At 57.3% G+C, this 57671-nt stretch carries 47 protein-coding genes, 1 tRNA gene, 1 other RNA gene and 2 riboswitches (1 of these 51 cut by a window edge); of the genes, 30 read left to right on the forward strand and 19 right to left on the reverse strand.

Going from position 1 to position 57671, the window contains the following annotated elements:
* The 12 genes from ACYVGU_RS08705 to ACYVGU_RS08760 all read left to right on the forward strand — a co-directional run.
* On the forward strand, positions 1-48 hold the 3' portion of the coding sequence (locus tag ACYVGU_RS08705; RefSeq protein WP_460621718.1) for a glycosyltransferase family protein. Its footprint begins 1242 nt before the window's first position; only the last 48 of its 1290 coding nucleotides appear in the window; its start codon lies off the left edge, out of view; its stop codon occupies positions 46-48.
* A gap of 68 nt (positions 49-116) precedes the next feature.
* Positions 117-1493, forward strand: a complete 1377-nt coding sequence (locus ACYVGU_RS08710) for a DUF7033 domain-containing protein (RefSeq protein WP_460621719.1) — start codon at positions 117-119, stop codon at positions 1491-1493.
* Between the two features lie 103 nt (positions 1494-1596).
* The gene (locus tag ACYVGU_RS08715; RefSeq protein ID WP_460621720.1) at positions 1597-3084 is read left to right on the forward strand and encodes a lipopolysaccharide biosynthesis protein; all 1488 of its coding nucleotides are present in this window, start codon (positions 1597-1599) and stop codon (positions 3082-3084) included.
* Between the two features lie 321 nt (positions 3085-3405).
* Positions 3406-3497, forward strand: a riboswitch (SAM riboswitch).
* A 316-nt stretch (positions 3498-3813) separates the two neighbouring features.
* On the forward strand, positions 3814-4590 hold the full coding sequence (locus ACYVGU_RS08720; protein WP_460621721.1) for a phosphoadenosine phosphosulfate reductase family protein: 777 nt from the start codon (positions 3814-3816) through the stop codon (positions 4588-4590).
* Between the two features lie 57 nt (positions 4591-4647).
* Positions 4648-5559, forward strand: a complete 912-nt coding sequence (gene cysD, locus ACYVGU_RS08725; RefSeq protein WP_460614433.1) for a sulfate adenylyltransferase subunit CysD — start codon at positions 4648-4650, stop codon at positions 5557-5559.
* A 97-nt stretch (positions 5560-5656) separates the two neighbouring features.
* Complete coding sequence (locus ACYVGU_RS08730) at positions 5657-6943, forward strand: sulfate adenylyltransferase subunit 1 (protein WP_460621722.1); 1287 nt, start codon at positions 5657-5659, stop codon at positions 6941-6943.
* A gap of 179 nt (positions 6944-7122) precedes the next feature.
* The gene (cobA, locus tag ACYVGU_RS08735) at positions 7123-7926 is read left to right on the forward strand and encodes a uroporphyrinogen-III C-methyltransferase (RefSeq protein WP_460614436.1); all 804 of its coding nucleotides are present in this window, start codon (positions 7123-7125) and stop codon (positions 7924-7926) included.
* Positions 7927-7972: 46 nt separating this feature from the next.
* Positions 7973-9823, forward strand: a complete 1851-nt coding sequence (locus tag ACYVGU_RS08740; RefSeq protein WP_460621723.1) for a diflavin oxidoreductase — start codon at positions 7973-7975, stop codon at positions 9821-9823.
* Between the two features lie 245 nt (positions 9824-10068).
* Entirely contained in the window at positions 10069-12969 is a 2901-nt protein-coding gene (locus ACYVGU_RS08745) for a TonB-dependent receptor (protein WP_460621724.1), read from the forward strand.
* Position 12970: 1 nt separating this feature from the next.
* Positions 12971-13744 (forward strand): DUF2490 domain-containing protein, encoded by a 774-nt coding sequence (locus tag ACYVGU_RS08750; RefSeq protein ID WP_460621725.1) that lies wholly within the window; start codon positions 12971-12973, stop codon positions 13742-13744.
* A 4-nt stretch (positions 13745-13748) separates the two neighbouring features.
* Positions 13749-15455 carry an assimilatory sulfite reductase (NADPH) hemoprotein subunit gene (locus ACYVGU_RS08755; protein WP_460621726.1) on the forward strand — a complete coding sequence of 569 codons (1707 nt, stop codon included), beginning with the start codon at positions 13749-13751 and terminating at the stop codon, positions 15453-15455.
* A gap of 132 nt (positions 15456-15587) precedes the next feature.
* The gene (locus tag ACYVGU_RS08760) at positions 15588-17099 is read left to right on the forward strand and encodes a TSUP family transporter (protein ID WP_460621727.1); all 1512 of its coding nucleotides are present in this window, start codon (positions 15588-15590) and stop codon (positions 17097-17099) included.
* Between the two features lie 181 nt (positions 17100-17280).
* Here ACYVGU_RS08760 and ACYVGU_RS08765 read toward each other — a convergent pair whose 3' ends face one another.
* Positions 17281-18117, reverse strand: a complete 837-nt coding sequence (locus ACYVGU_RS08765; RefSeq protein ID WP_460621728.1) for a lysostaphin resistance A-like protein — start codon at positions 18115-18117, stop codon at positions 17281-17283.
* A 168-nt stretch (positions 18118-18285) separates the two neighbouring features.
* On the reverse strand, positions 18286-19740 hold the full coding sequence (locus ACYVGU_RS08770) for an amino acid permease (RefSeq protein ID WP_460621729.1): 1455 nt from the start codon (positions 19738-19740) through the stop codon (positions 18286-18288).
* A gap of 398 nt (positions 19741-20138) precedes the next feature.
* Positions 20139-20231, reverse strand: a riboswitch (SAM riboswitch).
* A gap of 358 nt (positions 20232-20589) precedes the next feature.
* Here ACYVGU_RS08770 and ACYVGU_RS08775 point away from each other — a divergent pair.
* Positions 20590-21018, forward strand: coding sequence for a hypothetical protein (locus ACYVGU_RS08775; RefSeq protein ID WP_460621730.1), 429 nt, complete (start codon positions 20590-20592; stop codon positions 21016-21018).
* An 83-nt stretch (positions 21019-21101) separates the two neighbouring features.
* On the opposite strand, the gene ACYVGU_RS08780 is transcribed toward ACYVGU_RS08775, so the two are convergent.
* The 4 genes from ACYVGU_RS08780 to ACYVGU_RS08795 all read right to left on the reverse strand — a co-directional run bounded on the left by ACYVGU_RS08780 (position 21102) and on the right by ACYVGU_RS08795 (position 25122).
* On the reverse strand, positions 21102-21857 hold the full coding sequence (locus ACYVGU_RS08780; RefSeq protein ID WP_460621731.1) for an EcsC family protein: 756 nt from the start codon (positions 21855-21857) through the stop codon (positions 21102-21104).
* A 78-nt stretch (positions 21858-21935) separates the two neighbouring features.
* Entirely contained in the window at positions 21936-22961 is a 1026-nt protein-coding gene (locus ACYVGU_RS08785; protein WP_460621732.1) for a Gfo/Idh/MocA family protein, read from the reverse strand.
* Between the two features lie 130 nt (positions 22962-23091).
* Positions 23092-23898, reverse strand: a complete 807-nt coding sequence (locus ACYVGU_RS08790) for a M48 family metalloprotease (RefSeq protein WP_460614447.1) — start codon at positions 23896-23898, stop codon at positions 23092-23094.
* A gap of 66 nt (positions 23899-23964) precedes the next feature.
* On the reverse strand, positions 23965-25122 hold the full coding sequence (locus ACYVGU_RS08795; RefSeq protein WP_460621733.1) for a DegT/DnrJ/EryC1/StrS family aminotransferase: 1158 nt from the start codon (positions 25120-25122) through the stop codon (positions 23965-23967).
* Between the two features lie 160 nt (positions 25123-25282).
* Between ACYVGU_RS08795 and ACYVGU_RS08800 the strand changes: the two genes are divergently transcribed.
* Positions 25283-26122 carry a hypothetical protein gene (locus ACYVGU_RS08800; RefSeq protein ID WP_460621734.1) on the forward strand — a complete coding sequence of 280 codons (840 nt, stop codon included), beginning with the start codon at positions 25283-25285 and terminating at the stop codon, positions 26120-26122.
* 88 nt (positions 26123-26210) lie between these two features.
* Here ACYVGU_RS08800 and ACYVGU_RS08805 read toward each other — a convergent pair whose 3' ends face one another.
* The 6 genes from ACYVGU_RS08805 to ACYVGU_RS08830 form a co-directional block, all read right to left on the reverse strand.
* Entirely contained in the window at positions 26211-27101 is an 891-nt protein-coding gene (locus tag ACYVGU_RS08805) for a glycosyltransferase family 2 protein (protein ID WP_460621735.1), read from the reverse strand.
* 122 nt (positions 27102-27223) lie between these two features.
* Positions 27224-27931 (reverse strand): cell division ATP-binding protein FtsE, encoded by a 708-nt coding sequence (locus ACYVGU_RS08810; protein ID WP_460621736.1) that lies wholly within the window; start codon positions 27929-27931, stop codon positions 27224-27226.
* A gap of 114 nt (positions 27932-28045) precedes the next feature.
* Complete coding sequence (locus tag ACYVGU_RS08815) at positions 28046-28249, reverse strand: fructose-6-phosphate aldolase (RefSeq protein ID WP_460614452.1); 204 nt, start codon at positions 28247-28249, stop codon at positions 28046-28048.
* A gap of 103 nt (positions 28250-28352) precedes the next feature.
* Positions 28353-29009, reverse strand: a complete 657-nt coding sequence (gene fsa, locus ACYVGU_RS08820; RefSeq protein ID WP_460614453.1) for a transaldolase family protein — start codon at positions 29007-29009, stop codon at positions 28353-28355.
* 147 nt (positions 29010-29156) lie between these two features.
* Positions 29157-29253: signal recognition particle sRNA small type (gene ffs / locus ACYVGU_RS08825), an RNA gene on the reverse strand.
* Between the two features lie 114 nt (positions 29254-29367).
* Positions 29368-29940 (reverse strand): carboxypeptidase regulatory-like domain-containing protein, encoded by a 573-nt coding sequence (locus ACYVGU_RS08830; protein WP_460621737.1) that lies wholly within the window; start codon positions 29938-29940, stop codon positions 29368-29370.
* 370 nt (positions 29941-30310) lie between these two features.
* On the opposite strand from ACYVGU_RS08830, the gene guaA reads away from it, so the two are divergent.
* Entirely contained in the window at positions 30311-31843 is a 1533-nt protein-coding gene (guaA, locus tag ACYVGU_RS08835; protein WP_460614455.1) for a glutamine-hydrolyzing GMP synthase, read from the forward strand.
* Between the two features lie 156 nt (positions 31844-31999).
* Here guaA and ACYVGU_RS08840 read toward each other — a convergent pair.
* Positions 32000-32081: transfer RNA gene (locus tag ACYVGU_RS08840), tRNA-Leu, on the reverse strand.
* 262 nt (positions 32082-32343) lie between these two features.
* On the opposite strand from ACYVGU_RS08840, the gene ACYVGU_RS08845 reads away from it, so the two are divergent.
* Positions 32344-32808: a low affinity iron permease family protein gene (locus ACYVGU_RS08845; RefSeq protein WP_460614456.1), complete on the forward strand. Its 465-nt coding sequence runs from the start codon at positions 32344-32346 to the stop codon at positions 32806-32808.
* A gap of 56 nt (positions 32809-32864) precedes the next feature.
* On the opposite strand, the gene ACYVGU_RS08850 is transcribed toward ACYVGU_RS08845, so the two are convergent.
* Positions 32865-33551 carry a Dps family protein gene (locus ACYVGU_RS08850; protein WP_460621738.1) on the reverse strand — a complete coding sequence of 229 codons (687 nt, stop codon included), beginning with the start codon at positions 33549-33551 and terminating at the stop codon, positions 32865-32867.
* A 112-nt stretch (positions 33552-33663) separates the two neighbouring features.
* On the opposite strand from ACYVGU_RS08850, the gene ACYVGU_RS08855 reads away from it, so the two are divergent.
* The 3 genes from ACYVGU_RS08855 (at position 33664) to ACYVGU_RS08865 (ending at position 35465) form a co-directional block, all read left to right on the forward strand.
* Positions 33664-34368 carry a VIT1/CCC1 transporter family protein gene (locus tag ACYVGU_RS08855; RefSeq protein ID WP_460614458.1) on the forward strand — a complete coding sequence of 235 codons (705 nt, stop codon included), beginning with the start codon at positions 33664-33666 and terminating at the stop codon, positions 34366-34368.
* 62 nt (positions 34369-34430) lie between these two features.
* Positions 34431-34871: a hypothetical protein gene (locus ACYVGU_RS08860; RefSeq protein WP_460621739.1), complete on the forward strand. Its 441-nt coding sequence runs from the start codon at positions 34431-34433 to the stop codon at positions 34869-34871.
* Between the two features lie 63 nt (positions 34872-34934).
* Complete coding sequence (locus tag ACYVGU_RS08865; RefSeq protein WP_460621740.1) at positions 34935-35465, forward strand: MOSC domain-containing protein; 531 nt, start codon at positions 34935-34937, stop codon at positions 35463-35465.
* 592 nt (positions 35466-36057) lie between these two features.
* Here ACYVGU_RS08865 and ACYVGU_RS08870 read toward each other — a convergent pair.
* The 5 genes from ACYVGU_RS08870 to ACYVGU_RS08890 all read right to left on the reverse strand — a co-directional run bounded on the left by ACYVGU_RS08870 (position 36058) and on the right by ACYVGU_RS08890 (position 42051).
* The gene (locus ACYVGU_RS08870) at positions 36058-37158 is read right to left on the reverse strand and encodes a glycoside hydrolase family 43 protein (RefSeq protein ID WP_460621741.1); all 1101 of its coding nucleotides are present in this window, start codon (positions 37156-37158) and stop codon (positions 36058-36060) included.
* Between the two features lies 1 nt (position 37159).
* The gene (locus ACYVGU_RS08875) at positions 37160-38254 is read right to left on the reverse strand and encodes a glycoside hydrolase 5 family protein (RefSeq protein ID WP_460621742.1); all 1095 of its coding nucleotides are present in this window, start codon (positions 38252-38254) and stop codon (positions 37160-37162) included.
* 67 nt (positions 38255-38321) lie between these two features.
* Positions 38322-40226, reverse strand: coding sequence for a DUF294 nucleotidyltransferase-like domain-containing protein (locus ACYVGU_RS08880; protein ID WP_460621743.1), 1905 nt, complete (start codon positions 40224-40226; stop codon positions 38322-38324).
* The gene (locus ACYVGU_RS08885; protein ID WP_460621744.1) at positions 40219-40932 is read right to left on the reverse strand and encodes a 3'-5' exonuclease; all 714 of its coding nucleotides are present in this window, start codon (positions 40930-40932) and stop codon (positions 40219-40221) included. The genes ACYVGU_RS08880 and ACYVGU_RS08885 overlap by 8 nt, the downstream gene beginning before the upstream one ends.
* A gap of 9 nt (positions 40933-40941) precedes the next feature.
* Positions 40942-42051 carry a LacI family DNA-binding transcriptional regulator gene (locus ACYVGU_RS08890; protein ID WP_460614465.1) on the reverse strand — a complete coding sequence of 370 codons (1110 nt, stop codon included), beginning with the start codon at positions 42049-42051 and terminating at the stop codon, positions 40942-40944.
* Between the two features lie 346 nt (positions 42052-42397).
* Between ACYVGU_RS08890 and ACYVGU_RS08895 the strand changes: the two genes are divergently transcribed.
* The 11 genes from ACYVGU_RS08895 (at position 42398) to ACYVGU_RS08945 (ending at position 57435) form a co-directional block, all read left to right on the forward strand.
* On the forward strand, positions 42398-44503 hold the full coding sequence (locus tag ACYVGU_RS08895; protein WP_460621745.1) for an alpha-L-arabinofuranosidase C-terminal domain-containing protein: 2106 nt from the start codon (positions 42398-42400) through the stop codon (positions 44501-44503).
* A gap of 17 nt (positions 44504-44520) precedes the next feature.
* Positions 44521-45519 (forward strand): glycoside hydrolase family 43 protein, encoded by a 999-nt coding sequence (locus tag ACYVGU_RS08900; protein ID WP_460621746.1) that lies wholly within the window; start codon positions 44521-44523, stop codon positions 45517-45519.
* Positions 45520-45820: 301 nt separating this feature from the next.
* Positions 45821-47923 (forward strand): alpha-galactosidase, encoded by a 2103-nt coding sequence (locus ACYVGU_RS08905; RefSeq protein WP_460621747.1) that lies wholly within the window; start codon positions 45821-45823, stop codon positions 47921-47923.
* Between the two features lie 85 nt (positions 47924-48008).
* Positions 48009-49007 (forward strand): family 43 glycosylhydrolase, encoded by a 999-nt coding sequence (locus ACYVGU_RS08910; RefSeq protein WP_460621748.1) that lies wholly within the window; start codon positions 48009-48011, stop codon positions 49005-49007.
* Between the two features lie 203 nt (positions 49008-49210).
* Positions 49211-51262, forward strand: a complete 2052-nt coding sequence (gene tkt / locus ACYVGU_RS08915) for a transketolase family protein (protein WP_460621749.1) — start codon at positions 49211-49213, stop codon at positions 51260-51262.
* A gap of 154 nt (positions 51263-51416) precedes the next feature.
* Positions 51417-52547, forward strand: coding sequence for a transaldolase (gene tal, locus ACYVGU_RS08920; RefSeq protein ID WP_460621750.1), 1131 nt, complete (start codon positions 51417-51419; stop codon positions 52545-52547).
* A 187-nt stretch (positions 52548-52734) separates the two neighbouring features.
* Positions 52735-53898 carry an MFS transporter gene (locus ACYVGU_RS08925; RefSeq protein WP_460621751.1) on the forward strand — a complete coding sequence of 388 codons (1164 nt, stop codon included), beginning with the start codon at positions 52735-52737 and terminating at the stop codon, positions 53896-53898.
* 389 nt (positions 53899-54287) lie between these two features.
* Positions 54288-54857 (forward strand): RNA polymerase sigma factor, encoded by a 570-nt coding sequence (locus ACYVGU_RS08930; RefSeq protein WP_460614473.1) that lies wholly within the window; start codon positions 54288-54290, stop codon positions 54855-54857.
* Complete coding sequence (locus ACYVGU_RS08935) at positions 54835-55764, forward strand: zf-HC2 domain-containing protein (protein WP_460621752.1); 930 nt, start codon at positions 54835-54837, stop codon at positions 55762-55764. The genes ACYVGU_RS08930 and ACYVGU_RS08935 overlap by 23 nt, the downstream gene beginning before the upstream one ends.
* Positions 55712-56605, forward strand: a complete 894-nt coding sequence (locus ACYVGU_RS08940; protein WP_460621753.1) for a DUF4097 family beta strand repeat-containing protein — start codon at positions 55712-55714, stop codon at positions 56603-56605. Before ACYVGU_RS08935 ends, ACYVGU_RS08940 begins: the two co-directional genes overlap by 53 nt.
* Before the next feature lie 122 nt (positions 56606-56727).
* Entirely contained in the window at positions 56728-57435 is a 708-nt protein-coding gene (locus tag ACYVGU_RS08945; RefSeq protein ID WP_460614476.1) for a DUF4097 family beta strand repeat-containing protein, read from the forward strand.
* Positions 57436-57671 lie beyond the last annotated feature (236 nt).

A 57671-nucleotide genomic window follows, 5' to 3' on the forward strand; every position in this document is an offset into this window, starting at 1 on the left:
CAACGCACCCTGCGCTTACTTGATAACTGGCTTACTGAGCAGGCGTAGGACCGTTCAGCGCATTCTGTAACGACCTCTTGGGAACCGTCGTCGGCAAACCTGCTATACTTGCCGCTATGCCCGCTCCCGCGTTTCCTACTCCACCGTTGCCAGTTTCGGCAGAAACCCGCCTGGCTTACGTGCTCCGCCACTTCCAGCTGGCTTACGAGAACGTGCCTTCCGTGTCTGTTGGCTATGCTTCGGCTCAGCCACAAGTACAGATAGCAGACGGCGCTGGCGAGTTTTTCAACGAAACGAACCCATATCCGCCGGCTCCTAACATGCGGGAGTGGCTGGGCCAATCGGTGCCGTTTTTCTTTGATACCGCGGCCGGTCAGCCGCTCTTGGAGCTGTTGCCTGGTGGGCGCGCCCTTATCAACACCGATATAGTTTCAGCAGCCTTCTACCTGCTTAGCGGCTGGCAGGAATACTACTCCAAGGAGCGCGACCAGCACGGCCGCTTTCCGTACGCGGCCAGCGTGCAGCAGCGCTACGGGTTTGTATCGGTGCCCGTGGTCAACTACTATTTCGATGTGCTGAAAACGGCCGTAGAGCACGTAACGGGCCGGACTTTGCAGCCGCGCCGCTGGACCAACAAGGCCAACTGGGCCGCCTTCATCACCCACGACATCGACAACCTGTACAGCGCCTGGAAAGAACCTGCCAAAGCCGCCCTGCGCCGCCGCGACTGGCCTAGCCTAGCCCGGCAACTTTGGCAGCACTTCACTGAGAAGGACGCTTGGGACAATTTGGAAGAGGTGCAGCAAACTGTTGCTAGCTACGGCGCCAAAAGCACGTTCTTCTTCTTACCAGAGCATCGTAAAGCGGCAAATGGCACGCCTAATGCGGATTACAAAATTCGAGAGGCGGACCGCAATATTGGATTTCTGTTGAATACGGGGGTAGAAGTTGCCCTTCATGGTCCCTACCGCACTGACGATAGTGAGCATTCTGGCCCAGACTTAATGTGGCTTTCAGAGAAAGTAGGTGGAGGACAAACTGGGTTCGGTTTGCGCTATCATTATCTCCGTTGGGAGCCTCGACTCATGCCTAACATACTGTCCAGAGTCAATCTTGCGTATGATTCCACGTTAGGGTTTGCCGAGCAATTTGGTTTTCGCAACTCCTACTGCCTACCCTACTATCCCTTCAACTTCACTACAGGCGAAGCCTGCAATTTCCTAGAAATTCCGCTGAACGTGATGGATGCGACGCTGCACCACCCGCGCTACTTGCAGTTACGCCCCGAGGAGATACTGCCGGCCCTCACGCCGATGCTCCAGGAAACAGAGCGGTTTGGGGGCGTGTGCACCGTGCTCTGGCACAACGAGAACTTCGACCCCGCCAACGAAACAACCGGCCCGCGCCAGTTCGCCGAAATCATGGAGTACCTTCGCAGCCGCGCCGTGGCTTTCGTTAATGGCCACGATATCGTCGGGATGATGGATTCTTGATTTACCACAAACGTCCTTCTAAGGGCCTATTACACTAGGTCCGCTAGAGCGTCAAACCCATTTTCTCCCCACTTCACAATTTCACCACTTCACCTTTCACCTCTTGGGTATTGTTCTGCGGCAGGGGCTGCGAAATACGGTTATCTCCTACATCGGGCTGGGACTGGGCTTCGTCAATACGGCCTTCATTATTCCGCGCTTTTTATCAGCGCGGGAGCTAGGCCTCACGGGTACGCTGCTAGCCATTGCCACCATCTACGCCCAGCTTTCGGCGTTGGGGTTTGCCAGTGTTGGCATCCGGTTTTTTCCGTATTTCCGCAACCGCGAAGCGGGTCATCAAGGGTTTTTGCCGCTGCTGCTGGGCGTGCCGCTGCTGGGCTTTGGGTTGGTCACGCTGCTGTACCTAGGAGGGAAACCCCTGGTACTCAACTTTTATGAAGCCGACCAAGACTTGATTGGCGCTTACTACGGGTGGGCCGGCGTGCTGGCCTTGTTCGTGATGCTATATTCCTTGCAGGATGCGTACCTGAAGGGGCTGTACCACACGGCTTTCTCGTCGTTTGTGCAGGAGATTCTACTTCGGGTATTGCAGGCGGGCGCGGCGGTGCTGTATGGGCTGGGCTACCTCTCGTTTCACGGCTACGTGCTGGCCTACATTGGCCTGATGAGCGCCACGGCGCTGCTGCTTACAGGCTACCTGGCAGTTATCGGGGAGCTGCATATGCGGCCTACGAAGGCGGCACTGCAAGTGCAGCCGTTGGGCAGCATCCTGAGCTTTGGGGCGTTTGCGCTGTTAGCCAACATTTCGGGCACCATCATCATGAACATTGATACCATTATGGTGGGCTCCCAACTGAATCTGGCGGCCGCTGGCGTGTACAGCATTGCCTTTTTCATCAGCACAGCCCTCACGCTGCCGGCTCGCTCGCTCAACAAAATTGCCTTTCCGCTGCTAGCCGATTATTGGAAAGAACAGGCCCTGCCCAAAATGGCCGCTTTTTACCGCGACACTACCCGTCTCAACACGGTGCTGGGCTGTTACCTTGCTCTGGGCATTGGGTTGAACCTCGACTTCATCTATGGCCTCATGCACAACCCCGCCCTAACAGCTGGCACTACGGCCGTGCTGGTACTGCTAGCGGCGCGTCTGTTTGATGGCATCACGGGCCTCAATGGGCTAATTGTAGTTACCTCCCCGCGCTACCGCTACGACTTGGTGTTCAACGTATCCTTAGCGCTGGTAACGATTGGGCTCAATGCCTTGCTGATTCCCATACTAGGTTTGCTGGGGGCAGCAGTGGCGTTTTTACTCGCTATTGTAAGCATCAACCTGGCCCGCACGTGGTTTGTGTGGCGCAGCTTCCGGATGCAACCATTCACGTGGCGCATCCCGCTGATACTGGGTATTGCAGCCGCGGCAGGGCTGGCTGGCTGGCTAATTCCGGCGCTAGGCTCTCCCTTCCTGACCATGCTTTTGCGCTCTGCCACCCTCACGATAGTGTACGCTGCCCTGCTACTCGTCACAAATTCTGCCCCCGAGGCCAACGTATTTTTAAGCAAGTTACAGGCTCGTTTTCAGCCGAAACGCTAATTGCACAATGCTTATATAGGGCAAAGCTACTAGGTCCATACCACGAGCAAACCTCTCCTCATTCGGAACTTGCACGTAGCTTCCTCAAAACCAGGTTTCAAGCAGGTTTGCGGCTGAAGAACACCTAGTAACCTTCGCTTACTCATGCAGCTGAAGCAGTGTAACTTTTCTAGTGTTCTGCTTACGTTGTGGCGGCTGCCCAGAGACCAAGAGTATGGGGGCGTTGCGAGAGAATGTGCACCTGTTGAAAAAATAAAATTTGGAAGTGTAAAATTCCGGCAGCTACTTTTGCCATACCAATTCTTTCCCCACAAAGGATTGTTTTTATACAGAGGCGCGGAGAGACAGGCTCGACGAAACGCCGGCAACCAGCGGACCATCCGAAACGGTGCCAACTCCTGACCATATAAAAACAACTAGCCGTGAACCGCTTGTCCAACTCCGCTACTCTATCCGCCACTGCCTTTGCTCTACAGCATGGGTGTTGTGCTATGATGGGTATGCCGTGTTGTTGTTAGCCACTCACCTCCTTCTTTTTTCTGGCTTGTGCGCGCAACAGCTCGGCTGACACGGTGCTACGTGTAGGCTGACTTCGTGCGTACGCCCGGCTTTTTCGCCCGGCCGAAAGCTAGTGTGCCGCATTCAACTACGTGGCCGCAGCTCCGCCTAGGGTCATTCCTGACCGAAACCTCCGCCCCGCGCTGGCTGGTTTCCCCTCCCCTTCTTGCTATGTCCGCAGCAGATGCTGCGCCGGCCGTTCGCGCCTTGCTCGACGACCTGCGCCCCCAGCTGATTCAGGCTACTGCCCTGGAGCGGCTACGCCTCGTGGCTGAAACCTTCCCCGAGCAGGCCGTTTTCTCGACCTCCTTTGGCCTGGAAGACCAGATTATCAGCCACCTTATTTTCGCTAATCACCTCCCCATTCAGGTATTCACGCTTGACACTGGGCGTAATTTTCAGGAGACATACTCCGTCTGGAACAAGACTCTGCTCAAGTATGAGCAGCCCATTGCGGTGTTTTATCCGGAGCGGGAAAGCGTGGAAAAGCTGATGCTGGCTAAGGGCCCGAATAGCTTCTACGAGAGCGTGGACAACCGCAAGGAGTGCTGCTTTATTCGGAAAGTGGAGCCCCTGAACCGGGCGCTAGCGGGTAAAGCAGCCTGGGTCACTGGCATCCGCGCCGAGCAGTCGCAGAACCGGCAAACCATGGACCCACTGGAATGGGACGCGGCGCATAACCTCGTGAAAATCCACCCGCTTTTCGACTGGACCTGGGAGCAGGCCGTGGCCTTTACCCAAGAGCACCATGTGCCCGTGAACACGCTGCACCAACAGGGCTTTGTAAGCATTGGCTGTGCCCCCTGCACCCGCGCCATCAGGCCCGGCGAGGATTTCCGGGCCGGCCGCTGGTGGTGGGAAGACCTTTCGGCTAAGGAATGCGGCCTACATGCCACCGCCCACCACAATGGCCCCGACCCGGTAGTGGAGCCCGTACCGGCCGGCTAGAGGCAAGCTTGGCACTTCCTGCTGAGCGCCCAACATCAACACTGAACACCCGACTATATGAGTACCCCAACTTTTGATTATCTCGACCGGCTTGAAGCGGAAGCCATCCACATCCTGCGGGAAGTGGCCGGCCAGTTTGAGCGCCCAGCCCTGCTGTTTTCGGGTGGCAAAGACTCCATTGTGCTGACGCGCCTCGCGGAAAAAGCTTTCCGCCCGGGTCGTTTTCCCTTCCCGCTGGTGCACGTAGATACCGGCCACAACTTTCCCGAGGTACTAGCTTACCGCGACCAGCTAGCCGCCGAATTGGGCGAAAAACTCATTGTGCGCAAGGTGGAGGATACTATAAAGCGGCAGCGCCTACGCGAGCCAGGCGGCAAGTACCCCAGCCGCAACCAGCTCCAGACCTACACGCTTCTGGAGGTAATTGAGGAGTTTGAGTTTGACGCCTGCATTGGTGGGGCCCGCCGCGACGAGGAAAAGGCCCGCGCCAAGGAGCGCATTTTCTCCGTGCGAGATGAGTTTGGCCAGTGGGACCCCAAGCGCCAGCGCCCCGAGCTCTGGAATGTGTATAACGGCCGCATCCAGAAGGGCGAAAACGTGCGCGTGTTCCCCATCTCCAACTGGACGGAGCTGGACGTGTGGCGCTATATCCAGCGCGAAAACATTGCCCTGCCCGACATCTACTTCGGCCACGAGCGCACCTGCGTGGTACTCCCTACGGGCCAGTTGCTAGGCCTCTCAGAACACCTGCGCCTCGATGATGACGACGAAATAGTAACGCGCCAAGTACGCTTCCGCACCGTTGGCGACTCTACCTGCACCGCCGCCGTGGAAAGCGACGCCAGCACCGTGGAGGACATTATTCAGGACCTGCTGCTGGCCAAAGTAAGCGAGCGGGGCGCCACCCGCCTCGACGACAACATCTCGGAAGCCGGCATGGAAGACCGCAAACGCAACGGCTATTTCTAAGTGGTGAAGTGGTGAAAGGTGAAGTGCTGAACTGTACTCATGCTTCACTGGCCCAACTAACTCACAAGTTCACAACCTCACAATTTCACCATTTGTAATGGACCTTCTCCGATTTATTACCTGCGGCAGCGTTGACGACGGCAAAAGCACGCTCATCGGCCGCTTGCTATATGACTCTGAATCTGTGTCGCTGGACATTCTGGCGGCGCTGGAAAAGCGGCAGGCCGCGAATGGCACCGTGGATCTGGCCTTGCTGACCGACGGCCTCCGAGCGGAGCGCGAACAGGGCATTACCATTGATGTAGCCTACAAATACTTCACTACCCCCCGCCGCAAGTTCATCATCACGGATGCCCCCGGCCACGTGCAGTACACCCGCAACATGGTAACGGGCGCCAGCAATGCTGACCTGGCTATTGTGCTGGTAGATGCCCGCCAAGGCGTGATTGAACAGACCCGCCGCCACACCCTGATTGCCGCGCTGCTCGGCATCCGGCACTTTGTGCTGGCCGTGAACAAAATGGACCTGGTAGGCTACAGCGAGGAGGTGTTTGCCAAGATTGCCACCGACTATGCCGAGCTCACCAACCACTTCAACCTGCCGGCCGCCACGGCCATTCCGCTAAGCGCCCTCAACGGCGATAATGTAGTGAAGAGGTCCGAGCATCTGCTTTGGTACTCTGGGCCTAGCCTGCTGGAGCACCTAGAACGTGTGCCCGGCGCCACCGAAACTCAGGCGGCCCCACGCTTTCAGGTGCAATATGTCATCCGGCCTCAAACGGCTGAGCTGCCTGACTACCGCGGGTACGCCGGTCAGATCCGGAGCGGGCAGTACCGCCGCGGCGACCGGGTGAAGGTGCTGCCCTCAGGCCTGGAGTCAGCAATTGAAGCCATTGAAGTAAACCAGCAGGAAGTAGAATCGGCTTCGGCGCCGCAGGCCGTGGTTATTCGCCTGCGCGACGACGTGGACGTAAGCCGCGGCGACTCTATTGTGCCGCTCGCCGAGCAGCCTACCCTTACCCGCGAGTTGGAAGCCACGCTGTGCTGGATGAGCGAGCAGCCATTGTGGCCCGGCCGCAAGCTGCTGGTGCAGCACCACTCGGCCCTCGTGAAGGCGGCCATTCCGGCCATCCTCTACAAGGTGAACGTGCACACCTTCGCCCGCGCGGCCACCGACTCGGCCCAGCTCAACGACATTGTGCGGGTGCGGCTAAAAACGGCTGTGCCCCTGGCCATCGACAACTACCTAGAAAACCGTGCTTCTGGCTCTTTCATCCTAGTTGACGAGCTGACCGGCGACACAGTAGCCGCGGGTTTAGTGGAAGCAGCCAATGCCGAGTACTTCACCCTGCCCGTAGGCCCGCCAGTAGCATTTTCTATCTAGAAAAACCTGAGCCCGGCAGCAAACACGCGCCCATTTATCCAACAAAACGTCATCTCAAGCTTGCCGAGACACCTCGCATGCTGATGTCTGATTACCGCTGCAACGTCAGCACGTGCGATGTCTCGGCAAGCTCGAGATGAGTGCCCGTTTTCCGGCTCTTCTAACCTACGCCCTAGCCCATGTCCTTGTCCAAACTGCCTCGTCTTACGGTTCTTGGTGCCGGCCCCGGCGACCCAGAGCTTCTTACGCTTAAGGGGGCGCGGGTGCTGGCGGAAGCGGACGTCATTCTTTTTGATGCCCTAGCCAACCAAGCCTTGCTGGCACACGCCCGCCCCGAAGCCGTACTGGTGCCTGTGGGTAAGCGCCGGGGCATGCGCAGCCACTCACAGGACGAAATCAACCGCCTGATTGTGACACACGCCCACCGCTACGGCCATGTAGTGCGCCTGAAGGGCGGCGACCCCTTCGTGTTTGGGCGGGGCCGCGAGGAGATGCTGTACGCCGAAGCCCATGGCCTTAGCACGGACTATGTGCCCGGCATCAGCAGCGCGGTAGCCGCCGCGGGCAGCGTAGGCATTCCGGTTACGCACCGGGGCCTGAGCGAAGGTTTTCGGGTGATTACCGCCACCACTGCCAGCGGCGAGCTTTCGGGCAGCGTAACCGAAGCTGCCAAATCGAGCGCTACGGCCGTGATACTGATGGGACTTAGCGAGCTGGAGCAGATTGTGGCGGTGTTCAGCCAGCACGGGCACGCCAATACGCCGGCCGCTATTGTGCAAAACGGCACGCTACCCCACGCCCAACTAGTAACCGGTGCAGTAACTGAGCTACCTGCTCGTGCGGCGGCAGCTGGCATTGGGGCACCGGCCATCATCATTATTGGGGAAGTAGCCCGGCTTGCTTCCTCAGCTAGCCTAGCCCAGGCACTAGTTCCAGCGGCTTTTGCTACTGCTGCTCCTACTTCCTACGCTGAAGTTGCCTGATTTCTGATTCGCTATCCGCCACCACACAGCCATTCCACTCTTCATCATGTCCTTCCCTTCTCCCACTCTTCCTATCGGCTTGGATGAAGCGACGCTGCAGCAGCTGACGGCGGGCCTCACCGACCAGCAGTTGCTTTGGCTGAGCGGCTACCTCTACGGCCGTGTGGGCACTGAAACCGCGCCTACAGCCTCGGCCACGGCGGCGGCCTCGGCGGTTTCCCCTTCTGCGGCACCTAGCCTGACCATTCTATATGGCTCTCAAACCGGCAACAGCAAGAAAGCGGCCGGTATTGTAGCGGAAGCTGCCCGTCAGCGCGGCCTGGTGGCCACCGTGCGCGACATGAACGACTACCCTACCAAGGAGCTTAAAGCCGAGCAGCAACTGCTGGTGATTGTGAGCACCCAGGGCGAGGGCGACCCACCCATTGCGGCCGAGGAGCTCCACCAGTTTCTGCTTAGCAACCGCGCCCCCAAGCTGCCCGAGCTACGCTATGCCGTACTGGCCCTCGGCGACAAAAGCTACCTGCAGTTCTGCCAGACTGGGTTTGAGTTTGATCAGCGCCTAGCAGAATTGGGTGGTAAGCGCTTGGCAGAACGCGTGGATTGCGACGTAGAATTTGAAACTGAAGCCCGCCAGTGGGCCGAGCAGGTACTAGGCCTGCTGGCAGCGCAAACCCCTAAAGTTGCCTCGCCCATTGCAGCTAGTGTAACCACGGCGCAGGTAAAGCAGTTTGCCTTGCATCCTGACCTAGGCAGTGAGGTGCAACTGGCTGAGCGGGTGGAATACAGCAGCCGTAACCCGTTTGAGGCTGAGCTGCTTGAAAAGATTCAGCTTAATGGCCGCGGCTCCAGCAAGGAAACCTATCATCTGGAATTCTCACTGGCCGAATCCGGCATTCAGTACGAAGCCGGCGACGCCCTGATGGTGCAGCCTCACAACCGCCCCGGCCTGGTGCAGGAGGTACTTAATGCGGCTCGTCTGGAGGCAACCGCCCCCGTCCGCCTCGAAACCACTGAATTGGAGCTGGGCACGGCGCTTACGGAGCGCCTCGAACTCTCGGTGGTTACCCGCGACGTGCTGGAGCGCTACGCCGCTGTGGCGCCACAACACCCAAAACTGCGGGAAATTCTGACCAACAAAGCTGCCCTGCCTGCTTACCTCTACGGCCGGGACGTTGCCGACTTGATGATGGAGTTTCCGGTGGAACTGTCGGGGCAGCAGCTGGCGGCAGTATTGCGGCCGCTGCCCGCCCGGGCGTACTCCATTGCCAGTTCCCTGCTGGCTCATCCTGAAGAAGTGCATCTTACGGTGGGGGCAGTGCGCTACCACAGCAACGGCCGCGCCAAGCAGGGTGCCTGCTCCAGTTACCAGGCCGACGGCCTCCATGTTGGCGACACGGCTCGCGTATGGGTAGACCGAAACGAGTACTTCAAGCTCCCGCAGGACACGAGCGCCGACATTATTATGGTGGGAGCCGGCACTGGTATTGCGCCTTTCCGTGCATTTGTGGAGGAGCGGGCTGAAACGGGTGCCTCGGGCCAAAACTGGCTGGTGTTTGGCAACCCTCACTTCACCACCGACTTCCTCTACCAAACGGAGTGGCAGCAGCACCTCAAGCGCGGCACGCTCAGTCATCTTGATGTTGCCTTCTCTCGCGACCAGGAAGAGAAAGTGTACATCCAACACCGCTTGCTTCAGCAAAGCCGCCGCCTCTTTGCCCAACTCGAAAACGGCGCCTATTTCTACGTCTGCGGCGACAAAAACCGTATGGCCGCCGATGTGCAGCGCGCGCTGCTCACCGTCATTAGCCAAGAAAGCGGACAGGGCGAGGACTACGCCGCTGACTACCTCAAGCAGCTCCGCAAATCGCGCCGCTTCCTGGAGGATGTGTACTAGCCTGCTTGACTGGCCAAACCGCCTTCTAGCTCCCCTTCAACCTAAGTTCCTTCTAACTAATCCGATGCGCCTTCTGCCAAGACGATGTTGTTGTAGCCAGTAACCGCTGCCGCAGGCCTGATGCGAGCAGCCCTCCGGTAGCGCCTTGCGCGGCTTTTACGAATGCTTTGCTAGCCTGCAGCACCCAGTGCCATGGGCCTGACTGAGTACTACCCCTCCTCTTTTCAGAAACCTTCCGTTTAGTTATGAAGCAATCCTACGCTTCTTTATTGGTGCCGGCGATTTTGCTGGCCAGCACTTCTGCGCTCCACGCCCAAGATGCGGTTATCTCCATCAGCGGCACCGTGCGCGAAAAAACCACTCAGGAGCCGCTGCCTGGGGTGAGTATCAGTGTGAAGGGCGGCGCAGCAGGCACGCTCAGCGACGGAAACGGGCAGTTTGCGCTCAAGGCCAAGTTGCGATTCCCGTTTACCCTAGTGTTTAACATTCTCGGCTACGAAGCCCGGGAACTGGAAATTGCCAGCGGCAGCCAGCCCATAGCTATTCAGCTGGAGTCGAAGGCGGTGGCCATGAACGAGGTGGTGGTATCGGCCTCGCGGGTGGAGGAAAGCCGGCTGACCTCGCCAGTCGCTATTGAGAAGCTCGATATCCGGGCCATCAAGGAAACGCCCGCGCCTAGCTTCTACGACGCCCTGGAAAACGTGAAGGGCGTGCAGATGACAACTTCCAGCCTCACCTTTAAAGTACCCAACACCCGCGGCTTCAACATCCCGAACAACTTTCGCTTTATGCAGCTCGTGGATGGCGTGGACATGCAGGCCGCTACGCTTGGCGTGCCCCTAGGCAACGCCATCGGCCCAACCGAGCTGGACATTGCCAGCGTGGAAATTACGCCCGGTGCGGCCTCAGCCTTGTATGGCATGAACGCCATCAATGGCATGGCCAACCTCACCACCAAAAGCCCGTTCAGCTTCCAGGGCCTGAGCGTGTATCAGAAGGTGGGCGTAAACCACGTAGATGGCAAAGACCGCGACCCTAGCGTGCTCACTGAAACTGCCGTGCGCTGGGCGCAGGCTTTGGGCGCAGGTCAGCGCTGGGCCTACAAAGTAAACCTGAGCTACTTGCGTGGCACCGACTGGCTTTCCGATACCCAGAACGACCAGAATCCGCAGAAGCTGAGCTCGGCCAACCCGCGCTTTCCGGAGCTGAGTGGCCCCAACAACCCCGCCGCCGACCTCTGGAACCGCTACGGCGATGACAACGCCGGCAACGTCAGCATTACGATTCCTTACAACGGCCGCAACGAGACTTTTAACATCCGGCGCACGGGCTACTACGAGCGGGATTTGGTGAACCCCATTGTGCGCAATATCAAGGCCGATGCCAGCCTGCACTACAAGCTCACGGACAAGATGGAGCTGAGCTACGGCTACCGCTTCGGGCTCATGGACGGCGTATTTCAGCGCGGCAACAAAATTCAGCTGGACGGCGTGACGGTGCAAAACCACAAGCTGGAGCTGAAGGGCCAGGATTTCACGGCCCGCGCTTACATGCTGGTAGAAAACACCGGCGACTCCTACAACCTCAATCCGCTGGCCCTCAACCTCGACCTGCAGAACGGCAAGAATGCCGATTGGGGTAACACATTTAAAGCAGAGCTGCAAAGCCAGTTGGGCGCTGGTGCGGCCCTAGCAGACGCCATGCGCCAGGCCCGCGTAGTAGCCGACCAAGGCCGAGCCGTACCAGGTACTCCGGCGTTCAACGCCCTCAAAGACCAGATTACCCGCACCAACAACTGGGACAGCGGCGTGAACGTACCCGGCGCGCCTATTCCGGGCGGCGCGGCCCTTACGCAGCGCAGCCGCACTTACCACGCCGATGCCCTCTGGAACTTGGGCCAGCGCGTGAAGTTTGCCGATGTGGTACTTGGCGCCGATGCCCGCTTGTACGAGGTGATTCCGGATGGCAACAACTTCGTGGACTTCAGCCGGCCGCTTTCGGAGCGCACGACGCCGGGCGGCAACAACCAGTACTACAAGAAAATCGGGGGTTTCGGGCAGGCCACCAAGCTGCTGCTCCAGGACCGTCTGAAGCTCACCGCTTCGCTCCGCCTCGACTACAACCCGGAGTTCGACCCCAAGCTGAACCCGCGGGTAGCAGCCGTGTACACGGTAGCGGCTAAGCATAACTTCCGGGCTTCGTACCAGAACGGCTGGCGCTTCCCGTCGTTGTTTGAGGCCTTGTCTTTCGTGAACAATGGCAACGTGCGCCGCGTGGGTGGCCTGGCCCGCGTGAACGAAGGCCTTAACTACCTGGATAATTCCTACACCCTAGCGTCCATTTCGACCTTTAATGCGGCCGTAAATGCCTATGTGGCCGCTAACACTGGCAGCACCGCCTCACAAGCTGCTCTGCGCCCCGAAATCCGGAGCTTGCTGCAGGTTGGCAACCTGCCCACCGAGCAGCCGGAGCAGATCAACGCCTATGAAGTGGGCTACCGCAGTGTATTGCTTGATAACCGGCTTTCTATTGATGCCGATGCCTATTACAACATCTACTCCGGTTTCCTGGGCCAGGTGGAAGTGAGCGTGCCCAAAGACGCTAGCGGCCAGCAGGTGCAGGTAGGCTCCGATGATGCCGTGCTGGCGGCCCTGGCCACCAACCGCGCCGCCCGCCAAGACCGGTACCGCGTGTACACTAATGCCCGCAACAACTACCGCAGCTACGGCTCCACACTGGGCGTTACTTACAACTTCTACCAGAAATTCACCCTAGGCGGCAACGTCAACTACAACGCCCTCTCCGCCAACGACCAGGCCGACATCTTCGTGACGGGCTTCAATACGCCGCACTGGGTAACGAACATCAACTTCGGCAACCGCGAGATTGTGCGCAACGTGGGCTTTAACGTGGTGTGGCGCCGCCAAAGCACCTTCACCTGGGAAAGCCCCCTGGCCAATGGCCGCGTGCCCGCTTACCAGACCGTTGATGCCCAAGTGAACGTGCGCGTGCCTAGCCTCAAATCGACTATTAAGGTGGGCGGCGCTAACCTGTTCAATAACCGCTACTACCAGTACGCCGCTGGCCCCACCATTGGCGGGCTCTACTATGTGGCCCTGACGTTCGATAACACCGTGCTGCGCTAGGATGAAACGGCTACTATTTTCTCTGAGCTTATTACTCCTGCTAGGCCAGCAAGCCACGGCGCAGAAGCAGTACGTACGGGAGCAGCAAACCTGGCTGGGCATCTTCAACCAAACCCGCTTCTCGGACCGCTGGGGCACCTGGACCGACCTGCACCTACGCCTGCACGACCACTACGTGCAGGACATGTTCCAGACCGTAGCGCGCCTAGGCCTCACGTACTACCTAACCGATGATGTGCGCCTGACCGGTGGCTACGCCTACGTGCACCACTTCCCCGACGGGGCCCGCACTATCGGGCAGCCCGAGCATCGGCCCTGGCAGCAGGTGCAGTGGTTTAGCAAATTTCCGAAGGCCCGCCTGATGCAGTGGGTGCGACTAGAAGAACGGTTCCGGCGCACCATTCAAAGCACTGAACGCACAGACGACTTCAATTTTAACTACCGCACCCGCTACAACGCCGCGCTATTTCTGCCCCTGACCAAGCACGGCTTTGAGCCCGGTGGCTTGCAGTTTCTGCTCAACAACGAGGTGATGATGAATTTCGGCAAGGAGATTCGCTACAACTACTTCGACCAGAACCGGCTGTTTGCCGGCGTGGTGTATCAGCTCACTTCTCATTCCCAGCTGCACGGCGGCTACATGCACCTGTTTCAACAGTTGCCGGCGGGCAATGCCTACCGCAATCAGCACACCATTCGGGTGTTTTACTTCCACAACTTCGACTTGCGGCCCACCCCGCCGCCCGTCCCGGTTTCTCCTACTTCTGCCCCCTAGTCTTATGGCCGATACCAAAAAGCTTTCAGAGGTTGAACACGTAAAGGAGGCTAGCAACTACCTGCGCGGCACCTTGGCCGAAAGCCTCCTGACCCCGCTCACGGGCGCGCTCAACCCCGACGATACCCACCTGATCAAGTTTCACGGCTCCTACCAGCAGACGGACCGTGACCTGGACAGCGAGCGGAAACGCCAGAAACTGGAGCCGCTGTATTCCCTCATGATTCGGGTGCGCCTGCCCGGCGGCGTGGCCTCCGCTGACCAGTGGTTGCGCATGGATGCGCTGGCTGACCGCTACGCAAACAGCACGCTCAAGCTTACCACCCGCCAGGCCTTTCAGCTGCACGGTGTGCTCAAGCGCAACCTCAAAAAAACAATTCAGGGCTTTAACGACGTGCTGCTGGACAGCATTGCGGGCTGCGGCGACGTGAACCGCAACGTAATGTTCAACCCCAACCCGCACCAAAGCCGGGTGCACGAGCAGGTGTATGAAGTCTCCAAGCAAATCAGCACCCACCTCACGCCGCGCACCTCGGCCTATTGGGAGCTGTGGCTGAACGGCGAGTCGAAATACAGTAGCGCGCCAAACGAGGGCGAGGAAGACGCAGAGCCGATTTATGGCAAAACGTACCTGCCCCGAAAGTTTAAGATTGCGCTGGCCGTGCCGCCCCACAACGACACCGACATCTTCGCTAATGACCTGGGCCTGATTGCCATTGAAGAAAACGGCCGGCTGCTAGGCTTCAATGTGGCCGTAGGCGGCGGCATGGGCATGACGTTCGGGATGCCCGAAACCTACCCGCGCCTCGCCGACCTCATTGGGTTTGTGCCCGCCGAGAAGGTAGTAGCCCTGTGCGAGCAGGTAGTAACCATTCAGCGCGACTGGGGCAACCGCGAAAACCGCAAGTTCTCACGCCTGAAATACACCCTGGACCGCGTGGGCCTGGAGGTCTTTCGGCAGGAGCTCAACCAGCGCCTAGGCTTTGAGTTGGAGCCAACCCACCCCTACCAGTTCAAGAGCACCGGCGACGCCTTTGGGTGGAGCACTGGCCCCGATGGCGCCCAGCACCTGACGCTGTTTGTGGAAGGCGGCCGGGTGGCCGACCGGCCGGGCCACCAGCTGAAAACCGCCCTGCGCGAAATTGCGGCTTTCCACACCGGCGACTTCCGCCTGACCGGCAATCAAAACCTGATTCTGGCCAACGTAGCGCCCGAAGACCGGCTTACCATTGAGGCTACCCTAGCGAAATACGGCGTAGCGGTAGATACCACCTCAGGCCTGCGCCGTGGGGCCCTGGCCTGCGTAGCCCTAAACACCTGCTCGTTGGCATTTGCGGAGGCCGAGCGCTATATTCCGCAACTTATTGATAGATTGGAGCCTATACTTGCCGCACACCACCTCACTCACGACGACATCCTGATTCGGATGACTGGTTGCCCCAACGGCTGCGCCCGCCCGTACCTCGCAGAAATAGGGCTGGTAGGCCGGGCCGTGGGCCGTTATAACCTGTACCTCGGCGCCGCTTTCAATGGGGAGCGGATGAACAAGCTTTATAAGGAAATGCTGGATGAAGACGGTATTGTGGCGGAGCTCACTCCCCTCTTCGCCGACTACGCCCAGAACCGCCAGCCGCAGGAGCACTTCGGCGATTTTATGATTCGCCGGGGCTACGTGCAAGCCACTACCAGCGGCCTCACGTTTCATGAGTAATAACCTGAAGTCGTTAAATTGACTTTCTGACTGCCGGAGGCCTAGCAGTTTCATGCACTATCTAAGCTCCTGCTGGCAGAACGTTCGACCTCGCTGCGTACCGCATTTTTCGCCCCCAACCAACACCAGCTAATGCCTCTTTCTTCCTCTGAACTACTTCCCCAGCCGGAGCCGCCGCCCCAACCCAATTCCAATCGGCTGTTCCCCATCTTCCTGAAGCTGGAGCAGTTGCACGTGTTGCTGGTAGGCGGCGGCTACGTAGGCTACGAGAAGCTCTCGGCGCTGTTGGCCAACAGCCCCGCCGCCGCCGTGACGGTGGTAGCCACCTGGTTTTCGCCGGAGCTGCGGGTACTGGCGGAGCGGCACCCGGCCGTGCAGCTGCGCGAGCAGCCCTACCATACCACCGACCTGGTAGGCCACGATTTGGTAATTGTGGCTACCAATGATAAAGCTCTGAACTTAGCCATCAAGGCCGATGCCACGCGCCAGCGCCTGCTCTGCAACGTGGCCGACACGCCCGATGCCTGCGACTTTTACCTGGGCTCTATTGTGCAGAAAGGCGACCTAAAAATTGCCATCAGCACCAACGGCAAGTCGCCGACCATTGCCAAGCGCCTCCGGGAAATGCTGACCCAAACCCTGCCCGATGAGCTGCACGACGTGCTGCAGCGCATGTCGCACATTCGGGAAAAGGTAGGCGGCGATTTTGCCGAAAAAGTAAAGTCCTTGAATGCCGTTACGGCTGAGCTTACCGGCGGCCCGGCCTATGAGTCGCCGGCGGCGGCCAAGTGGCGGCGCATTGCCACCACCGCGTTGCTGGCTTTTGCGGCCATGCTGGTGTTCAATATCCTCTCCTACTACCTCACCTGGAAACAGGTGTGGGATGTGGCTAGCTCCTCCGAAACGTTTTATCTGTTTGTGGCCATCGGCTTCGGGGCTCAGCTAATTGATGGGCTCTTGGGCATGGGTTACGGGGTAGTAACGGCTATCAGCCTGATGAGCCTTAACATTGCGCCAGCGGCCGTGAGTGCCAGTATTCATACCGCCGAAATGTTTGCCAGCGGGGCCTCAGGTTACCATCACTACCGCTTCGGCAACGTGAATAAAAAGCTGTTCAAAGTGCTCCTGATTCCGGGAGTGCTGGGCGCTATTACGGGCGCGTATCTGCTTTCCAGATTTGGCGAAGTGTATGCGGGCTACGTGAAGCCGTTTCTGGCTCTTTACCTGCTGCTGCTGGGTATTCGCATTATTTCGAAAGCCTTTGCCAAGCCGGGTCCGCGCAAAAAGCACAAGAAGCTGGGCGTACTGGCCGCGGCCGGCGGCTTCCTCGATTCGTTTGGCGGCGGCGGTTGGGGGCCTTTGGTTACCAGCACGCTCATTGCCGGAGGCCGCACCCCGCAGTACGTGATAGGCTCGGTAAGCGTCACGGAGTTTTTTGTCACGTTTGCCAGCGCTGTCACCTTCTTCGCCACGCTGGGCATTTCGCACTGGCAAATCATCCTGGGCCTAATTGTGGGCGGCGTAGCGGCCTCTCCTCTTGCCGCCCGCCTGGCCGGTCGCATTCCGGTGCGCTGGATGTTTGTGTGCGTGGGCCTGATGGTCATCATCTGGAGCCTATGGGCGCTGCGGAAAGTGTTTATGTAGCAGCTGCCAACACCTTACGAAAAAGCCCCGCCAATTATTGGCGGGGCTTTTTATGGTTTACCACATTGGCAGTCCTAGTAATTTAAAGCTACTGCCGGAAAGCCTACAAGCCCAGCGTTATCCTGATTAGCTTGTTGAGTCAGCACCGGTTTGAGGCATTTGGCTACCTAGTAAAACGGAGTTAAGCCCTAACAGAAAGGAGTGGTTCTTCCTCAGTTGGTAGCACTTCAGGCATCGGTACTGGGCTGGTTGTTTGCTGCACACGCCGCAGCACCAGGAAAAGTACTAGGGCACTGAGCAGCACCAACCCGATATACAGCCCCGGCGACGTAGCAAGCAAGATTTCCGGGCTATCAGCCGCCATGCCCACAGGCCATATCATGGAGGCGAAAGCCAACAGATTATTGAGCGCATGGATACTGATACACAGCCACAGGGAGCGGGTTCGGTAGTAAAGCCACCCTAGTACTACCCCAATTAGGGCGGTTCCCAGGCTTTGGGCGGGGTTAAAATGTATTATACCAAAAAGCAGCGCCGACTGGCCAATGGCGACCCACGGCCGGTATGTGCGGAGCAAGGCTTGCAGAATTACACCCCGAAATAGCACTTCCTCCAGTATGGGCACCGCAACAACTCCTACGAGGAACGCCGCTACTGGCTCGTGCACAAGTTCTTCAAAAAAGCGTTGCTGCCAGTCAGGAAGCCCTAGTAGCTGCACCACCGACAGCACCATTACCAGGGCCGGCACCAGTAGGGGCAGCAGGGCGTACAGCCACCCCTGCTCTTGCCCCGTGAACTGCACCGGGTTCCAGCGCTTGCCCGCTTTCCAGCGCATAAACCCAAGTAGGGCTACGTTAGACAACACGGCCACAACCATACCCGTCACGGATTTTGATAGGTGCAGCACCTTGCTGGCGAGCAAAGAGGTAGGCAAGCCCACGAGTAGCGTCACGAGTAAATACCAGCCGATAAATGTCCAGCTTTCTTTTAGGGCAGGATAAGCTGGGGCTGGTTTCAATAGAGAGGGGGTAGCAACTTCAGGCGTACTAGTTTCCACAGTAAAATCAGGATTAGTATAAAGTAGTGTGCGTCAAAACTACTGTTCTTGGCGCATAAAAAAACAACCAGCCGAGCGTAGCGCGTCGGCTGGTTGTGATAGTCATCTTGATAAGAAGAATTACTGCGTTTAGGCGGCTTGCTGCTGCTTTTGCTGCCCCAGCTTGCTGTGCTTGCGGCCGTACCCGTAGTAGATAGCCAGGCCGATGGCCAGCCACACTGCCAGGCGCAACCACGTTTCCCAAGGCAACGACAGCATCATCACGAGGCAGGTCAGGATACCCAGAATAGGTACCAGCGGCACCCACGGCGTGCGGAAGCCACGTGGGGCGTCGGGTTCGCGCTTGCGCATAATCAGAATGCCCAGGCACACCATTACGAAGGCCAGCAAAGTACCAATAGAGGTCATTTCGCCTACCACCGAAATCGGCACAAACCCCGCGAATAAGGCAATAAACAAGCCTAGTAGCAGATTCGACTGCAACGGCGTGCGGAACCGCTCATGGATTCGGGAGAATACCGGGGGTAGTAACCCATCCTTGGCCATGCTGAAAAACACGCGGCTCTGGCCCAGCAAATCCACCAGAATAACGGAGGTGTAGCCGATGATAATGGCCAGAATCACGGCCGATGACAGCCAGGCGTACGGCGTTTTTTCGATGGCAATAGCCACGGGCGCAGCGCTGTTCTTGAACTCGGTGTAGTTGGCCAGGCCCGTCATGACGTGGCCGAAAAGCACAAACAATACGGTGCAAATCAGCAGGGAACCGATGATGCCGATGGGCATATTGCGCTGCGGATTCTTGGTTTCTTGGGCCATGGTGGCCACAATATCAAAGCCAATGAATACGAAGAATACTACCCCTGCCCCGCGCAGAATACCGCTCCAGCCAAACTCCCCGAACGTGCCGGTGTTCTTCGGGATGTAAGGTTGATAATTGGCGGGGTCAATGTACTGCCAGCCGAGCCCGATGAATACCAGCACCACCGCCACCTTTAGCGTAACCACCAAGGCATTAAACCAGGCCGAGCCCGAGGTACCGCGTATAATAATCATGGTGATGGCCAGCACAATAAGCATGGCCGGTATGTTCACCAAGCCGTGTACTTCGGTGCCATTAGCCAACGTAGCCGATTCAAACGGCGACATCACCAACTGCGGAGGCAGATTGATGCCGTATTTGCTCAGGAACTTCAGCAGATACTGCGACCAGCTGATGGCCACCGTGGCCGCGCCTACGGAGTACTCCAGCACCAAGTCCCAACCGATAATCCAAGCAAACAGCTCGCCCATGGTGGCATAGGCATAGGTGTAAGCGGAGCCCGCAACCGGCACCATGGAGGCAAACTCAGCGTAGCACAGAGCCGAGAAAGCACAGCCCACTGCTGCCACCACAAACGAGAGCGTAACGGCCGGACCAGCATTGTTGGCGGCCGCAATGCCCGTAAGCGAAAACAGGCCCGCCCCAATGATGACACCGATGCCAATGGTAATAAGATTGAAGCCGTTCAGGCTTCGTTTCAGGGTGTTAGCGCCCGTTTCGGCCGCTTCCTGCCGAAGCAGTTCCAATGATTTTCTGAGCATAAAGTGATTCGCCAGGTAGTAGTTGGCTGGTAAGAGAATATCCTGGCCGCAACGCCTGCTGCCGCTTAACCGGCTAGCAACGCGGGTTGCCGATGTCAGCACATTACGTAGCCTTACTAGCTTCTTAAAAAGCCGAAAGCGACGCGTATTGCCGGGCAACTACAGGCAGCAGCGCTGGCCAGGAAACGAAGAGAAGAAAAGAGATGCCTAGGGCTTGGATGCTAGGTAACGATACCATCCAAAGCCAATTGGGTCAAAAACTCAGGGCAGAAGCCGCAGCCTCAACAGCAACAACAGCGGCTCATACAGCAGCGCTGAGCCTTATGGGGCGCACTGAGAAGGGCAGCGGAAACTACGAAACAGGTACTACGGCAGAGGCAAAAGTCCACGGCTTGTTGTTTTTATATGGTCAGGAATTGGCACCGTTCCGGCTGTTGCGGATGGTTGCCGACGCGTCATAGAGCCTGTCTCTCAGCGCCTCTGTATAAAAACAATCCTTTGGGCTAGAAAGAATTGATACGACAAAGGTAGAACCGGAATGCTGCTCCTGCAAACGGGGTCTTTCTCGCTCTACCACACTGCGTATTTTATCAACTCCTGAAGCCAACTGGTGCCCTAGCAGCCAAGTCTTATCAACTCATAACACGCTCACTATCAGAACACTGCTTTTGCTGATAGATTTTACTGGCGGAAGTTTAACCGGAAAATTTAAATATTTTCAGAGGCTGCTAGGGCCCGAGTTTGCTTAAAGTTGGCATCTGAGTTGCCTATTGACCTTGCAGAAGCGGAAACGCCTGTTCCGGACGGCGGCCCGCTTCTTTCTCTGAATTTAAACAATCCAACATAGCCATGAAAAAGCTTCTCGTTCTCCTCGCCGCTTTCTCTCTTTCTGCTGCTGCCGCTTCGGCCCAAACTACGCCCGTAAAAGCAGCACATGCTAAGCACCAAAAAGGCGCCAAGGCTGCCAAAACACCTGAGCAGCGCGCCGAGCAAAAAGCCAAAAGCCTCAGTCAGAAGCTAGGCCTCTCGGCTGCTCAAACCGAGCAAGTCCGGCAGCTGAACCTGGCCCGCTACCAGGAAATGCAGGCCAAGCGCACGCAAGTAGCTTCCACCGCCGATAAAAAGCAGCGCCACCAAGTCATGAAGGCCGGCAAGGAGCGCTACGAAGCCCAACTCAAGCAAATTCTGAGCGCTGATCAGTACACGAAGTATGCTCAGCTGCAACAGGAGAAAATGGCCAAGCACAAAGCCCAGCATCCACGCAAGGCCAAAAGCTAGTGCCACATACCTAACCTAAAAGCCCCAGCGCATTCCTGCGCTGGGGCTTTTTGTTTTATGAGCAAAGCCAGTCTAGGCCGTTACTAGGTAGTTACAATGGGTAAAGCATCAGGCGTGTTCTCTGCGGCAAACCAGCGCAGGCGGTAGCAGTTCATGGCCGTGTCGCCGAGTTGCTCCAGGAGCCGGTAGTTGGCCACCGCGCCTACGGCCGCTCCAATAACAGGCACTAGCTGCGCCATTTTGGCCAAGTCAATGTAGTCGCGGTACTCCTGCTGAAACGTGCGCCAGTCAAACTCCTGCACGTCGGTCGGGAGCGTGTGGCGGTAGGCATCCCAGTTGGCAACACGGCTGTAAATTTCGTTGCGGGTATGCTGGCTGCTGAAAGCTAGCTGGAAAATGTGCAGCAGGAACAACCGCTCAGTGTAGTCGCGCACGTCGTGGCCGTAGAGGGCCGCCACATCAAACAGAAACTTCAGCTTGATGCCGAGCAGCAACGGGAAGTCGGCCAGCCCGAGCAAGAAGCCGCCCGCTCCCGTCATGGCTCCTTCGGCGGCGGCCGTATTGCGGTAATACCGCAGTGTGTTCTTCACCGCAGCTTCGCGCTCTGCCAACGGCGTATCGGCCTGCGGACGGCGCGTAGTGTGCGTAGAGCCAAACAGAACGCCGCGCACCATTTGCTTGATGGCCGCCGTGAGAGCCTGGTGCACCTTTTCGGGCAGAAATGCATTCAGCCGCGCTTGTATTCGGCGCGTGAAACGCCCCACCAGCGTGGGCTTTTTTTGCATTTTCTGTTGCCAGGCGCGCAGTTCCGTACGTGCTTGCTGATCTGGGAGAGTCATAGTAGGCAGAACGCGAAGGCTGATTGTTACCGTAAGATCGGCAGATTCTGGCTGGCATGGGCACTTGCTACTGGCCGGTTACCGCAAACTATAAATCCGCTCGATAATCTCAACCACCTTTACTCCTTCCTGCACGTTGGTGGGTGCCGGCCCACCCTTCCGGATGGTAGTCACTACGTCGTCAATCAGTTGCACGTGGTTGGCGGCGCTGCCCTGGTAGGGCCCGTAGTCGTTGGCGGGGTTAGTGGGCGGCAGCGCAGGCAGCTGGTAGTTGCGCAGGTGGCAATATTCCACCTTATCCAAGTACTGCCCACCAATCCGGACGCTGCCGTGCTCCGCCACTACCGTGAGGGAGCTCTCTAGGTTTCGGTCCCAGACGGCGGTGCTATACTGCAAGGTGCCACTCCCCCCGCGCACGAGGTCAAACGTCACCAGACCACTATCCTCAAATTCGGTGAGCTCTTGGTGGTTGAAGTCCCGGAAGCGGGCCGAAATGTTGGTGATGTCGCCGAACACCCAGTACAGCAGATCCACAAAGTGGCTGAATTGCGTGAAGAGCGTACCGCCATCCTGGGCTTGGGTGCCGCGCCAGCCACCGGGCCGGTAATAGCGGGCATCGCGGTTCCAGAAGCAGTTCAGCTGCACCAAATACACTTGTCCTAGTTGCCCTTCTTCCTGAATCTGCTTAAGCCAGGCCGCGGGCGGCGAGTAGCGGTTCTGCATCACGCCAAACACCAGTCGGTTAGCCTGTTGCGCGGCGCGCACCATGGCTTCAGCATCAGCAGTGCGCAGGGCAATGGGCTTCTCAATTACTAGGTGTAACCCAGCTCGCAACCCCAGCATAGCTTGCGGCGCATGCTGGTCATTTGGTGTAGCTATAGTTAAGACATCGGCCGCCGCACCAGCCGCCAAGTAGGCATCAAGCGAGGGAAAAAAGGGCACCCCGGGAAATGCAGAGGCCAGCTCCGGCGCTAGTTCGGTCCGAATGTCAACCAAAGCCACCAGGCGGGCGCTAGCGTGCCGTGCCACCAGGGCGGCATGGCGCCGACCAATATGGCCCACGCCACAAATAGCAAAACGAACGGCAGAAATAGAATCGGCCAAAAGAAATCAGTATGAAGTTACCTCTGCCTGCAAGCTCCGAAAAACCCACCGTAATTCCCGAACAGAAAAGCAAAGCCCGCAGCACCTGTTTGGCGCTGCGGGCTTTGCTCACGCAGAAAATGACGGGCAATTAGAGCAACCGTTTCAGCTCATTGAAATTAGCACTGCTGGGGTTTCGGTTGGTGCAGCCTAGCTGTTGGGCACTGCGCTGAATACTTTGAATGCGGGAGCCGGGGTTGGGGTGCGTGCTCAGGAACTCTGGTGCACCTCCTCCACCCTGCTTTTCGGCTTTGATGAAAAAGCCGGCAGCACCGTCGCAGGCATAGTGCCGGGTGCCGTTGAGGTAAATGGTGGAGTATTTATCAGCCTCGTTTTCGTAGTTGCGGCTGAATTTCAACTGCCCCAAGCCTGCTGCTATCTGCACAAGCTGGTTGGAATTGTTGCCCAGCACAATGCCGAGTAGAATGCTCACGCCATATTGCTGCTGCAGCATTTGCGTGCTGTGGCGGCGGTCGGCATGCGCAATTTCGTGGCCTAGTACGCCCGCTAACTGGTTTTCATTATCCAGGAACTTGATCAGTCCTGAAAACACATAAATGTGGCCCCCGGGGGTAGCAAAGGCATTCTGGATGTTGTCATCTTTGATAATCTGCACATCCCAGGGGAACTGCTTGCGGTACTTTATATTGCCATTATCCAGCACCCGGTTTACTACCCCATCGAGCAGCTTATACGCGCGGGCATTACTGGAGCGAGCCAACAGCTGGCCTTTGGCGCGGTACAACGAATCGGTTTGCTTGGCTACTTGGGCGCCCAGGGCAATATCCTGGTTAATTGAGAAAAGGTTGAAGCCCTGCTGGGGCTTCATGACGGCCGCCGTGGTTAGGCCCGAAACAACGGCTAGCGGCAGAAACAGCTTCAGAAAGAAACGACGCATAAGAGCAGGAAGTGAAGTTTTAGAGGAGAGTAGTACGCAGAAAAGAAAAAACAGTGCCAAGCCGCTTTACTTCTCGGCCCACTCCCGCACTACTGCTGCCACATAGGCCACCTGCTCCGGCATCAGCATCGGGTGCATGGGCAAGGATAACACCGTCCGACTTAGCCGCTCTGCCACAGGAAACTGCCCCATTTGGTACCCCAGGTGCGCATAGGCGGGTTGGGCATGCACCGGCGCCGGATAGTATATGGCACTAGGTACATCATGGGCCGCAAGATGCTGTTGGAGCGCCTCTCTACGTCTAGGCTCGTCGGACACTGTAATCGTGTACTGATGAAAGACGTGGGTACTGCGCAGGTCGCGCTGCGGAATAGTGACGCCCGGCACATCGGCCAGAGCCGCGTCGTACTGGGCGGCTACATGCTGGCGGGCGTTGGTCCAGGCATCGAGGTAGCGCAACTTTACTAGCAGCAGCGCCGCCTGTACCGTATCGAGGCGGGAATTCAGGCCGATATGCTCGTGGTGGTATTTGTGGGCCTGGCCGTGGTTGGCAAGCTGGCGCAGCAATGTAGCCTGCTTCGCATCGCGCGTTACTAGGGCGCCGCCATCACCAAAGCCCCCCAGGTTTTTGCTTGGAAAGAAGGAAGTAGTACCGATATGCCCTACTGTGCCGGCGCACCAGGTTTGCCCGCCTGAGGTAGTAAAACGCGCGCCAATTGCCTGGGCATTATCTTCTAGTAGTACTACCCCATGCCGGGCGGCTAAAGCGATAAGAGCTTCCAAATCAGCGCACTGCCCGAACAGATGCACCGCTAGTATGGCCCCGGTGCGAGGCGTAATGGCCGCCGCCACGGCTTCAGGGTCTAGGTTAAAGGTGCCAGGCAGCACATCGACCAGCACGGGCCGCAGGCCTAGTACGGCAGCAGCTTCTAGAGTGGCTACGTACGTAAAGGCAGGCACTAGTACCTCAGTACCAAGCGGCAAACCTAGGCTCATAAGGGCCAACTGCAGGGCGTCGGTGCCATTAGCACAGGGCACCACCTGCGCCCCATCCAGATACGCCCCCAGTTCCTGGGCAAACGCCGCTACTGCTGGGCCCTGAATAAAAGCGTTTTCATGGAGCGTGTGCTGCCAGGCCGCATCTAGCTCAGCTCGAATTGGCGCATGCTGGGCCGCTAGGTCGAGCATCTGGATTGCGGGAAGCGAGGCAGATAGTAGCGGCACAGAAGCAGGAAAGTGAAGCAGGAAAGGTCAAAGATAGCCGTCAGGCTAACACCACCGCCACCCAAGCGCAACCACCGCGAAGGAGGTTGCGTTAAGCGAAGCGGAAGCTGCTATATTCTAGCGCTTCTATATACACTCTCCCACCTACTTACTTCACACCATGTTCAGGAAAATCCTCACTACACAGGCCCTCTCGGCTCTGCTCCTGCTCGGTGGCGCAGCGGTTACGGCCACCAGTTGCACCCAGAATCAACAAAATGAAGCCTCCGGCGAAGCCGATCAGGCGTATAATGACTTCAAAACGTTTGTCTCAGACACAGAAGCCAAAGCCGACGCGGTTGCTACGGAGGCGGAAGCCGACTACGAGCGGGAAACGGCTCAGCTGAAATCAGACTTCGATACCAAAGTTGCCTCGGTTGATAAATACGCCGACAGCTACGATGACGCCCGCCGCCAGGAAATAGAACAGCTGCGCACCCGCTATACCACGGCCTACGACAAGCGCGAAATGGCTTGGAAAAACCGCCCTGGCACCACTAGCGCTATGTCGTCGGGCACCATGAAGATGGGCAAATACTACAAGCCCAGCACTCCGGCCGCTCAGCTTACCGCCGCCAATGCCCGCCAGACCTACGAGGCCTTCGTGAGCAACATCAAGGCCAACGAAGACAAATATGACATCGACGACTGGCGCAACATCAACGCCGAGTGGCGCGCCCTCGATGAAGCCTACGATAAAGTAAAAAAGGACATTCCGGCACGCGACCTAGCCGAAATTCAGAAGGAAAAGCTGAAATATGCAGCCTTCAAGTCGTTTGATAAATCGGAGGCCCGGGTGGCCCAGGGTGCTGATGCCACCGAAAGCGGTGCCAACAAAGTAGCCGAGGAAACCAAAGATGAGCGCTCAGCCGTAGGGCGGGCCGCTTCAAAAGCCGGTAGCGCCGTGAAAGGCGCCTACAAAGAAGTAAAGTCGGAAGTAAAAAACACGGACAACGACTAGCCTCCTGCCTGGCTTACAGTATAACGCCGGCTTCTCTTCGAAGAGAAGCCGGCGTTTTTGGTTTCTGGCCGAGAAGTATTTCCCGCGTTTAGCGCAGCTCAGTTAGCAACCAGTACAGCTTGAGGGCATCTAGCTGGTGCAGGCTGGGGCGCCCGGAAAGCAGGTTGCGCCGTACTTTGTCCCGGCGCAAGCTGAATGCAACCCGCACAGCATCGCCAAGACCCCAGCGCTTGAGGTGCAGCGCGGCTTGCAGCAGTTTGGTATCAGCGCCTAGCCCCTCGGTGCGGTACAACTGCACGAGGTTGCGCACGGCATCATGCGTTTTTTGCAAGAACACAGGCGCCGGCTCCAGCCCGTTGTGCAGCACTGGGTTATCGAGGTGCATTACCTCAACGCCCAAATCGCGCAGCAGCCACCCAAATTTGGTGTCTTCGTGGCCGTAGCGGGTTAGGCTCTCATCGAGGCCTAGGCGCCCGAACACATCCGCCCGAATCAGGAGGTTATTTAACGCCAGCTGCCGGTGCGGGGCGCGCTGCCGAACTGCGGCGGGCCGGGCCTCGCGGTGGCGGCCATACAGCCAGCGCAAGTGCAGGCAGGCTTCGCCAGGTGGCAGCGGCTCGTAGGCAGTGCCGCCCGAAATGACAGGTGCCGCAAGCCGGGTACTGGCGTAACCGGCCAGAAACTTTGCATCGGGAAGCAGACTGTCGTTGTCCAGTAGCAGGAGCCATTCTTGCCGAGCCGCCGCGGCCAGCTGGTTACGGATGGCTGCTCGCCCTACATTGCACTCCAGCTCCTGGTAAAAAACGCCCGGCAGGCTGATTAATTGCCGATTTAGCTTGCGGAAAGATTCACTAGAGCCGTCATCCAGGCAATGAATCTCAACAGTACCCTGCCAGTCCGGAGCTTGGGCCAGCAATGCCCGGACCAAGGGCCGCACATCGTGGTTAAACACCGGAATCAGTACTGAAAGGCCACTCATTCTATCCTAATTAAGTTACTAACCTGCCACATTGCGGGCAGCGGCTATTTGCCGGCGGCCTGCATTCTCCCACATGAGCCCCAAACGGTTTGGAAGGTTGGCACCCCTAGTACTTTTTTGTTTTAGACAGCCAACTCAAACGGCGTAACGGCCGAATCCACTAGCTGGCCTTGCTCACACTTTAATACGCGCTTCGGATACTGCCGGATGATTTGGTAGTTGTGGGTGGCCATGAGCACGGCGGTGCCGGCGTTATTGATTTCCACAAACAGGCGCATAATGCTGTCGGCCACATCGGGGTCGAGGTTGCCGGTGGGTTCGTCGGCGAGTAGCAGCAAGGGCTCATTCAGCAGTGCCCGCGCAATTACCACGCGTTGCTGCTCGCCGCCAGAAAGCTGATGCGGCATTTTGGAAGCCGCGTTGGCCAAGCCCACACGCATAAGCACCTCCGAAATGCGCTGCTGCTTGCGTGCCTTCCCCGACCAGCCCGTGGCGTTCAGCACAAACAACAAGTTATCGGCCACGGAGCGGTCGAAGAGCAGCTGAAAGTCTTGAAAAATGATACCCAGTTTGCGCCGCAGATAGGGCACTTTGCCGTTGCTGTCAATTTTAGGCAGCGGAAACCCTACGACCGTGCCTGAGCCCGCAGGCAGAGGCAAATCGGCATAAAGCGTTTTAAGCAGGGAGCTTTTGCCCGAGCCCGTACGCCCTACCAAGTAGGCAAACTCCCCTTTCTCCAGCGTAAACGTGACCTTTTGCAGCACGGTGTTCACATCCTGCATAATGTAGGCGTCGTGCAACTCAATAACGGGAGCGGAAGTGGTAGGCATAGGGACGAAGATAACGGGCAGGGCGGGCTTCCAGAAACGTTTATTCCGGGCCCGGCACGAAGTCTTACAACGCAGACTCCCTGTCGGGCCCGGAATACTACGTGCTGGCGTAGGTCAGATTTCCAGTTTTTGAAGCTTACCGAACTCCAGCTCCCCAATAACGGCGGCCAGCTCGGTTTCCTTGCCCTCCAGGCCATAGCGGTGCAAATCCTTCAGGGGGCGGTCGGCACGGAAGTACGCAATTAGCACGAAATGCTCGTCGCGCAGCTGTATGTAGTCCGGAATCTTGGCCTTGCCTTTTACTTTAATGATGTACATAGCGGGAGCCGGAGCTGAACAGGAAAGCCAGGAGATGAAACCATAACGCAGCAACAATTTTCGGCTGCTTCTAGCTTTCAGCTCCTGGCTTTACCTTGCTCGTTTAGGAATTAACCTTCTTGTGGTCAGCCAGGAACGTAGCCAGGCCTTTGTCGGTGAGGGGGTGGTTGAGCAGGCCCGTAATCACATTCAGCGGGCAGGTTACCACATCAGCACCAAGCTCAGCGCACTGGATCAGGTGCGGTACGTGGCGCACCGAGGCGGCCAATACCTGCGTAGGGTAGCCGTAGTTGCTGAAAATATCCACAATCTGCTGCACCAACAGCAAGCCATCGTGCCCGATATCATCAAGGCGACCCACAAACGGCGACACGTAGGTTGCGCCTGCTTTGGCAGCTAGCAGCGCCTGGCCGGCCGAGAAAATGAGAGTGCAGTTGGTTTTGATGCCTTTGTCGGAGAAGTAGCGGATAGCCTTCACGCCATCGCGGATCATGGGCACTTTCACCACAATGTTGGGGTGCAGCTCGGCCAGAGCTTCGCCTTCCCGGATCATGCCTTCGAAGTCGGTGGCAATTACCTCAGCCGACACGTCGCCATCCACGATTTCGCAGATCTGCTGGTAGTGCGCCATCACGGCATCCGTGCCTTTGATGCCTTCCTTGGCCATCAGCGAAGGATTGGTGGTTACGCCGTCGAGCACACCTAGCTCTACGGCCTCCTGAATTTCTTTCAGGTTGGCGGTATCAATGAAGAATTTCATGCGGGTAGTTTGGTAACAACGATGCCCAAAGCTACCCATTTGCCGGCAAACGCCCTTGTGCCCACGCTGCTACCCACGCGAAATCTCAGAAATAGATGGGGCTGGCCCTACGCTGGCTACTAGGTGCCTGACGAGCGGAAAGGGCAAAAAAAAGCGAGCCAAAATCGCACCGCTCAACCGTCTACCCTTGCTACCTTCCGGTCCTGGGGGAGTTCAACAGGAGCTGGTCGTTCTGACTCGCCGTGACAAAGGTACGCACGTATTGGGGCAGAAAGCACGCCCTAGGCAGATATTTTTCCTGAACCCCGGATATCTACAAGAGTATCAGTTGCTTTTTTTGCTGGGAGCTGGGGGTAAGCTAGTTTTTCCAGGCTTTGGTGGCCGCTTTGCTGCGCTTCTTTAAATCGCGCTTGTAGTCAGAAATTGGGTCCAGCTTGAACAACAGGTCGGCGGGGCCGCGGGCAATGCGCTCAGCATCTTGGTAGCCGGCAAAGCTCACCTGAATAACGGGGGCTTTGGCCGTAGTGGGCAGCATATAGTTCCCCTCCGAGTTGGTGCTCACGGACTGCATTTTGTCGCCTACTATTGTAATGGTAGCGCCCATCAGTGGGTTTCCCCATTCATCTACCACGTTGCCGGCCAGTATTTTAACGGCGGGCTTCACAACAACTACCACCGGCTCAGCAACTGTTGGTGCTGGCGCGGGTATTACGGGTGCTGGTGTTGGTTCCGGAGCAGTGGGTGCCTTTTCGGCTGAAACTACCCTAGTAGCGGCCGGCGAAGCACTAACAACTGCAAATACATCGGCAACTGTGCCTATGGTATCAGGCTCAACACGTTTGGTTTCCGTTGATTGCTGAGCCAGGCCAGTGGCAGGCAATACCAATGCACCTAGCAAAGACAATGCAAGCAGGGGAAGAGAGGAGTGCATAAACCACGCAGTTAGAAAGCAGAAAGAAATAGAAGCGCTATAAAGGTGCCCGGTCTGGGCCGGACTGTAAAGGCAACCTCCCCATACTTTGTGACTAGTATTTACGCAGTAGCGGAATAGGACTATTAACTAAAAAACGCGCTTACAGGCTCACACTCTTCTATCATGAACTGCACTTTGTTTCTGCAGCTCAGCTTTTGTGACGTTGCTTACGCTGGCTCTGGCGCAGGTTTCTGCCAGGGTATTTTACTATCCTCTCCACTGCCCAGCCGCAAACGGGGCGCTGCCCAGCCCCTACTTTCACCAGAAAAGTGAGCTGAGAAATGAAAACCCGTGCTTCAGGTCTGAAATCTGCGCGCTACCTTTGCCCATGCCTCAACAGATTCTCATTCTCGATTTTGGGTCGCAGTACACGCAGCTCATTGCCCGGCGCATCCGGGAGTTGAACGTCTACTGCGAAATCCATCCGTATAATCACGCCCCGGACCTCACTGAGGACATCCGGGGCGTTGTGCTTTCGGGCTCGCCCTGCTCCGTGCGCGATGCTGATTCGCCCAACCCCGACCTCTCTAGGTACCTAGGCAACGTACCCGTACTGGGCGTTTGCTACGGCGCGCAGCTGCTGGCCCACCAACAGGGCGGCGAGGTGATGCCTGCTACCATCCGGGAGTATGGCCGCGCCCGCCTCTCCCGTGTGCACCACGACTCCCCCCTGCTGCATGGCGTGCCTTCGGAGTCGCAGGTTTGGATGTCGCACGGCGACACCATCAAAACACTGCCCGAAGGCTTTGACATCATTGCCAGCACGCCGGAGGTTGCCGTAGCAGCCTTCCATATTGCCGGCCAGCCTACCTATGGGATTCAGTTTCACCCAGAGGTAACGCACTCCACCGATGGCAAAACCCTGCTCCAGAACTTCGTAGTCAACATCTGTAAGCTAGATCAAAGCTGGACGCCGGAACACTTCGTAGACAGTATGGTGGAAACGCTGCAGCGCACCATCGGCGACGAGGACCAGGTGATTCTGGGCTTATCGGGCGGTGTAGACTCCAGCGTGGCGGCCCTGCTGCTGCATAAGGCCATTGGCAAGCGCCTGCACGGCATCTTCGTGAACAATGGGCTACTGCGCAAGGATGAGTACGAAGACGTGCTGCACTCCTATAAGGACCTAGGCCTGAACGTACGCGGGGTGGATGCTTCGCAGGAATTCTACGATGCCCTCACCGGACTCACTGACCCCGAGCTGAAGCGCAAAGCCATCGGCCGCACCTTTATTGAGGTCTTTGACCGCGAGGCGCAGAAGGTAGACGGCGCCCGCTGGCTGGCCCAGGGCACCATTTATCCTGATGTGATTGAGTCGGTGTCGGTGAAAGGACCGGCCGTGACCATCAAGAGCCACCACAACGTGGGCGGCCTGCCCGAAAAAATGAACCTGCGTATTGTGGAGCCGCTACGGGCCTTGTTTAAAGACGAGGTGCGCGAAGTAGGCCATACGCTGGAGCTGCCGGTCAACATCCTGCACCGCCACCCCTTCCCGGGTCCCGGACTGGGCATCCGTATTCTCGGCGATATCACTCCGGAGAAAGTAGACCTGCTGCAGCGCGCCGATGCCATTTTCATCAACGGACTGAAAGAGCATGGCCTCTACGAGAAAGTGTGGCAGGCTGGCGTGATGCTGCTGCCCGTGCAGAGCGTGGGCGTGATGGGCGATGAGCGGACCTACGAGCGGGTAGTAGCGCTGCGCGCCGTAACCAGCGTAGACGGCATGACGGCCGACTGGGCGCACCTTCCCTACGAGTTTCTGGCCGAGGTCAGCAACAAAATTATCAATCAGGTGCGCGGCATCAACCGCGTGGTGTACGATATCAGCTCCAAGCCACCAGCAACCATTGAGTGGGAATAAGCAACACCCCTAGTAAAAAAGGCCGCTAGCGCATTGCTAGCGGCCTTTTTTATGTAAACGGTTTACGCCAATTACTGACCTAGTACCCGAGGCCCGTTGCAGTAAAGACACGAAAAAGCCCGCTCCGGAAAAACCAGAGCGGGCTTTTTAGAAGAGTGCGCGCGGGGAGATTCGAACTCCCACACCCGAAGGCACCACCCCCTCAAGATGGCGTGTCTACCAGTTTCACCACGTGCGCAGATTTGGTAAGCACTCTTGTAAGCAGCAAAAGCCAGCGCTTTTGGATTCACTGAGGCGGCGAATCGAGGACAAAAGTAGAGGGTTGCGACGACGCCTGCAAATGCTGGCGGTGTTTTTTCCGGTTTTTGCTGTTCTGAGTTGGCTTGGCGGAGGTTTCGCTCTCAGTGTCAGCCTGAAAAATTTCATGCAATCTTCAGGAAGAGCCGCCAAACTTTCGCACCTTCTAGTGGCCTACGCACTTAACCAGCCCTTTTCACCCCATGCCACTGCCTGCTTCTCGCCCATCTAATTTCTTTGCCCGCTTTGCAGCCAAGGTTACAGCCTGGTCGGGCACTACGCTCGCGTTTTGCCTGGCGCTGGGCACTATCCTGGCGTGGGCCGTTACGGGTCCCATCTTTCATTACTCTGAAACCTGGCAGTTGGTCATTAACACCAGCACCACCATCATCACGTTTCTGATGGTATTCCTTATCCAGCGCGCTCAAAACAAGGATTCATTGGTGATGCACCTGAAGCTGAATGAACTGATTGCGGCGCACAAAGGGGCTAGTAACCGCCTGATTAACGCCCAGGATTTTACGGAAGAGGAAATTAACCTGATTCACGGCTACTTCTGTTTGCTTGCTGAAAAAGCCAAGCGCGACCATGACCTGGGCCGCACGCACTCGATGGAAGAAGCCGAAGAAAACCACCGCCAAAAAAGAAGAAGACGAGCCCATCGGTAAACAAAAAGGCCTCTCCTATCGGAAAGGCCTTTCTTATGTATTGGCAGCGGGGTTGGCTACTCAGCGCGGGCTAGGGGCGTATCTACTACGTGCTCTGACACGAACCACACCTGCATTTCGTTGGCGCGAAGCACTTCGCTCACCAGTAGGTCGTTGGTGCCGTCGTCGCCGGCATCATCAGCCTGCTTCGCGAAATCGTGACAGTTCTTAAGGATGATCTGGTGGGCTTCCAGTAGGCGTGACACTTGAATGGGCGCTTCTTCCCGGTCACGGGGCGGGCGCGGAATGCTGGCCAGCTCGGCCACATCATGGGCCATAGCTACGGCCACGCCACCCAGAATCTGGATGCGCTCGGCAATGGTATCTACCAACACACTTTGCTCCTCATAGTGCTTATCATAGAGCAGGTGCAGCTGATAGAAGGTAGGGCCCACTACCTGCCAATGGTGCTTTTTGTACAAGTCGCGCAGCGTGATGGTATCGGCCAGCATCTGGTTGAGGTTGTTAACGCTTTGCTGACGCGTTTTTTCATCAAGTCCGATAGGCAGGCGCTGCGATACGGTGCCGTACTTCTGCAGCGGAGCCGGCGCGTTGAATTGCTGGTTCAGGACCGGCTGCACACTAGGTGCTGCTTGGCCATTAACCGTCGTAGAAGCCGTAGGTGACGTTTTTTTGGCGACTGGTGCTTTCGCTTTAGGAGCTGCTAGGGTGGCAGCGGTATTCTTGGCGGGTGTTTTAGCCATGATAGGAGTACGAAATAGAGTGCATGAATGTGGGCGCCCGCCCAAAAGGCAGCGCCTCGCATCTTTACGCACAATAACGGCTCAGGTTAAGCGAAACCCTATATTAGCTTTCATGCAGCACATTCATCCGCACCCCGAAGACCACCTGAGCAGCTCGGCCATGCTGCAGGATATTGTAATTGGCCTGTCTGATGGCCTGACGGTGCCGTTTGCCCTGGCTGCGGGCCTGAGCGGAGCCGTGCAGTCCTCGGGGTTGGTGATTACGGCGGGGCTAGCAGAAATTGTTGCTGGCTCCATTGCCATGGGGCTGGGCGGCTACTTGGCCGGGCGCACGGAGGTAGAGCACTACGAGGCCGAGCTGGCCCGCGAGTACCGCGAAATACAGGAAGTGCCGCACGTAGAGCGCGCCGAGGTAGATGAGCTGCTGCAGGAAATCGGGCTGTCAGAGGCCACCCGGGCCCAGGCCGTGCGCGAGCTCACCGCCGACCCCGACCAATGGGTACGGTTTATGATGAAATATGAGCTAGGCCTGGAAAAGCCCGATTTGCGGCAGGCGCCCAAAAGTGCTGCTACCATCAGCATTGCCTATGCCCTGGGCGGCCTGATTCCGCTGAGCGCCTACTTTTTTACGGCCAATCCGGCGCAGGGGCTGGGCTGGTCGGCGGTGATTACGCTGGTGTGCTTGTTTCTGTTTGGCTACCTGAAAAGCCGCATGACGGGGCAACCACCGGTGCTGGGAGCCTTCAAAATGGCCGGCATCGGCGCGCTAGCAGCGGGAGCCGCCTTCCTGGTTGCCCGTCAAATTGGTGGTGAATAAAGATAGCCGCCCCTCTTACCTTAGCGAAAATTTAACCACGTACTTTCCTTTGGCCTACCCTTATGAATGAAGCGCATTTGCACTTGGTACTCAATCATGCTCCTATTCTGGGCACGCTGTTTGGCTTGGTAGTGCTGGCTTTTGGTATCGTGCGCCACGATGCCACCCTCAGCAAAACCGGCCTGATCAGCCTGGTGGTAGCGGCCGTGCTGTGCCTGCCCACTCAGCTTACCGGTGAAGGTGCGGAAGAGGTAGTAGAGCATTTGCCAGGTATTTCGCACCAGCTCATTCATGCCCACGAAGAAGCCGCCGAACTGGGATTCTGGGCGCTGGAGCTTACGGGAGCACTCGCACTCGTTGCCTTGCTGAATAAAACCCGCCCCCGCCTATTCCGGCTGGCGGTGTTGGCGGGCGCCATTCTGAGCTTTGGGTTGCTGGCCCGCGCTGGCAACCTGGGCGGCCAAATCAGCCACCCGGAACTGCAGGCCACAGTACAGCCGTAACTGCATTTCGCTCCTTGCCGGCGCCGCGGGCACTATCCCTTCATCTTCTTATCTGTTGCTGCTATGCCTTTTCCGTTTGTTGGCGATGACAAATCTACCATTGCGCAGCTACTGAGCACCTTGCCCCAACAGGGCCGGGTAGAGTGGATTGGCCTGCGCCCGGTGCGGCGGGAACCCCTGCAAGAAGTACAGGAAGCCACTGCCGAAACCGACCGCCACCTCGCCGGCGACCACGCTCGTCCGAAGCCAGGCGGCAAGCGCCAAATCACCCTGATTCAGCACGAGCATCTGGCGGCAGTGGGCAGTTTTCTGGGGCTGGCAAAGCCAGTGGCGCCCGGCCGGCTACGGCGTAACTTAGCCATCAGTGGCCTTAACCTACTAGCCCTCAAAAACCGTCGAATCCGGATTGGGGATGAGGTAGTGCTGGAAATCACCGGCGAGTGCCACCCTTGCTCCCGGATGGAGGAAGAGCTGGGACCGGGTGGCTACAACGCCATGCGCGGCCACGGCGGCCTTACCGCGCGCATTCTTCAGGGTGGCGTATTCCGTGTTGGCGATGTAGTGCAGGTACTACCCGCCGAGGCTGCCTCCTAGGGCCAACACGAACCACAAGCCATCTTACGCCACCCGTTTATAGGCCACACCCTAGGTATAGTTACCTGGGGTGTGGCCTTTTTTATCAGGCGATTTGTGCCTTTTAACGAGGGATGTAAGCTGCTTACCCATAATAGTAGCCTAACCAATCGAAATCCATTCCGGATTTTTAAGCGTAAATGGCTGAGTTACCTGCCCACGCTACCTTAAGCAACGCAGCCGGGTACTACTTGCCGCTCTTATCTTATTGCCTGACGCCCACACACCGGTTACAGGCCATTATCAGTGTTTTTGGTATGGATAAATGCATGTTGTATGACCCACTATGGCCCCACCCCTAACCTGGCCGCCACAGCAGTAGCCCTACTACTCCTGGCCGATTTGTTTCCGATTTTTTCTGGGCAGACCGGGAAAACAGAAACATCCAACGCCAATCGACATCGTCGGCATCGGCCCAAACAAAGCCGTCCCCATACATTATGATGCACATTTCACACCAACGCCCCAGTCCTCGCTAGGGCTGGGGCGTTGGTGTGAAAGGGACTTCCCTCGAAAAGCAGCAGTATATCTGGCCTGTCCGCTGGGCGCAGCGTTACTCCCCAGAGGGCCGGGGCAGTGCTACCCCGGCCGGAGCCGGCAACCCAAAGTTGGGGGAGCCATCGGGGTTCCAGGTAAACTGTTGCATGCGCGGGCTGCGGCGCGGGCCACACCCCTGGTCGGGCATGCTATTGGCGTGGTACAGAATCCAGTCCTGGGTGCCATCCGGCGACTTAAAAAACGAGTTGTGCCCCGGCGCATACACGCCCGCCGTGGAATTTTGTTGAAAGACTGGCCTCGGAGACTTAGCCCAGGAGCCGGGCTCTAGCAAGTTGCTACCTTCTTCGGCCGTGAGCATACCTAGCGCATACGAATCGGTCCAGCAGCCACTAGCCGAGTAAATGAGGTAAACCTTCCCGGCGTTACGCAGCAGCTGGGGGCCTTCGTTTACGTCCACATGGGGCGGATTTTGTGGATCGTGCAGGTCGCCGTCACGCTCCCAGAAGTATACGGGCGTCGAAATTTTGGTCCGCTGACCTTCTAATGTCCAGGGGTTTTTCAGGCGGGCAATGTAGATGTTCTGGCGGCCGTTGGTATCTCCCTCCCACCCCGACCACACCAAATATTGCTGGCCCCGGTTTTCAAACACCGACCCATCAATTGCCCACTTGTTGCTGGCATCGGTGAGCTGGCCTTTGCTGACCCATGTGCCTAGCAATGGATCTGCCGACTCGTTTTCCAACACCCACAGCCGGTGCGTTTGGTTGGTGCCGCTGTCGGCGGAGTAATACAGGTACCACTTACCGTTCAGGTAATGCAGTTCCGGCGCCCAAATCCCGTGGGCATTGGGCCCGGCTTTTGGCGGCGTCCAGACTACCTTGCTCGGGGCTTTATCGAGTTGGCTCAGGGACTTGGTTTTCCAGAGCGTGATGTTGTTGCCGGTGGTGTGGGTGTAGTAATAGAAGCCCTGGTGGTACACGCTCCATGGGTCGGCGCCGGAAGGTAGCAGCGGGTTGGTGAAAGTGCCTGGGGTAGTAACGGTTGCAGGCACCGTTTGCCCTAGTCCTGGCACGGCCAGGCTACTAGCCAGCCCCAGCAGCGCAACCGTCAGCCACCGCCTGCTGGCGGCCCGCCCCTGATGAAGCCGATTCGCCATATTACTTGCCGTTCAGCTTTTTAATTAGCTCGGTCTCGTCGCGGTGGTATGGGGTACCATCTTGGCGGAACACCTCATGAAACCACTCGATGGGCTCACTGCCATCGGGCAAGGGCGTGTCCCACTGATATTTGGTGTTGGTTTTGCCTTCTACCAGGCCCCAGTTAATGGCACCCACATTGTGCTGCTTCAGCAAAGGCATAATGTTGGAAAAACGGCTATTGCGGGTCCGGGCCATGTATTCGGTGCATATCATGGGCCGGCAGTGCGACTTCAGCAACTCAATAATGCGCTGATGCGACGGTGCTTCGTCGTAGCTGTGATAGGTGATAATGTCGGAGTGCAACGCCTGGTAGGCATTTAGCTCCGGGAAGTCCCAGGCCCACAGGCCCACGCTTAGGGGCTGTTCGGGGTTTACTTCGCGGGCCCACGCAAATACGTTGCGCACCAGCGGCAGCGAGGTAGCTTTTTTGCCTGAGTTGCCGGGCTCGTTATACAGGTCCCAGAGCAAAATGCGCTTGTCCGATTTAAACGAGGTCAGCACATCCTGCACGTAGGGCTTGAGCTTACTGAACGTAGCCGAGTCGCGGGAGGCGGGGTCGCCGGGGTCCTGCATCCAGCCTGAGTTATGGATACCGGGCTTGGGAGCCGGCTGGGGCCCCGCTTTAGGATCTTTGTTCCAGCAGTCATCAAAAAACACGAACAACGTCTGAATGTGGTGCTTGTCGGCCAGCGCGAGGTAGTCATTCATGCGCTTCTTGAACCCGCTAGGGTCTTGCTGCCAAGCCAGGCTGTGCAAAAACACGCGCATGGTGTTAAACCCAATACTTTCGGCGTAGCCCAATTCTTTATCAATAGTGGCAGGGTCAAACGTGGCGGCCTGCCACATTTCCAGTTGGTTGATGGCCGTGCTCGGGGCAAAGTTGGCGCCGCTCATCCAGGGGTGCGCTTTGTACCAAGCCTGCGCTTTCTCCACCGACCACCGACGGTCCAGTACCGCTGCCGCGGCTGGGCCCTTCGTCTTGATTTTGGTTTTCTGAGCGTAGCTGCCACTAGCTGCCAGCAGCAGCCAAAGCAGGAGAATCAGTTGTTTCATAGAGGCGGGAATTGGGGTTGGTAGCGAGCGAAGACAGGCAGAGCCTGGCAGGACAGTGAAAGTATATTTACAATGATTTCGTGAAGCTGACCTTTATTTTCAACTGGAAGTCACTGATAACCTTAAATATTTCCTTGAGCGTGACCTGCTCTACCTGCGTGAGGGTTGTCGGGTCAAGGTAATTGGTGGGGGCTTCGCGGTCGTTGATGATCTGGCGGGCCTGTTTCTGGAGGCGCATACCCATCAGGTAATAGTATGCCTGCAGTAGCTCCTGGTATTCCTTTTCCTTGAACACGCCTTGCTCGCGCAGTTGGGCTAGTCGCTCACCGGTGTTGGTCTGGAACACCTGATGCTGCAGCGCATATACCCGCACCAGGTCCACAATCGGCGACATCGTCCGCTTCAAATCAAACACCTGCTGGCCCTCCTGCGTGAAGGTGCGGATGTTACGGAAGAAGGTCAGCGGCGGCTCATACTGCAGCGCGTTTTTGGCCATAAAGAACAGAAAGCGCTCCAGGGGTTGCTCCAGCTCCTGATGCAGAAAGCTCTGCAGCTCATGCATCAGGCTGGCTTCACCGTAGAGGTAGCGGCAGTCGAAGAAGGTAGCAAACTGCATCACCGTTTCCGCATTCGACTCGCTCATCCACTGGCGGTAGTTGCGCTTCCAGTGCGAGAGGGAGTGCGTCCATTTGGGGTTTTTGGCCATGAAGCCGCCCGTGCAATAGTGCAGGCCAATGTGGTTGAGCTGGTCGGAAACGGCCGTGGCAAAGCGCAGGAAATACTCGCGCACCAGCTCGCGCTGCTCGTTGGCTTTGTCTTCGTAGATAATGGCGTTGTCTTGGTCCGTGAGTAGGGTTTGCTCTTTGCGCCCCTCGCTGCCCAGCACCATAAACACAAACTTGGCCGGCGCTGGCCCCAGCTCAGCCAGCACGTTTTCTATCACCTTCAGGGCAATGGTATCAGCCACGGTGGAAATCACCTGGTTCACGATATCTGCTTTCACGCCCCGGCTCAGCAGCTGGTTTACAATGTCGGGCACCATTTCCCAGCGGCGCTTCAGCTCGCGGGTGCTCTGGGCCAATTTTACGGCCTGAATAAACATAAACGGCGACTGGGCCAAGTCGCTAAGCAGCTTGTTTCGGCTCAGAAACCCCACATACTCGCCATTCTTCTCTACCAGCAGGTAGCGGGTTTTGGTCTGGAACATGAGCAGGATGGCCTCATACACATAGGCCTCGCTGCTGATAGAAACCAGTGGCGAAGCAGCCACCCCGGCTACCGGCTTGCGAGCATCCAGGCACCTAGCAATTACGGCGTCGCGCAGCGTGATATCGGTGCAATAGCCAATCACAGCACCTGATTCGGGGCTGGTCACGAACAAGCAGCTGACTTTGGCGGCCGCCATGCGCCTAGCGGCTTCAAAAATCGGCTCTGTACTGGGGCAGGTCACTAGCTCGCGCACCTCTACCCGGCTGATTCGGCGCGAAAACAGCTGATCGGCTATCAGAAAATTCTGCTCCGGCAGCGAGCTGGGTTTCACGAAATGGGCGTATTCCTCGTCGAGCATCCGCTCGCCGTAGCGCGCCGTGAAATAATGAAAGAACGGTTCGTAGGCCTGGCATAAGGCCCGAAAGTCGCGGCGCGGCAACTGCAGCACCCGGGTGCCTTTGTGCACGACTACGGTACGCAAGGAGCGCTTTTTGTTGAGCAGAATGGACATGCCGCCGTAGCAGGTGCCTGGGCCATATACTTCCGGCAGGCGCTTGTGCTGCTCGCTGTCGTAGAAGAAGGTTTCGTACTCGCCTTCCACAATAATATCGAGGCTACGCAGCTTGGATGTATCCTGCTGGTAGAGCAAGGTTTCGCGCGGGTGCTGCACTTCCTGCAGCAGGTCCACTACTCCTTCCAGCACATCTTCGGGCAGCAGCGTGAAGGGCGCCACGGTGCGGAGAAAAGCAAGACGATTATCCATAGAGTAACCAATATAGCAGCAGAAGTACGCATCCGAGGAGTGCCACCAAGAAAAGCCAGCGTTTAGCGGCCGGCGGGGGTGTTACTACCGGCTCGGTAAGCGCTTCCTGGCTAGTAAGAAGATCAGTGGTGATAAAGCCCTGGCGCTGCATCTCAAAAAAGCAGCGGGCCGTAGCAGCCGCATCAAGGTAGGCATCGTGCAGGCGCTCCATGGGCTCGCCAAACAGCAGCTCGTGTAGCTCGTGCAGCCTCAAATGCCGGCGGAGCTGGGTAGTAGATACGGGCGGCCAGGTGGCCGTCATGGTGCAAAATTGCGGAAGCGTGAGCAGCGGGTTATTCAGCCCAGCTCGCAAGAACGCGGCCCCTAGTACATGAAAATCCAGCTGCAGGAAATGGCCAATTACCCTTGGCCGATACGTAGCCAGATCGGCCAGCAAGCGGCGCAACACCAGCTCAGGCGGCTGGCCCTGCTCCCGCAGAAACTGCTCCGTCAGGCCATGAATTTCAATGGCGGCGGCGGGCATACTCCCGGCCGGAATCTGCAGATAAGCTTGGTCTGCTTTTACTAGGTTTCCCTCTGAGGTATACACTACCCACCCCAGCTGCGCTATGTGGGGCCACTCCTTTTCCTCGGCGTAAGGCCGGGTCCAGCGGGCCGGCAGACCCGTGGTTTCGGTGTCCACGAACAGCAGATACTCCTGCGGCATAGCCCGAACCTAGTGCGCCCTTACGCCGACTTTTTTGGCCACAGACCTGGCTTGACCGACTACTTCCGCGCGGGCCGACGAGCCTCGCACCAGCAGCTCCGGCCGAAGCGAGACTTGCCGGGGCACAAACGCGCGGCCATCGGCTTCAATCACCTCTAGCAGCAAGCGTACCGCGGCTTGGCCCATTTCCTCGCAGCGCTGGTCAATGGTAGTAATAGAAGGCTCCGTGATAACGGTAAAGGTCTCGTTACTGAAGCCTGAAATGGCTACGTCCTCGGGTACCCGCAACCCCTGGCGGTGCGCCTCCTGCATGGCCCCCAGCGCGGCATAGTCTCCGGCGGCAAATACTCCGTCGGGCGGATTTGCGGAGGCCAGCAGCTGACGCATTCCTTCGGCACCCTGGTCCTGACCCATATCTGAGCAAATAATCAGGCTTTCGTCTTCGGGCAGGCCGGCTTCGCGCAAGGCATCGAGGTAGCCTTGGCGGCGGTTTTTGTAGATGTTCAGGTGTTGGGGGCCAGCCAGGTGCGCAATGCGGTGGCAGCCCTGGCTGATCAGATGCTTGGTAGAAACGTAGCCGCCTTCCTGGTCATCCAGCACTACCGCATTCACGTTGTCGCCTTCCACAATCCGGTCAAAGAAAACCAGCGGCAGGCCGCGGCTGCGTACTTTCTCAAAATGGCGAAAATCGTGGGTAGTGCGTGATAACGACACCAGAATACCCGCCACCTGGGCGCTCAGCAGAATATCGAGGTTACGACGCTCCTGGGCCACATCTTCATTCGACTGACAGATAATAACATTGTAACCGGCCTTGCTGGCAGCGGTTTCAATGCCGTGCACTACCGAAGGGAAAAAGCGCCCCTCGATATAGGGCACCACAATGCCTAGCAACTGGCTTTTGCCTTTGCGCAACGCCGAAGCCAGCCGGTTGGGCTGATAGTTATATTTCTTGGCCAGCTTCAGCACTTTCTGCTTCATGGCCGGCCCGATGCTGTGGTGGTCACTCAGGGCCCGCGAAATGGTTGTCATGGACACGCCTAGCTCCCGGGCCAGGTCGGCCATGGAAACAGGGCTAGTAGTATTTGAGTCCGGGACTTGTTTTTTTCGAAGGGACATAAGGGAGTGGGCTACACAATGCTTTGTGTAAAGATAGAATGATTTCGAATCTTAGATGTATACTCCCCTCTGCAAACATCTATTTTAGCTTATTTTCTGAATTAAAATGCCCTACAAAGCCTATTTACTATACTCTTATGGCAAATGAAATCTGGTTCTTTTTAAAGAAAACAACCATCATGTTGCGTTTTTCTTATTACTTTACACAATCGATTGTGCCTTGTGTTCAAGGGAAAAGCACCTATCGTTCAGATTACACACGAAAAAAAGTGGGGACTCACTAGCCCTTCCCTAGGCTGCAACCCCACTGATAGCCTACACGCATTTCGCTCATTTCATCTACCACATGCTCACATCTTCTCCCACCCGATTTGCGCAGCTGGCCACTGGCCTAGGCCTGCTCAGTACTCTCGGCCTAGGCACTGCCTTTGCCCAAACCAAGCCCACCGCTGCCAACACCATTACGGTGCAGGTAAACAAGCCCGGCGCCCCCATCGCCAAAACAATGTATGGCCTCTTCTTCGAGGACATCAACTTTGCCGCTGATGGCGGCCTATACCCAGAGCTGGTTAAAAACAAGTCGTTTGAGCTGGATGAGCACCTGCTAGGGTGGCGCGGCATTCGGGGCGCAGCGGCTTTATCGACTTACACGGTATCGAGCCAGCAGCCCATCAGTGCTCAGAACAACCACTTCCTGCGCATGACGGCCGCCACGGCCAGTCCCGATGCTGGCTTCATCAATGAAGGCTTCCGCGGTATGGGCGTGAAGCAGGGCGGTGAATACACGTTCTCGGTGTACCTGCGCAAGGGTGCCGGCAATGCCAGCGGCCTGAACGTGACTCTGGAAGAAGGCGGGCCCGGCGCGGGTCCGGAAGCAGGCCCCTCGGGCAAAGTGCTAGCCCAGACCAAGATTACTGGCCTAACCAATGAATGGAAAAAGTACAGCGTGGTGCTGAAGTCGTCGGGTACGGCTGAGAAAGCGCGCCTGAAGCTAACCATGGAAGGCGCCGGCACGCTGGATATTGATGTGGTTTCGCTGTTCCCAAAAGACACCTACAAGAACCGCGAGAACGGCCTGCGTACCGACTTGGTGCAGCTGCTCAAGGACATGAACCCCGGCTTCCTGCGCTTCCCCGGTGGCTGCATCGTGGAAGGCCGCAACCTGACAGAGCGCTACCAGTGGAAAGAAACCATTGGCGACGTGGCTAGCCGCGTGCCGCTGGTAAACCGCTGGAATATGGAGTTTAAGCACCGCTCCACGCCCGACTATTACCAGTCTTTCGGGTTGGGCTTCTTTGAGTACTTCCAGCTTTCCGAGGACATTGGTGCGGAGCCCGTTCCAATCCTGAACGTGGGCATGGCCTGCCAATTCAACTCGGCCGAGTTGGCCCCGGTTTCGGGGGTAGCGGCTGGCGGCCCAAATGCTGGCTCGTCGCATAACCACGAAGACGATGACCCGACGCTGGAGACCTTCATTCAGGACGCGTTGGATCTGATTGAGTTTGCCAACGGCCCCGCTAGCAGCCCATGGGGCGCCAAGCGTGTAGCCATGGGCCACGCCGCACCGTTCAACCTGAAGTACATCGGTATCGGTAACGAGCAGTGGGGTCCGCAGTACCTGGAGCGCTACGAGCCCTTCATGAAAGCTGTGAAGGCCAAGTATCCCAACATGAACATCGTATCCAGCGCGGGCCCAAGCCCCGATGGGGAGCTGTTCGACAAAGCCAGCAAGCGCCTGCGGGAGCTGAAGGCCGAGGTGATTGACGAGCACTACTACGCCAAGCCGGAGTGGTTCCGCCAGAACGTAGGCCGCTACGACAACTACCCCACCACCGGCACCAAAATCTTCGCGGGCGAGTATGCCGCGCAAAGTGTCGCCATCGGCAGCCCCGACAACAAGAACAGCTGGGACTGCGCCATCTCGGAAGCGGCCTTCATGACTGGCCTAGAGCGCAACGCCGATAAGGTAATTATGGCCTCCTACGCGCCGCTCTTCGCACACGTAGATGCTTGGCAATGGACGCCGGATATGATCTGGTTTGATAACCTGAAAGCCTACGGCACTCCCAACTACTACGTGCAGAAGATGTACAGCACCAACCCCGGCACCACCATGCTGCCGGTGCAGCGCGCTGGCAATGCCAAGAATGGTGATGACAACCTGTTCAGCAGCGCCACCGCCGACGACAAAACCGGCGAAATCATTGTGAAGCTGGTGAACTACTCTACTTCGGCTCGCCCCGTAACGGTCAACCTGCAGGGCGCCAAAAAATTGGGTAAAGCTGGCAAAGCCATTGTATTGGCCAGCAATGACCTGAACGCCGTGAACAGCCTGGAGCAGCCCATGAACGTGGCACCTAAGGAGGAACCCTTCAAGGTATCGTCGTCGAATGTGACCTACACGCTGGCCCCGAACTCGTTTACGGTGCTGCGTATTCCTGGCAAGCGCTAAGCGGTAATTTCTGACGTATGAAAAACCTGCTTTTCACTTCCCGCTCGTTGCTCACTGGTCTGCTGCTGGCATCGGCCGCTCCTACCCTGGCGCCCACGGCGGCGCTAGGGCAGGCAGCGCCTGAACCCGTAGCTGGCAACCCTATCATCAAAGACAAGTACACCGCCGACCCGGCCGCCTTCGTGCACAAAGGCACGGTGTACCTCTACGCCGGCCACGATGAGGCCCCCGCCCGGCAGGAGCGCTACGTGATGAACGAATGGCTCTGCTATTCTTCCACCGACATGGTGAACTGGAAAGAGCACCCCTCACCGCTAAACGTGAAAGCGTTTGCGTGGGCCAAAGCCGATGCCTGGGCCTCCCAGGTAATTGAGCGCAACGGCAAGTTCTATTGGTACGTGGCCGTGGAGCACGGCACCATTCCGGGCAAAGCCATTGGGGTGGCCGTGTCGGATAGCCCTACAGGGCCGTTCAAGGACGCGCGGGGCTCGGCCATCATCACCAACAATATGACCGAAAGTCCCATCTCCTGGGACGACATCGACCCCACCGTATTCATTGATGACAAGGGACAGGCCTACCTCTACTGGGGCAACACCAACTGCTACTGGGCCAAGCTGAAGCCCAACATGACCGAGCTGGACGGCCCCATCAACAAGGTGACTACGCTGCCTAAGTTCACGGAAGCCCCCTGGGTTCATAAGCACAACGGCTGGTACTACCTCAGCTACGCTTACCAGTTCCCGGAGAAGATTGCTTACGCCATGAGCCGCAGCATTGAGGGACCCTGGGAATTCAAGGGTATTCTAAACGAGGTGGCGGGTAATTCCAACACCAACCACCAGTCCATCATTGATTTCAAAGGCAAGTCGTATTTCATCTACCACAACGGCAGCATCCCCACGGATGGCGGTTCCTTCCGCCGCTCCGTCTGCATCGATGAGTTGTACTACAACAAAGATGGCACGATGAAGCGGGTTGTCATGACGACCGAAGGCGTGAAGCCAGTCAAGTAACTGGCCTAGGCCTCTTGCCACCCCGAACCGTCACGCTGAGCGTAGCCGAAGCATTTTGCGTGCTGCTGTTGCCACAGTACCCGTCATGCTGAGCGGAGTCGAAGTATCTCTACCTCTTGCTACTCAAGGAAGCCTGCAACGAAGCGGTGGAGATGCTTCGACTCCGCTCAGCATGACGATCTGTTTTTGAATACGTTATAGGCCCTTTCCTGCTCTGCTCCTTCCCACCTCTCCCACCCTGCTCATGCTGAAATGCGTACTTAGTAGTTGCCTGCTGCTCCTTGGCGGTAGGGCGTCTGCCATGGCTCAGCCTACCCCGCCCATCGTTATAGAAACTGAGCACGTGAGCATGGTGCTGGCCGTGGGCGAAAACCAGAAGCTGTACCAAACATACCTGGGCACGAAGCTGGCTAATACCGCGGAGTATCAGCAGCTCCAACACCGCCACGAAGCCTACGTACCGGCTGGCACCGACAACCTATTTGAGCCCGCCATTCGGGTGGTGCATCCGGATGGTAACCCATCGTTGGCCCTAACCTTCGCCGATCAGAAGACCACGAAGTCGGGCGATGATGTAACAGAAACTGTTATTCGGCTGCGCGACCCGCAGTATCCGGTGGAAGTGCTGCTGCATTTTGCGGCGTATTTTCAGGAAGACGTAATCAAGACCTGGACTGAGATTCGGCACCGGGAAAAGAAGCCGGTGGTGCTGACCAGCTACGCTTCGGCCATGCTGCATTTCGATGCCCACCAGTACTGGCTCACTCAGTTTCACGGCGACTGGGCCGAGGAAGCGCAACAGCAGGAAAACCAGCTCACTAGCGGCATCAAGGTCATCGACACCAAGCTGGGCACCCGCGCTAACTGGTACCAGACGCCCGCGTTTTTCCTAGGCCTCGATCAGCCCGCAACCGAAACCAGCGGCCAGGTACTAGCCGGCACGCTGGCCTGGACTGGCAACTTCCGGTTTGCCTTTGAGCTGGACAACGTGAACTCCTTGCGCATTTCGGCGGGCATCAACCCCTACGCCTCCGAGTACATGCTGCCCGCCAACCAGACGTTTACTACCCCCGAATTCATCTTTACCTACAGCGCTGCCGGCAAAGGGCAGGCGTCGCGTAACCTGCACCGCTGGGCCCGCCACTTCGGTGTGCTCGATGGCACAAAGCCGCGCGTAACCCTGCTCAACAACTGGGAATCGACGTTTTTTGATTTCGATGAGCCCAAGCTAGATCGTATCATCGGCGACGCGGCCAAGCTGGGCGTAGATGTGTTCTTGCTCGATGACGGTTGGTTCGGCAACAAATACCCACGCAGCAGCGACCAGACGGGCCTAGGCGACTGGCAGCCCACCAAAACGAAACTTCCGAACGGCGTAAGCCACCTCGTGCAAACGGCCAGTAAGGAGGGTGTGAAATTTGGCATTTGGCTGGAACCCGAAATGGTAAACCCCAAGAGCGAGCTGTATGAGAAGCACCCCGACTGGATTCTGAAGCTGCCCAACCGCCCCGAGGACTACTACCGCAACCAGTTGGTACTCGACCTGACCAACCCCAAGGTGCAGGACTTCGTGTACAACATTGTGGATGAGCAGCTAAGCCAGGGAGTAGCCTACGTGAAGTGGGACTGCAACCGCATGATCACCAACGGCTACTCGCAGCACCTCAAGAAAAACCAGAGCCATTTGTATGTCGACTATGTGCGCGGCCTCTACAAAGTGCTGAGCCGCGTGCGCCAAAAGCACCCGCACGTGCCCATGATGCTGTGCTCCGGCGGCGGCGCCCGCACCGATTATGGCGGCCTTAAGTACTTCACGGAGTTCTGGACCTCCGACAATACCGACGCCTTGGAACGCATTTATATCCAGTGGGGCTATTCCAACTTTTTCCCCTCCAACACACTCGCTAGCCACGTCACGAATTGGAACCGCCAGCAAAGCCTCAAGTTCCGGACGGATGTAGCCATGATGGGAAAACTGGGGTACGACATTGAGGTGGAGAAGATGACGCCTGAAGAGCGGCAATACAGCCAGCAGGCCGTAAAAGACTACAAACGCCTCAGCGAGGTCATCTGGCAGGGCGACCAATATCGGCTCCGCTCCCCCTATGATGGCAACCAAGCCGCCCTCATGTATGTAGCTGAACACAAGGCCAAAGCGGTTCTCTATGGCTATAACCTGCGCACCCGCTTCAACGAAACTGTGCTGCCTGTGCGTCTGCAGGGCCTCGACCCAGCTAAGCGCTACCGTATCACGGAAATCAGCTTAATACCCGGCGCTACATCCGACCTGCCGGCCAACAGCCAAACTTACTCCGGCGATTATCTGATGCAGGTAGGCATCGTGGTTTCATCTCCTAATGCCCCTGCCCTCACGAGCCACGTGCTGGAGCTGTCTGCAGAGTAAGCACTACCTGTGGTGTCGGTTCACTAGGCACACGGTAGCGGTAAAGTTGCCCTCCTTAAACCCACCAATTTTAACACAATCGTTTATGTATTCTCGCTTAATAAAGCCTCTCGTTACCTTGTCCATTGTACTAGGTAGCTTGGGAGCTCAAGCCCAAACAGCTCCTGCCCTGATTCCGGCGCACGATCCGGTGATGGCGCAGCAGAACGGTACATACTACATGTTCTGCACGGGGCCGGGCATTGCGGTGTGGTCATCGAAGGACCGTAAGAACTGGACGCGGGAAAAGCCAATTTTCGCCACGGCTCCTACTTGGGCTACGAAGGCAGTGCCAGGCTTTAAAGGCAACCACATTTGGGCGCCCGATATTTCCTACCACAACGGGGTATACTCGCTGTTTTATTCCATTTCGGCGTTCGGCAAGAACACATCCTGCATAGGCCTTGCCACCAACAAAACCCTCGATCCTACTTCCAAAGATTTCAAGTGGGTTGATCATGGTCGCGTGATTCAGTCCGTACCAGGACGTGATATGTGGAATGCCATTGACCCCAACCTGGTCCGAGACGAAGCCGGAAGCCCTTGGTTATCATTTGGTTCCTTCTGGGATGGCATCAAGCTCGTGAAGCTCACTCCAGATCTGAAAGCACCTGCCCAACCGGAGCAATGGCGCACCATTGCCAAGCGCCCCCGCAGCCCCCAACTCAACGACTCCCTGCCTGGCGACGGAGCTATCGAGGCCCCATTCATTTTTAAGAAGGATGGCTTCTATTACTTATTCACCTCCTTCGACTATTGCTGCCGCGGCCCGCAGAGTACTTATAAGATTATGGTGGGCCGCTCGAAAGACGTAAAAGGTCCCTACGTGGATAAGGCTGGCGTAGCGCTCGATCAGGGCGGAGGTACCGAAGTATTAGCCGGCGACAAGAACTGGTTTGGCCTAGGTCACAACTCAGTATATACCTTCGACAAAGCTGATTACTTGGTCTTCCACGGCTACGATGCTGCGGATAAAGGACACTCCAAATTGCGTATCGAGAAGCTGAGCTGGGATGCTGCCGGTTGGCCCGTTGTACAGCCCTAAAGAAGTAAGGCAGAGCATAAATTCACACAATCGTTTGTGTATACTAATACAAAAGAGTACTTTCGGCTTTAGCGCGGCCAATTGCTCATCCGCCTCGCTTCGGTACTGATGGCAAACAGCTTTCTTAGGTACAGCACCCTAGTACATCTGTTCCTTCGTTACCGCAAGCCGTAGAATCTTCCCACCATTTTTATCGTCAGTTCGTGACCAAGTCGACTTTCTCTCCTGCTGAACTAAGCGTTAACACCATCCGCCTCTTGTCGGTAGATATGGTACAGGCGGCTAACTCGGGCCATCCGGGCCTACCGATGGGTGCAGCCCCCATGGCGTACGTGCTGTTTTCGCGCTTTCTGCGTTTTAACCCAAAGGATCCGAAGTGGCCTAACCGCGACCGGTTTGTGCTATCGGCGGGCCACGGCTCGGCATTGCTGTATAGCCTGCTGCACCTCTATGGCTACGACCTGACCCTGGATGATGTGAAGAGCTTCCGGCAGATGCACTCCAAAACGCCCGGCCACCCCGAGTCGAACCTGACACCCGGCGTGGAAGTAACCACGGGCCCACTAGGTCAGGGTTTCGCCAACGGCGTAGGAATGGCCATGGCCGAGGCGCACTTGGCCGCCGTGTACAACAAACCTGGCCACGAGCTAATGGACCACTACACCTACGCTATTGTCAGCGACGGTGACCTGATGGAAGGTATTGCGGCCGAAGCGGCTTCGCTGGCTGGCCACTTGAAGCTCGGCAAGCTCATCTACCTCTACGACGACAACGATATCAGCCTCGACGGGCCTACCAACCTCTCGTATACCGAGGATGCGCTGGCTCGCTTTGAGGCCTACGGCTGGCACACCCAGCGCGTGATGGATGGCAACGACCTCGACAGTATTGAGGCTGCCATTAAAGCGGCTCAACAGGAAACTGAGCGCCCTTCTATTATCTCCGTGAAGACCATTATTGGTTACGGTAGCCCGCAGGAAGGCACGAGCAAGGTCCACGGCTCCCCGCTAGGCCCCGACAATGTCAAGAAGGCGAAAGAGTTTTTTGGCTTCGACCCCGAGGCCACGTTTGTAGTGCCCGAAGAAGTGCGCACGCATCTGGCTGAAGCCGGCCAGCGCGGTGCTCAACTTCAGGCAGAATGGCAGCAGAAATCAGAGGCGTACCAGCAGGAGTTCGGCACAGAGTGGGAACTGTTCCGGGCTTCGTTTGCGGGAGAGCTCCCCGCAGGCTGGGACGCCTCGCTGCCCGTTTTCACCCCCGCCGATGGCGCCATGGCTACTCGTCAGGCGTCCGGCAAAGCGCTTACCGCGCTCAAGAAAAGCGTGCCCTTCCTGTTCGGTGGCTCCGCCGACCTGGCCAGCTCCAATGAGATGCCTACTGGCGGCGACGCCAGCTTCCAGCCCGGCGCGTATGAGCACAGCAACATCTGGTTTGGCGTGCGCGAGCATGCCATGGGCGGCGCCATGAACGGCATGGCCCACCACGGTGGCGTACGCACTTACGGCGGCACATTTCTTACCTTCTCCGACTACATGCGCGGTGCCATCCGCCTCACGGCCCTAGCCGAGTCGGCTGCTACATTCGTGTTCACCCACGACAGCATAGGCCTGGGCGAAGATGGCCCCACGCATCAGCCCGTTGAGCACGTAGCCGCGCTGCGCACCATCCCGAATATTGTGGTGATTCGCCCTGCTGATGCCAACGAAACGGTAGAAGCCTGGCGCATTGCCATGACCACGCCTAAGTCGCCGGTGGTCCTGATTTTGTCGCGCCAGAAGCTGCCAACCTTGGACCAAGAGAAGTACGGCTCGGCACGCGAAGGTGTGGCCAAAGGCGCCTACATTCTCAGCGAAGCCGAAGGGGGCAAGCCTGAGCTGATTCTGTTAGCTACCGGCTCAGAAGTAGCCCTAGTGATGCAAGCGCAGGAGAAACTGCAGCAGCAAGGCGTACCCACCCGCGTGGTTAGCATGCCTTCGTGGGAGCTGTTCGAGAAGCAGGACAAGGCCTATCGGCAGCAGGTGTTGCCCTCCGACGTGCGCAAGCGCGTAGCGGTAGAGGCAGGCTCGCCCATGGGCTGGCACAAATATGCCACCGATGAAGGCACCGTCATTGCCATGAACCGCTTCGGCGAATCGGGTCCCGGTGAGGCTGTAATGGAGTACTTCGGGTTCAGTGTGGATAACGTGGTGAAGCAGGCCAACTGGGTACTGCAGGGCCAGCCCGCTGAAATTGAGAAGAAGGAAGTTTTATCGTAAACACTTGATGCTTTCAAAAGGAACGTCATGCTGAGCTTGCCGAAGCATCTCTACCGATTCATCTAGGCCAGTTGAGTTAGCCAGCGGTAGAGATGCTTCGACTCCGCTCAGCATGACGTTCCTTTTTACTCCCTTTGAAAAAACACCCATTGATATGAACCCACTCGTTGCCATTCACGATTTCGGCCAGAGCATTTGGCTCGACTATATTCGTCGCAATATTCTGCACAACGGCGAGCTGCAGCGCCTTATCACCGAAGACGGCCTGCGGGGCGTAACCTCTAACCCGGCCATCTTCGAGAAAGCTATTGCCGGCTCCGACGACTACGCCGCCGACATTCGGCAGTTTGCCCAGGAAGGTCTTTCGGCCGATGAGATTTACGCCAAGCTGGCCGTAGCTGATGTGCAACAAGCCTGCGACCTGCTGCGCCCCCTCTACGACCACCCTGAAAACGGCGGCGACGGCTACGTGAGCTTGGAGGTTTCGCCGGAGCTAGTGAACGATACGGAGGGCACGGTGGCAGAAGGCCTCCACTTCTGGAAAGAAGTGAACCGCCCGAACGTGATGATTAAAGTGCCCGCCACACTGGAGGGCCTGCCCGCTATCCGGCAGCTGATTGCCGCTGGCGTAAACGTAAACGTGACGCTGATTTTCAGCGTGGAGCGTTACCGCTTAGTGGCCGAGGCATACCTAGCAGGCCTCGAGGACCGGGTGAAAGCCGGCGGCTCGGTGAAGCGTTTGGATTCCGTGGCCAGCTTCTTCCTCTCGCGGATTGATGTTCTGATCGACCCCATGCTGGAAAAGTTAGCAGCCGAAGGCGGTGAGAAAGGCGAGTTAGCCCAAAGCCTCGTGGGCGAGGTAGCCATTGCCAGCGCCAAGCAAGCCTACCAGGTGTTCCACGAAATTTTTGCGGGCCCGCGTTGGGAGGCGCTGAAAGCGCAAGGAGCGCAACCACAACGCCTGTTGTGGGCCAGCACCGGCAACAAAAACCCCAAGTACGACGACCTGAAGTACGTGGAGGCCCTTATCGGCCCGAACACGGTGAATACGATTCCGGTAGAAACCCTGGATTTTTACCGCGCTAAAGGCCAGCCTGCTAACCGCTTGGCCGATAAGCAGGAGGTAGAAGTTATTTCCCGCCTGCCCGAGCTGGGTCTTGATCTGGAAGCCCTTACCAACCAGCTGGAACAGGAAGGCGCAAAGAAATTCACGGAGCCCTTCGGCAAACTGATGCAGGTGCTGGAGCAAAAGCGCCAAGAGGCGCTAACTGGTGCTACTGCGTAACGAAGAAGCCAAAGAGCCCGTCCTGCTGAGCGCAACCGAAGCATCTCTACCGCTGGCTAACTCCAATCGTGAGTACAAAGCGGTAGAGATGCTTCGGCAAGCGCAGCATGTCGTTCTTAATTATTGATGTTGAAGCTACTAACGGGGAGTCACGATGTGGCTCCCCGTTGGTTTACTAGGTACACGGATGGCTGAAACCTCCCCTGCGCAGCGGCGCGTAGCCGTTAGCGTGTTGTTCTTTGTGGCGGGGCTGTGCTTTGCCTCCTGGGCTTCGCGCATCCCCGACATCGGGCTAAAGCTGGGCCTGAGCGAAGGTGAGCTGGGCCAGTTGCTGCTGGCGTTACCGGTGGGCTCCATGCTGGCGCTGCCCGTGGCGGGCTGGATGGTGCATACCTATGGCAGCCGCGTGGTAGTACTGCTGGCAACGTGTATGTATGCGGGGTTTCTGCCGTTGCTGGGTTGGGCGACAGGTTTCTGGAGCCTGGCGGGTTGCCTGGTGCTGTTTGGCTTTGCCGGCAACCTGCTCAATATTTCCGTTAATACCCAAGCCATTGGCGTGCAGGCAGCCTACGGCAAGCCCATTATGGCGAGCTTTCACGGACTGTGGAGCCTAGCCGGTTTTCTGGGTGGTGCCCTGGGCACTTTATTGATTCGGTGGCAGCAGACACCGCTCTGGCACTTTACGCTCGTGATGGGCCTAGGGCTGGTGCTCACGGTGCTGGCGCATCAGCACACCTTACCGCAGGATACCGGCTCCGATGCCAGCGGCCCCAGCCTGCGCCGCCCCGAGCCGTACCTGCTCCGCATTGGCCTGATTGCGTTTTGCGGTATGCTCTGCGAAGGCTGCATGTTTGACTGGAGCGGCGTGTATTTCCAGAAAGTAGTGCGCCCCGATGCTGCTCTCGTAACAACTGGCTACGTGGCCTGCATGAGCACCATGGCTCTGGGCCGCTTCATCTCCGACTACTTTACGCACCGCTTCGGTACCAACCGCATGCTGCAAATCAGCAGTGCACTTATTACGGTTGGCCTCTTAACGGCGGTGGTGTGGCCGGCTTTTATACCATCGGTTATCGGGTTTCTGCTGGTGGGTTTTGGCATTGCTTCGGTTACGCCCCTCGCCTACAGCGCAGCTGGGCAGTCTACAACAGTATCGCCGGGGGTGGCGCTGGCTATGGTATCTACCATTGGCTACCTTGGGTTTCTACTGGGGCCGCCTTTGATTGGGTTAGTTGCCGAGTTTTCCAGCCTACGGGTATCGTTTGCGCTGGTAGCAGGCCTAGGCGCCGCCATTGGCCTGCTCGCTGCCCTGCCCACGCCAACTGCAAAGCCAGCCAAGCAAATAGCCTAGTGCCTTGCTTGGTCGATAGTTTACCTAAAGCAGCCGCTTTAGCTCGCGCCTATTTCCGGTGTGAGCTCAAGCGGCTGCTTTACTTTTTACTAGGCCTAAATAACAAAGCAACCTCCCACGGCTCGTCGTTAAGCACCTGGCCTGCAACGCCTTGCTAGGCGCCACCGAAGCATCTTTAGCGCTTCGATGCGGAGGTCTAAGTAGTTTGAATGGTCAGAGGCAGAGATACTTCGGCGGTGCTCAGCAGGACGTGCATTTGTAACAATGCCAGTCAGGCAAATGCTTCTCTGCACACCGCCCGAAAAAATATTTCACAGGAAGCTGTAACCTTCGGGAAAAGGCGAAGTTTCCACCGCCGAATACGCTCCCACACCTCACCGACCAAACGCTTGAACTCGCTTACTGACAACTCGCTCATGCTGCAAGTGAAGGCCGGCCAGGTCGAGAAGATGGGCCTGCTGTTCGAGCGCTACCATAGGCCGCTGTTTGCGTTCTTCTACCATTCCAATGGGAACGCCACGGCCAGTGAAGACCTCGTGCAGAACGTGTTCTACCGGATGCTGAAGTACCGCCACACCTTCAATGGGGAGGGCGAGTTCAGAACCTGGATGTACCACTTGGCGCGCAACGTGCTAGCCGATGCCGCCAAGAAAGAAAAACCCTCGCTCCACCACAAAGACGTGGCCGACTGGAGCGAGAAGATTGCCGGGGGCACCACCGCCGATGGCCATCTGCAAAAAACGCAGGATGTGGAATTGCTCCACCGGGCTATGGCTTGCCTAAGTCCTGACCAGCGGGAAGTGCTCGTGCTGAGCCGCTTCCAGGAGCTGAAATACGAGCAGATAGCGCAGCTGCTCGATACTACGGTGGGGGCCGTGAAGGTGCGCGCGCACCGGGCCCTCTGCCAACTCAAGGATATTTATTTGAAACTCGAAAATGGAAGCAAAGTTGAACTGTGAGGGGGTACAAGAAGAGCTGATGGATTGGTTAGCGGGCACGTTACCGGCCGCCCAGCACCAAGCCATAGAAGCTCATCTAACCCAATGCCCCGGCTGCCAGCAGGAGCTGAGCACCGTGCAGGCCCTCTGGACCTCCATGGGCGAACTGCCCGTGCCGGCAACCAGCGAGCAGATGCGCCCGCGCTTTTACTCCATGCTGGCCGAGTTTCAAGTAGAAGAGCAGCGCAAGCAGCGCTGGTCGGTGGCCGGCATTCTGGAGCGCATAAAAGAATGGTGGCAGCCTGCTTACGGCATGCGCGTAGCCTATAGCCTGGCCTTGCTGCTAGTAGGTCTGGTAGCCGGATATCTGTTGAAAGGTCGCCCGGAGACGTCCGAGCTAGCCGTTCAGCAACCTACTACTACGCTACCCGCTGCCTCCTCATCCGATGTGCAGCAAACACAAGTGCTGGCCCTTCTGAACAACCCCTCGGCCGTACAGCGCCTGCGGGCTGTGAGCTACGCTGAGGAAGTAGCACCTACTAATGAGCGTGTGGTAGCCGCCTTGCTCAGCACGCTTAACCAAGACCCCAACGTGAACGTGCGGCTAGCGTCTTTGGAGGTACTAGCGGGCCTCAGCCAAGACCCCATGGTGCGCCAGGGCCTCGTTCGGTCCCTTACCCTTCAAGATTCACCGTTGGTGCAGTCGGCCTTAGCCGATGTGATGGTGCAGCTGCAGGAGCGCCGCTCGGTGCGCCCCCTGCGCCGGCTGCTCAAGCAGGAAAACCTGAATGAGCAAGTGAAAGACAAAATCGAGCAAAGCATTGAGTCCCTGTCGAACGACAAAACTCCTCCACCCTCTACTTCATCGACTTCCCATGAAACCGACAACTATACTCAGTCTGGTTTGCCTACTCCTGTGGTTGCCTAGCTGCTCGCTGAAAGCCCAGACTCGCGAAGCCACTGAGAAAATCAATAAGGAGTTTACCCTCAGCGGCAACGCCGGCAGCACGCTAGCCCTCTACAACATCTTCGGCTCCGTAACGGTACAGGGCTACAGCGGCAAGACCGTGGTAGTAGAAATCACGAAGACTGTGAAGGCGCCCACCGCAGAGCTGCTGGCCCTAGGTCAGAAAGAAGCCCAACCCGGCTTTGAGCAGCACGGCGACAGTGTATTGCTCTACATTTCTGGCCCCCAGGACTCGCGGCCAAACCGCGAAAAACAGCAGAACGGCCGCTTCAAGGACAACTGGAAAAACAACGAAGGCCCGCGCTACTCCTACCAGTTTGACTACACAGTGAAAGTACCGGCCAACATGGATGTGCGCGTCTCGACGGTGAACGGTGGCAAAGTGCTGGTGCAGGACGTAACCGGCCCGCTGCAAGCCCGCAATGTAAACGGCACCGTCACGATTAAAAACGCCCAGCAGGCCACACTGGCTCATACCGTGAACGGCGACGTGGACGTGACATATGCCGTGGCTCCTACTAAAGGAGCCAGCTACCATACCATCAATGGCAACATCCAGGTAAGCTATCCGCCAAACGTATCCGGTGACCTCTACTTCAAGAGCATGCACGGCGAGATGTTCACGGACTTTCCTAAAACCGAAGTACTACCGGCCCGCGTGACGCAAAACCAGCAGCGCGACGGCCAGGGCACCAAATACAAAATCAGTAAAGAGACGGCCGTACGGCTGGGCAAAGGCGGCACCGATTTCCGCTTTGAAACCATCAACGGCAACGTCACCATCAAACAGCAAACCCGATGAACCAGCTCCTATTTCGCACCCTTCTGACCCTACTTGTACTGGCATGGGTCCGGCCGCTTGCGGCGCAACAGGCAGGTAGAGAACAACTCACTGTCGCCCTTAGCTCGCCCGGCAAGCCTGGCGTGTTACACCTAAAACTGGTGGGCGGCTCCATTAAAGTGGAAGGCACCACCGGCAAAGACGTGGTGATTGACGTAGCCAACCGGGGCGGCGGCCGCTCTTCTGGCTCTTCAGATAATGACGCGCCGCCCGGTATGCGGCGCCTCTCAAAAGTGAATGGCCTGGATGTTACGGCCCAGGAGCGCGACAACCATGTGTACATCAAAACGCAGTCGTGGCAAAACCCGGTGGATTTCGTCATTAAAGTACCCCGTCAGTTTTCCCTCCAGATTGGAACCGTGAATGATGGCAATATCTCGGTGCAGAACGTGACCGGCGAGCTGGAAATTTCAAACGTCAATGGCTCCGTGCGCCTCGAAGATGTAGCGGGCTCGGCCGTAGTCAACACCGTAAATGGCGACATCTTCACGAGCTTCAAAGACATCACAAGCGGCGTGCCGATGGCTTTTTCCAGCGTGAACGGTAAGATTGACGTGAGCTTTCCGAGCAGAGCCAAAGCAAACCTAAAGCTGAAATCGGACCGCGGTGAAATCTACAGCGACTTCGACATGGCGGTGGACAATAGCGCTCCTAAAGTAACCCGCACTTCCAAAGATGGCACCTACCGCGTTAGCCAAGACAGCTGGACAAGCGGCAAAATTAACGGCGGTGGCCCGGAGTTTATGATGAAAACCTTGAACGGCAATATCTACATCCGCAAGGCAAAGTGAGTGGCCTAGCGAGCGGGGATTTGGCTGCAACCAAGTCCCCGCTTTCGGTTCAGCCCGGACAACAGCCCTGATAGAATACAGCCTGTGCTCACCAACATGAGAGCAATGGCAAGCTTAGTTAACAGGAGTACTTAAATACAGAAGCAATATTTTTTATTTAACTTACTAATAAGCAGTTTATTACATCTACACACTATTAGTCTGAGCTACGCGTATTGGGGCCTATTACATGCTCC

The sequence above is a fragment of the Hymenobacter tenuis genome, assembly GCF_054780495.1.

Bases quoted from the DNA above. Each gene is read 5' to 3' on its own strand.
- ACYVGU_RS08885 (WP_460621744.1), bottom strand. From the start codon at position 40,932: ATGCCGCAGGAGTATCTGCTGTTCGTGGACACCGAAACCACGGGTCTG.
- ACYVGU_RS08740 (WP_460621723.1), top strand. From the start codon at position 7,973: ATGTCCTTCCCTTCTCCCACTCTTCCTATCGGCTTGGATGAAGCGACG.
- fsa (WP_460614453.1), bottom strand. From the start codon at position 29,009: ATGAAATTCTTCATTGATACCGCCAACCTGAAAGAAATTCAGGAGGCC.
- ACYVGU_RS08755 (WP_460621726.1), top strand. From the start codon at position 13,749: ATGGCCGATACCAAAAAGCTTTCAGAGGTTGAACACGTAAAGGAGGCT.
- ACYVGU_RS08875 (WP_460621742.1), bottom strand. From the start codon at position 38,254: ATGAAACAACTGATTCTCCTGCTTTGGCTGCTGCTGGCAGCTAGTGGC.
- ACYVGU_RS08750 (WP_460621725.1), top strand. From the start codon at position 12,971: ATGAAACGGCTACTATTTTCTCTGAGCTTATTACTCCTGCTAGGCCAG.
- ACYVGU_RS08845 (WP_460614456.1), top strand. From the start codon at position 32,344: ATGCCACTGCCTGCTTCTCGCCCATCTAATTTCTTTGCCCGCTTTGCA.
- ACYVGU_RS08770 (WP_460621729.1), bottom strand. From the start codon at position 19,740: ATGCTCAGAAAATCATTGGAACTGCTTCGGCAGGAAGCGGCCGAAACG.
- ACYVGU_RS08900 (WP_460621746.1), top strand. From the start codon at position 44,521: ATGAAAAACCTGCTTTTCACTTCCCGCTCGTTGCTCACTGGTCTGCTG.
- ACYVGU_RS08880 (WP_460621743.1), bottom strand. From the start codon at position 40,226: ATGGATAATCGTCTTGCTTTTCTCCGCACCGTGGCGCCCTTCACGCTG.
- cobA (WP_460614436.1), top strand. From the start codon at position 7,123: ATGTCCTTGTCCAAACTGCCTCGTCTTACGGTTCTTGGTGCCGGCCCC.
- ACYVGU_RS08870 (WP_460621741.1), bottom strand. From the start codon at position 37,158: ATGGCGAATCGGCTTCATCAGGGGCGGGCCGCCAGCAGGCGGTGGCTG.
- ACYVGU_RS08905 (WP_460621747.1), top strand. From the start codon at position 45,821: ATGGCTCAGCCTACCCCGCCCATCGTTATAGAAACTGAGCACGTGAGC.
- ACYVGU_RS08780 (WP_460621731.1), bottom strand. From the start codon at position 21,857: ATGACTCTCCCAGATCAGCAAGCACGTACGGAACTGCGCGCCTGGCAA.
- ACYVGU_RS08855 (WP_460614458.1), top strand. From the start codon at position 33,664: ATGCAGCACATTCATCCGCACCCCGAAGACCACCTGAGCAGCTCGGCC.
- ACYVGU_RS08805 (WP_460621735.1), bottom strand. From the start codon at position 27,101: ATGAGTGGCCTTTCAGTACTGATTCCGGTGTTTAACCACGATGTGCGG.
- ACYVGU_RS08830 (WP_460621737.1), bottom strand. From the start codon at position 29,940: ATGCACTCCTCTCTTCCCCTGCTTGCATTGTCTTTGCTAGGTGCATTG.
- ACYVGU_RS08760 (WP_460621727.1), top strand. From the start codon at position 15,588: ATGCCTCTTTCTTCCTCTGAACTACTTCCCCAGCCGGAGCCGCCGCCC.
- ACYVGU_RS08910 (WP_460621748.1), top strand. From the start codon at position 48,009: ATGTATTCTCGCTTAATAAAGCCTCTCGTTACCTTGTCCATTGTACTA.
- cysD (WP_460614433.1), top strand. From the start codon at position 4,648: ATGAGTACCCCAACTTTTGATTATCTCGACCGGCTTGAAGCGGAAGCC.
- ACYVGU_RS08860 (WP_460621739.1), top strand. From the start codon at position 34,431: ATGAATGAAGCGCATTTGCACTTGGTACTCAATCATGCTCCTATTCTG.
- ACYVGU_RS08895 (WP_460621745.1), top strand. From the start codon at position 42,398: ATGCTCACATCTTCTCCCACCCGATTTGCGCAGCTGGCCACTGGCCTA.
- ACYVGU_RS08720 (WP_460621721.1), top strand. From the start codon at position 3,814: ATGTCCGCAGCAGATGCTGCGCCGGCCGTTCGCGCCTTGCTCGACGAC.
- tal (WP_460621750.1), top strand. From the start codon at position 51,417: ATGAACCCACTCGTTGCCATTCACGATTTCGGCCAGAGCATTTGGCTC.
- ACYVGU_RS08815 (WP_460614452.1), bottom strand. From the start codon at position 28,249: ATGTACATCATTAAAGTAAAAGGCAAGGCCAAGATTCCGGACTACATA.
- ACYVGU_RS08850 (WP_460621738.1), bottom strand. From the start codon at position 33,551: ATGGCTAAAACACCCGCCAAGAATACCGCTGCCACCCTAGCAGCTCCT.
- ACYVGU_RS08925 (WP_460621751.1), top strand. From the start codon at position 52,735: ATGGCTGAAACCTCCCCTGCGCAGCGGCGCGTAGCCGTTAGCGTGTTG.
- ACYVGU_RS08730 (WP_460621722.1), top strand. From the start codon at position 5,657: ATGGACCTTCTCCGATTTATTACCTGCGGCAGCGTTGACGACGGCAAA.
- ACYVGU_RS08775 (WP_460621730.1), top strand. From the start codon at position 20,590: ATGAAAAAGCTTCTCGTTCTCCTCGCCGCTTTCTCTCTTTCTGCTGCT.
- ACYVGU_RS08810 (WP_460621736.1), bottom strand. From the start codon at position 27,931: ATGCCTACCACTTCCGCTCCCGTTATTGAGTTGCACGACGCCTACATT.
- ACYVGU_RS08935 (WP_460621752.1), top strand. From the start codon at position 54,835: ATGGAAGCAAAGTTGAACTGTGAGGGGGTACAAGAAGAGCTGATGGAT.
- ACYVGU_RS08940 (WP_460621753.1), top strand. From the start codon at position 55,712: ATGAAACCGACAACTATACTCAGTCTGGTTTGCCTACTCCTGTGGTTG.
- ACYVGU_RS08790 (WP_460614447.1), bottom strand. From the start codon at position 23,898: ATGCGTCGTTTCTTTCTGAAGCTGTTTCTGCCGCTAGCCGTTGTTTCG.
- guaA (WP_460614455.1), top strand. From the start codon at position 30,311: ATGCCTCAACAGATTCTCATTCTCGATTTTGGGTCGCAGTACACGCAG.
- ACYVGU_RS08710 (WP_460621719.1), top strand. From the start codon at position 117: ATGCCCGCTCCCGCGTTTCCTACTCCACCGTTGCCAGTTTCGGCAGAA.
- ACYVGU_RS08865 (WP_460621740.1), top strand. From the start codon at position 34,935: ATGCCTTTTCCGTTTGTTGGCGATGACAAATCTACCATTGCGCAGCTA.
- ACYVGU_RS08745 (WP_460621724.1), top strand. From the start codon at position 10,069: ATGAAGCAATCCTACGCTTCTTTATTGGTGCCGGCGATTTTGCTGGCC.
- ACYVGU_RS08890 (WP_460614465.1), bottom strand. From the start codon at position 42,051: ATGTCCCTTCGAAAAAAACAAGTCCCGGACTCAAATACTACTAGCCCT.
- ACYVGU_RS08800 (WP_460621734.1), top strand. From the start codon at position 25,283: ATGTTCAGGAAAATCCTCACTACACAGGCCCTCTCGGCTCTGCTCCTG.